A 55,065-nucleotide genomic window follows, 5' to 3' on the forward strand; every position below is an offset into this window, starting at 1 on the left:
CTCACTCGGTACCGACGACTCGCTCGGCGTGGGCGGTACAGGATCCGGTGATGCAGCGGGCTGATTCCCCCCAGTCTCCGCAATCCTAAAAGTCGCTTCACAGGCGGGGCACTTCGCCATGCGTCCGATCGCATCGGCAGGTAATTCGAGTTCTCGGCCACAGGAAGGGCAGGGCTGACGGTGAAGACTCATAAATTACTCGGCACAATCGGCGACAATGCAAGCAGAAACGACGCAAAGGAACGGGCTCATTACAAGGGCTAGCGTGTCGGGATGCAACCACGCGAGCACGATTTCCACAGTTTTGCAGGCATCAGAAGCGGTTGGCAATACGCTGCCTCGCGGCAAAGACGTAACGGTTTGGGTCGGGTAAACTGAACCGTTCACGCTCGCCCAAATTTCCCGCGACTGCTATTTTGGTGCGTCTTCCAAACAGTCCGTCCGGCGACAATCTCCTTTCCTTATTCCCTAGCGACCCTCCTCGTTGTCTGAGAATCTTCAATCCGAATCGATCCTGGGTGCGGACGGCAGCATCTCTCGTCGTCTGAACAACTTCACACCGCGGCCTGAGCAATTGGCGATGGCACGCGATGTGGAAAAAGCACTTCGCAATGAACAACATCTGATCGCCGAAGCGGGCACAGGCACCGGCAAAAGTTTTGCCTATCTCGTTCCCGCGATCCTGTTTGCGACCGAACAGCAAGGGCAACCCGAAAAACCGCTGCTCGATGTCGAAGACGAAAACGACCCCGGTCGTAAACGCCGGATTCTGATCTCGACGCATACGATCAGCCTGCAGGAACAGCTGATCAACAAAGACATCCCGCTGCTGAACAGCGTCATTCCTCGCGAATTTTCCTCGGTGCTGGTCAAAGGCCGCTCAAATTATTTGTCACTGCGGCGGATGAACCGCACGGTGTCGAAGATGACGTCATTGCTGGCCAACGAAATCCAGTACGAACAAGTTCGCGCGGTACTGAAATGGGCCGAAGTGACCAACGATGGCTCGCTGTCGACGATACCGAATCGTCCCGACTCGTCGGTCTGGGACGAAATGAAAAGCGATACCGGCAATTGCCTGGGCCGCAAATGCCCGCACTTCAAAGACTGCTTCTATTTCAAAGCACGTCGACGTGCCAATAATGCGGAATTGATGGTCGTCAATCACGCGATGTTCTTCAGCGATCTGGCCTTGCGACAACAAGGCGTTTCGATCCTGCCGGACTATGATGCCGTCATCCTGGACGAATGTCACACAATCGAAGCGGTCGCGGGCGACCATCTGGGGATCCGGCTGACCAGCGGCCAATTCGATTACCTGTTTGACAAACTGTACAACGACCGCACGCAAAAAGGGTTGCTGGTCGACAAACAGTTGCTAGGGCTTCAAAAGCAACTCGAACGATGCCGTTTTGCCGCCACCAACCTGTTTGCCGATATCCTCGATTGGTGGGAGAACTCGGGCACTCGCAATGGACGCGTGTTGCACCCCGGTGTGGTCGACAATCGCGTCAGCCAACCGATGGAAGCGCTCGCACGATCGCTGTTGGAGCAGGCCGAAGGCCAGAAGGATGAATCCGAGAAAAAGGATTTTGAATCGGCTCACGATCGCATGATGGCGCTCGCTGGCGGACTGCGGCAATGGATCAATCACGATCTGGACGGTGCGGTCTATTGGCTCGAACGCAGCGGTTCGCGTCGCGGACTGGACCGCGTTACTTTGGCGGCATCCCCGATCGATGTCGGCGCGACACTTCGCGAACATTTGTTCCAAAGCAAGATGATCCGCAGCGTCGTGATGACCAGCGCGACGTTGGCGACCGGCAACGATGACAAGTTCAACTTCTATCGATCGCGAGTTGGACTCACCGGTGGTTTATCGCTCCGAGTGGGCAGCCCGTTTGATTACAAAGAGCAAGCAAAATTGGTGGTCGTCCGCGGACTTCCGGATCCATCAAAAGAGCGTGCCGAGTTTGAAAAAGCATTGCCCGATCAGATCAAACGCTTTGTTCGTCACAGCGACGGACACGCGTTTGTGCTGTTCACCAGCTATGACTTACTGAAACGATGTGCCACGGCCTTGACGCCATGGTTAGCCGAGAACGAATTGCTGCTGTACAGCCAAGCAGGGACACAGAATCGCACGCAATTGCTGGACGCGTTTCGCCGCAATCCCAAAGGGGTGCTGTTTGGCACCGACAGTTTTTGGCAGGGCGTCGATGTTCCCGGCGAAGCGCTGACAAACGTCATCATCACCAAACTGCCGTTTTCCGTGCCCGATCATCCGCTGTTGGAAGCCAAATTGGAAGCGATTCGGGCCAGCGGACGCAATCCATTTAACGACTACCAATTACCCGAAGCAATCATCAAATTTCGACAGGGATTTGGACGTTTGATTCGCACTCAACAAGACAAGGGAATGGTCGTCGTGTTAGACCCCAGACTCGAGAGCAAGCCATACGGACGAGCGTTCCTGCAGGCGCTGCCGGAGATGCCGGTCAAGCTGACCTCGGCCAACGCCAAGCGATAGGGAATCGTACTTGATTGTACCTAACAGTGCGAATCTCAAGGCCGGAGGCAAACGTGACTCACCTCTCCCAAACGCAGTTTGGAAGAGGTCGAGCAGAGCCTTAAGCGATGCACGGGTGAGGGCAGACCGAGCAAGCCAGTGGCCTGCTGCAAGCTCAGTTGCGCGGTCGGCCCTCACCCGGAAGAGGCCTAAAGGGCCCGCCCGACCTCTCCCGAGCTGAAGCTCGAGAGAGGTGACTTGCCGTATGTCACCTCTCCCAAACGCTGTTTGGGAGAGGTGAGCAGAGCCTTAAGCGATGCTCGGGTGAGGGCAGACCGAGCAAGCCAGTGGCCTGCTACAAGCTCAGTTGCGCGGTCGGCCCTCACCCGGAAGAGGCCTAAAGGGCCCGCCCGACCTCTCCCGAGCTGAAGCTCGTGAGAGGTGACTTGCCGTATGCCACCTCTCCCAAACGCAGTTTGGAAGAGGTCGAGCAGAGGCTTAAGCGATGCTCGGGTGAGGGCAGACCGAGCAAGCCAGTGGCCTGCTGCAAGCTCAGTTGCGCGGTCGGCCCTCACCCGGACGAGGCCTAAAGGGCCCGCCCGACCTCTCCCGCGCTGAAGCTCGGGAGAGGTGACTTGCCGTATGTCACCTCTCCCAAACGCAGTTTGGGAGAGGTCGAGCAGAGCCTGCAGCGATGCTCGGGTGAGGGCAGACCGAGCAAGCCAGAGGCCTGCTGCAAGCTCAGTTGCGCGGTCGGCCCTCACCCGGACGAGGCCTAAAGGGCCCGCCCGACCTCTCCCGAGCTGAAGCTCGGGAGAGGTGACTTGCCGTATGTCACCTCTCCCAAACGCAGTTTGGGAGAGGTCGAGCAGAGCCTGCAGCGATGCTCGGGTGAGGGCAGACCGAGCAAGCCAGAGGCCTGCTGCAAGCTCAATTGCGCGGTCGGCCCTCACCCGGAAGAGGCCTAAAGGGCCCGCCCGACCTCTCCCGAGCTGAAGCTCGGGAGAGGTGACTTGCCGTATGCCACCTCTCCCAAACGCTGTTTGGGAGAGGTCGAGCAGAGCCTGCAGCGATACTCGGGTGAGGGCAGACCGAGCAAGCCAGTGGCCTGCTGCAAGCTCAGTTGCGCGGTCGGCCCTCAGCCGGACGAGGCCTAAAGGGCCCGTCCGACCTCTCCCGCGCTTAAGCTCGGGAGAGGTGACTTGCCGTATGCCACCTCTCCCAAACGCAGTTTGGGAGAGGTCGAGCAGAGCCTGCAGCGATGCTCGGATGAGGGCAGACCGAGCAAGCTAGAGGCCTGCTGCAAGCTCAGTTGCGCGGTTGGCCCTCACCCAGACGAGGCCTAAAGGGCCCGCCCGACCTCTCCCACGCTGAAGTTCAGGAGAGGTGACCCGCAGCAACTTCATCCCGGATCTCTCGCAGCAAGGCGAGATCGGTTGCGTTCCACTGCACTGTCCGTCGACCTTCGGACGGATCCCCCAGACCGCTCGAGCGGCTTGCGCCGACCTTGGACATCAGCAACTCGCGAATCTCGTTGGCGTTATCCAATCCGATCATGATGACGCGATTCCCCACGCTCAACGAGTTCGCATCCTCGGCTGCCGAGGCACCGGCGGTCTCGACCACCAGCGTTGCAATTCCCAAGATCTGCTCGAGCGGGTCGCGAGTGATCGAAACATTCTGAATATTCGCGATCGAAATCGTATGCTCAGTAATCACCCAAATCCCGCGGCGAAGATGAACGCCTCGCTCCGACACCGCATACCAAATCGTGTCATACATCAAATGCAGTGCGATGTAAGCGATGATGTCTGGCACGATTGCCAGCACGAGCGTGGGTAGCGCCAACGCCCAAGCCCAAAATGCAGATTGCCAATAGAGCACCATCCATCCGGCCAGGATCGCAGCGTCGACCAGTACCAGCGCCAACCAAAAAACGACCTTCAAGTACGTCAGAAAGCGACGCGATGGATGAAACACCCGCAGCTCGCCCTGCATTGCACTCGGTAGCATCGGGGGCTTGTCGGGGACACGAAACCACTCGACCAAGATTCGCCAAATACCACGATAAATCCACTCGGCCGACTTCTCGACGACATGACTCATTGATTCGCCTCACGCTGGCTGCGTTGCTTTCTCAACTCGTCACGAATTTCTCGCAGCAACTCGGTGCTCGAGCTGTCCGCACTAGCTTCCGAATCGATCTCGTCATTCACGTTCCGCATTTTCAGATACAGAAAATCTCGCAGCGGTTCAGGGTCCCGAATGCCTTCGATTTTCATCGTAGCCCCCGAGGCGCCCGATGCGGTTTGGATCGGCAACTTGGCCAACCCCATCCAACGTTCGATAATGTTGCGAGTGACGTGAATATCTTGCAGTCGAGCGTAGGTCAAATAGACCTCACGCCGAAAGAAGTACCCCCAGCACATCGAAACACCCTGCTCGTCAAAGCGATACTGCAGCGTTTTAAAGCGGATAAACAGCGGTATAAAAACAATTGGAAATCCGACGGTCGTCAGCACCGAAATGATGAAATAGTAAACCAACAACGAATCGTCAGGCCGCGTGATCGTGGTGGCGTCAAACCGAGGCGGTGGTGCGGTATCGCTAGAATCGAGATCACGATGCATGAACCAATACTCCGGTTTACGGTTTCGCAGGACGCTCGGCGAGATATTCTTGGACGGCGGCAGCAAGGTTTGCCCCGACCGCTCGGTAGCCCTCAGTCGTGCTGTTAGGAGAATTCCAAACCGTCTCTAAGCACAAACTAACCGTATGCGGATTTCCATTCATGCTAACCCAGTTGGAACTAATCTGTCGCCAGAGCGGATGATAGTTCGCCCCCGTCACTTTCGGTTTGTTGCTCATCGGAATCAACGGCTTCATCTTGCTGATCCTCGCGTAGGCCAAGTCGATAAAACGGTCACGCAAGCTAAGCATCGGCTCGGACAGCATGTCTCGCGGAAGCACATAAAAGAAACTCGCGTCGCCCGGACCAGGATTGTGGAGATCCAAAAAGACATCCATGCGACCTTCCCCGACGAGATCGCCGATCTTTCGCTGAGCCGCCATAATCTCGTTCCAATGAGGCTGCGGAGACCAGTCGCGATTGTGGTCATGGGGCACCGCGTTCTTGCCGCCATTGCCCGTTGCGGTGTTGTCCACATCCATGATTGGGATCAGAAAAATCTCAGCATGCTGCCGCAACCAAGTCGCATTTGCGTCGTCGCTGATCAACCATTCGCCAAAGCCCTGTGCCACCCAACTCGAACCACTTTCCCAAGCATGCTGGCGAGCCTGGACCCAAACCCCAAATCGCTTTTGCGTTTCGAGTTCTCCTTCTCGCACATACAACATTGGTACGCCGCGACCTTCTCGCGAACGACATAACTCGGCGGCTTCGGCATGCGGTGACTTTTCAGCGATCAAGCGTACGAATGCATTGGCCGTGATCGGAGTGTAGGGCGGCCCCCAAGCAACATAAACCGACGCGGCATCTGGCTTTAGCGTGTAAATCATCCGCTGGCCATCGCGTTGCCCCTTGTCTGTGTGCAGCCAAGTTTCGCCATCGATCGAGTGAGTCGCGCGAGCGGGCATCGCCCAAGAAGCCGACAACGGCTTCTGCTTCCCAACGGTTGCCGTTGATCCATGCAGCCGCAACGTGATCGTCTCGTCTGGTTGGATTCCATCGATGCGAAAGTACCACCAACAAGGCCACCCCCGCTCGGGATCGCCGCCGGGCATAAAATTGATGCTCCGTGCCGCTTGGTCGATCTCGATATCGCCAACCGACGCGCCTTCAAAATCGGAAACGACCGTCAATGGTTCTACAGCAATGCAATGGCTCGCTTGCATGGTCATCCCGATTATCACCAAGGCGGCGATGATCCATCGAGTCATCAACAAGCAGTTTGCCAATGACGCGTTTAGTAACGCCGGAACAATAACGGACGGATCGTCGCTAAGCGATCTGCGATCGGAACGCTGGATCAAGCAGCGATCCCCGACACGAATTGCGCCCACCTTCTTCGGAGCAGTAAGGATTCTCGTTTTCATATTGCAGGTTGGGGGTAAGCACCAGAAGCGAAGTGCGGTCACCAGTGGACGTGTGCCGGTCGCCACGCGGCGGTCTATAGAATACACGAACTTGCTTTCTCGCTTGCTCGGCAGGCAGAGACAGGTTCCACTATACCTTGCTATGACCATCGCAGTGGAGCCCCTTCCCCAACGGCGAGCCCATTCATGACAACCAATAAAATCATCGACGTTTTCCCGTACTTGCGAGTGCGAAACGCCAACGCAGCCATCGAATTCTACCAAAGTGTCTTTGGTGCAACCGAAGAATTTCGGCTCGCCGAGCCGAGCGGACGCATTGGCCATGCTCAACTCAAATTTGGTTCTTACACCGTGATGATATCGGACGAGTATCCTGAATACGGCATCCAAGGCCCCGAGGCGTTTGGCGGATCAGGGTCCTCGATCCATTTGCACGTCACGGATGTCGACGCGATGACTCAGCGTGCAGTCGATGCCGGCGCAAAACTTGTCATGGCACCGAAGGACCAGTCTTACGGCGAGCGAGCAGCCAAAGTACTCGACCCATTTGGTCATGAGTGGCTACTCGGGTCGGCGATCGAACAGGTTTCTAGCGAAGAGATGCAAAGACGATTTACTGCGATGTTTGAAACATCCGAAGAGGGAGATTCATGCTCCGGCTGACTCGTGCCCAACATCCATGGTCGAGATCGATTACGATGAGTCCCCACTGACACGGATGCTGCGAAAGTCCGGTGCAAATGACTTGTATTGAATGAGCTAGCGACCCATGAAACGAGTGAACTACTGCGTCGGCTGTGTACTGTTGATGCTTGCCAGTGTGGCGACCGCGGCTGACGATAACGGCATCCAAGTTGAGGCGGTCCGCCGATCGCTGCCACGCGATGTGCTGCTGCAGTACCACGATGACAACGGAACCGTTCGACCGGTCAAGTCGATCGACCAGTGGCAGCGGCGGCGAGACGAAATCATCGCGGCCATGCAAAGCGTGATGGGGACGCTGCCCGTCGAAGATGCACCACGCGAAGCTCCGTCATACCGGGTCATCGAGGAAGTCGATTGTGGGTTGTATCTGCGACGCCAAATCACTTACCAAAGCGAACCACACGGCGAGACGCCAGCTTATCTATGTATTCCCAAAACGTTGTTGCATGGCGACACTAAGGGACCGGCGGTGCTCTGTTTACACCCGACCGACGCCCAGATTGGCTACGGCGTCGTTGTGGGACTGGGCGGAAAAGCGAATCGTCAGTATGCGATGGAACTTGCCGAACGCGGCTTCGTCACGCTGTCGCCCAGCTATCCACTGTTAGCGAATTACCAGCCCGACTTGCAGGCTGGTGGTTGGAAAAGTGGGACGCTTAAGGCGGTCTGGGACAATCTTCGTGGGATCGACCTGCTGCAATCACTTCCCTTCGTCGATGATCAACCGGTCGGTGCGATCGGTCATTCGCTCGGCGGACACAATGCGGTCTATACGGCTCTGTTTGATCCACGGATCAAGGCAGTCGTTTCCAGCTGTGGACTTGATTCCTACGTGGATTATTTTGAGGGTGACCCGGCGAAATGGCTGCCAGAACAGGGATGGACCCAAACACGTTATATGCCACGATTACGAGACTACCGAGGACGGCTGGAAGAGATCCCGTTTGACTTCCATGAAATGATTGCCGCACTCGCCCCACGACCTGTGTTGATTGTTGCTCCTACCGACGACAGTAATTTCCGTGCCGACAGCGTCGATCGAATTGTCGCAGCAGCCCGTCCCGTTTATCAACTGTTTGAGAAAACCGATCGGCTGCAGGTGCGTCACCCTGATTGTGGTCACGACTTCCCCGACGAGATGCGGGAAGCTGCCTATCGGTTTTTGGAAACTGCTCTGAGCAACCACGAGTAAGAGGCGAGTTTCGATTAAACTTTTGCCTTGATTCTTCGGGGCCACGAACACTTAAATAGCCAGGCATGAATAATGGGGAGAAATCAGGCGTCTTAGAGAGCGTCCGGCTTAAAAAAACTAACCCGAAGCGTGAGTTTTGAAGTTGCGATTTTGTATTTAGGGGCAAAGCCCCGGACGTTTACCTAGCCCAGCCCAACGGGCTGGGACCAAGAAAACCTGGCCCGTTGGGCCAGGCTAGGCAAACTGCTGGGCCTTTGGCCCGAAGAACATATAAACTCGCAACTTCAAAACTTACGCGTCGGGTTAGGATGATGAAGCCTACGCGGGCGCCGTGAATAACAAAGTTTCCTGAGCCGGACACACTCTCACGCATCACGGGTCAGTTGCCGGAATACTCCTGGCTACCTGCTCTACGATCAAGAACCAACACCACTTTTGAAAGACAAGTAGAAACAACATGCGAATTCTCAGCAGTCTGATTGTCGCTCTCGCGATGAGCATCGTCTCTTTCGCCGCCGCACAAGATGCCAAACCCAATTACGACGAGTCAAAAATTCCGGCTTACACGTTGCCGAATCCACTGGCGGGAATTGAGTCGGCGGCGCAGTGGCCCGCTCGCCGCAAACAGATCCTTGAACAGTTCGCAACGGAGATGTTCGGCAAAGTCCCGACCGACAAATTTAATGCAATCTCAGTGAAGGATGCCGGTACGCGTAAACAAGTGCTCGGCGGCAAGGCGACGATGTGGCAACCGGTCATCACGCTTGCCGGTCGCGATCTGAACTTGCTGGTGCTGATGCCAGCCGACTCGCCGAATGCTCCTGCTTTCTTGGCCTATAACTTTCATGGCAATCACACCGTGCTGGATGATGCTGATATTCCGCTAACGAAAAATTGGGTTCGCAACAAACCGGATAACCGGGCTGTCGACGAAGATCGTGGCAGTGCCGCATCTCGTTGGGCGGTCGAAAAAATCATCGACAATGGATTTGCCCTGGTGACGCTTTATTACGGCGATGTCGATCCGGATGTGGACGATGGCTTTGAAAACGGCGTCCATGCCGCGTTCCCCGACAAACCGGCTGCGGACCAATGGGGATCGATCGCAACCTGGGCATGGGGGCTGAGCCGCGTGCTCGATTTCCTTGGCACGGCCCCCGAGATCGACGAGACCCGCGTGGCCGTGATGGGACACTCGCGATTGGGCAAGACGTCGCTGTGGGCCGGCGCGAATGATGAGCGTTTTGCGTTGGTGATCTCGAATAATTCGGGCTGCGGTGGCGCCGCGATCTCACGCCGCCGGATCGGCGAATCGCTGACACGTATCAATACCTCGTTCCCGCACTGGTTCTGCGACAATTTCCTCAAATACAACGACAACGAGTCGCAACTGCCCTTTGACCAACACATGCTGATCGCGCTGATGGCGCCGCGTCCGGTGTACGTTGCGAGTGCGGTGGAGGACACCTGGGCTGATCCGCGAGGCGAATTTCTTGCGGCGAAACACGCCACCCCGGTTTACGAACTCCTTGGCCGCGAAGGGCTGCCAGCCGATGAAATGCCAGCGGTGGATGAACCGAGCCAAGGCAGTATCGGTTACCACATCCGCTCGGGCGGACACTCGGTAACCGAGTTTGATTGGACTCAGTACATCAAGTTTGCCAAGCGGCACTTGATGAAGGGACAGTAGGCGGTGAGACGAGTGTAGTGGACAAGACTACGAGTCCATTATGGTCGTCATCTGGCGAGGGACTCGTTACCTCGACTGCTACGTTTAGCTGCGAGGGACTCGTTGCCTCGTCCACTACGGACAGCTGCGAGGGACTCGTTGCCTCGTCCACTACGATCGTGGACGAGGTATTAAGAAGCGGAGATGATGCGCTGCGTGCGCCGCATGGAGCGTTTCAAGTGCGTCGCGGTCCATGCGGCCAAACCCAGGATGGGCTGCGTAATTGCCTTGGTGAGACTTGAAGCGTTCCACGCTGCGAAGAAACAACAAAACCTCGTCGGCATCGTCAAGTTCCGCCGGCGGAACGAAGATAGGCGAAGTGGGAATTCCGGTCGGCGAATTGCCTTGCATCAATCGGGGCAATAGCGTGCGTCGCATCACCGGCCGCATGAATGCAAACAGTGACATCCATCGTGGATAGCCATCAATGCTGGGATCTTGAACCAACCGCAGATGGCGACAAATCTGGGCCAATGACCAATTGCCACAGCGATCGTATCCCGATTGCAACAGCGACTGCGTTTCTTCGCTTGCGGCATCGAGATTTGCAAACTGCAATACTCGCAGGTCGCTGGCGATTGCGTTCTTCCTCATCTTCCGTCTCCAACCCGGATGACCGTTTTTCCTTTTGCGTGCCCCGTTTCGACATAACGGATCGCATCCGCTGTCTCGGCAAGCGGGTAGGTTCGGCCGATGACCGGAGTGACCGCCGCCGACGTTAACATCTCCGCCAACACATTTAGATCTGCCGCGTTGGGTGTCGACAGATAACGGCACAACCGCTGACTCACCAACGGCGATATCAATAATGGTTTCAGCAGACGTGATAAAAAGGCGACCCCACTCGCCCCAGCGCCGCTGTTCAAAATTAACGTGCCGGTCGGCTTCAATGCACGCCGACAATCCGATAGCGAGCGATTCTCGACGTTGTCAAAAATCAAATCGTAACGCGGACCTCCATCAGCAAAATCTTCTCGGGTGTAATCGATGACATGATCAGCCCCGATCGAGTGGACTTGATCGACATTGGTGGTGCTGCAGACGCCCGTGACTTCGGCGCCAAACGATTTTGCGATCTGCACCGCAAACGTTCCGACACCTCCCGATGCTCCGATGATCAAGATCTTTTGCCCCGATTGAATCTTGGCTACATCACGAAGCGCATGCAGCGCGGCTAGGCCGGACGTGGGAACGGCCGCTGCTTGCTCAAACGTGATCTCCTTTGGCTTTAGCGCAAGCTTGTCTTCGCCGGTGCAAACAAACTCGGCACACGCACCGCTGCACGCGCCAAACACCTCGTCACCGATCCGGAAGCGTGTAACCCCCTCGCCAACCGCTTCGACGCGGCCCGCACAATCGTATCCCGGAACACCGTACTTTGGCTTCAGCCACCCGGTTTCCACCCGCATTAACAGCGGGGTGCCGCGGACCCCAAAACCGTCTCCGACGTGAATGGCAGCCGCGTGCACTCGCACCAACACTTCACCTTTTGCAGGTACCGGTGTAGCGATCTCTCGCAACTCGAGGTCGTCTGGGCTTCCGTAACGGTCTTGAATAATTGCTTTCATGGTCTTCTGCGGCAGGGACAGACGATGGGCGACGCCACCGCTTGCTGTGTTTTCACCGTTGTTTTTGTCAGCGGCGGTGGCCGCCAACTCAATCGGGGCTGCATTCATCTCATCTCCACGTCGAACAGAACCAAAGGGCCATGAACACTTACACTGTAAGTTTCGGCAATTCCATGTTATACTTACACCGTAAGCTGAGGCAACCGGCAACTTTTTTGAGAGGAGATAACGCTCGCGTTTGTCGCCCTTTCTGATCCAGTGCCTCGACGGAGGAGGCAAAAAGGCATTTATGGCAAAGAAATCCAAGGCGAATCGCGAAAAAGCGGGCAAGAAACGCAAGGTTTCGCTGAGCAAAGAGACCGTGCTGCAAACCGCGATTCAGTTTGCCAACCAGCATGGGATCGAGTCGCTTTCGATGCGAAAACTCGGGGAATTGCTCGGTGTCGAAGCGATGTCGCTGTACAACCACGTGTCTAGCAAGGATGCGATTCTCGACGGAATCGTCGACATCGTCGCTGGCGAAATCGAACTTCCGGTACTCGATGGCGACTGGAAAAGATCAATGCGGCGTCGTGCCGTCTCGGCCCACACCGTTCTAATGCGTCACCCTTGGGCGACGATGCTGATCGTGTCACGTCCGAATGTCGGTCCTGCGATGCTGCGTTACGTGGACGCCACGATCGGATGCCTTGTCGAGGCGGGTTTCTCTTACGCGATGGCCGACCATGCCTGGAACGCGATCGACAGTTACGTTTACGGATTCACACTGCAGAAGCTGAATTTTCCGTTCCAGCCCGACGAGTATGCCGAAGTAGCCAAAGCTTACCTTCCACAGATTCCTGTCGAAGAATACCCGTATCTGAACGGGATGTCGCAAGAAGTGATCTCGGGTCACCACGATGGTTTGCACGAATTGCAGTTCGGCCTGGACTTGATCCTCGATGGATTAGAGCGGTTGCAGCGCAGGCAATAACCGTCTGAAGCCGGCCGAATTGCATGTGCGCTAGACGCATCGGCTGTTAGAATGAGCCCAGTCACTCGGTTATTCCATGGAGACCATCGCTTGAGCACTGCACCACGCTACACGCTCGACGACTACAACCGCTGGGAAGGGGATTGGGAGCTGATTGACGGTGTCGCGGTTTCGACGAGCCCGTCACCGTTCGGACCACACGAGCGAGTGGTATCGCGATTGTCTTTCGAGATTCTTTCTCAGCTCAAACTTCGCCATTGTTCTTGCGAGGTTTACACCAACCTCGATTGGATTGTGGACAACCACACGGTGATCCGTCTCGATTTGATGGTGGTTTGCGGCGAGCAACCCGAGCGACATCTAGAGCGATCCCCCGTGGTGATGGTGGAAGTGCTGTCCGAGTCCACTCGCGAGCGAGACTTGACGGTCAAGCGAACGCTTTGCCTGGAGAACGACGTCCCGCATTACTTGATCCTCGACCCGAGTGATCGATCCATCCTGCACGTCACCGGAAATGACGAAGTGGCAGTCGACGCAGCGCAGCCGTTAACACTGCGTTTGGACGACCAATGCGAAATCGAATTGGATTGCCAAAAACTGTTCCAGTAGAGTTGGGTGATTCCCCGGTCGCGACCGATACCAAGACTTGCGACCGAGCAAGCCGAAGTTTTTTGGCAACGTGCACCTCCGCTGCAGCGCCCTCACCCAGATGAGGCCTAAAGGGCCCATCCGACCTCTCCCCAGCTGGCGATCGGGAGAGGTAACTTGTCAACTGCCACCTCTCCCAAACGCAGTTTGGGAGAGGTCGAGCAGAGCCTTCAGCGATGCTCGGGTGAGGGCCGACCGAGCAAGCCGAAGCTCTTGGCAACGTGCAACTCCGCTACAGTGCCCTCACCCGGATGAGGCCTAAAGGGCCCATCCGACCTCTCCCCAGCTGGCGCTCGGGAGAGGTAACTCGTCAACTGCCGCCTCTCCTAAGCTGACGATCGGGAGAGCGTAACACCGAACTCGACCGGCCGAAACGCTTGGCGTTTTCTCGCTACCAGAGGATTTGGTCGTAGGGTGCAAAGGCCGATTTGGCCAGCCACGATGCGTCGGTGCACACACGATTTGCGATGACTTCGGCGCGTTCTGCCTCGGTTAACCTGCTGACTTTTTTCTTCAGTTGATCGCGCACGCTATGAGTCAACCGTGGGACTCGGACAACATAACGGGCGTTCGTTTGTGCAACCAGAAACTGTGGCTTCACTGCGGCAATCAAGTGGGGATCCAAGCCGCCTGCGGTGTGAACCAAGATCACACAGCCAAACATTCGGCTTGCGTACTTTAGCATCGCGTAACTCGAAGAGGATCCGAAAATCAAGCACGTTTGATCCACCAGTGCATCTGAATGACGCGTGACAAAGATGCGGCCAAAGCTGCGCAATCCGTTGTCGTAAACGATATGTCGACCAAGGTCGTAGGAATCGAGTCGCTGGGTTAGCGATGTCCGCGGAGGATTCATTTTGCAGCCGAGATCCCCAACGATCGGCTCGCTGCGATAACGATCATCGATAAACAAATCGACAACGTCTTGCGAGTCCAGCCCCAATCGCTTCGCAAGCTCCACAGCGCCGACCTTCGCCCCTTGATCACTCCAGTGGGTGTCGGTGACTAGAAACGCATCGTCGCCGCATGCTTTCATGGCTGCAACCGGATGCACTAGCAACTGCCGGGGCAGGACATCAGCAACCTGCTGCACCGGATTTTGTTTACCAGCCGCCAGGGGATGGTATTGCCCCAGCACACTCTCTTTTGCTGGAGCAATCAACAGGGCGACGGGAGCTTGGATCGATTTGCCAAAACGCTGTAGTCCTCGTGCATACTTAATCCAAGATCGCAGTCCGCGACGGGTCAACTGCAGCGTCCCCCGGTGCTGATCCATGCTGTGGTTCGTGTCGTTGCCTAGAAACAACCATCCCGATTTTCCCTCCAGCACGCCGGACGACCGATTCGGTCCGCTGGCCGCGGCTTCAAAACGAACGTTGCCAAGCTTGACTTGCCGCGTCCCCAACCGCAGCGAGAGCGGAAAGGATGTCACATGATTTGCCACGACAAATTGAAATCCGTAGCACCGCTGCGAAGGATGCTCTGGATTTTGCTGCAACACATCGGCGATCACGTCGGATCGCGGGCCGTTCAGCGGATGCACTAATTCGGTATCAGGAGTCAGGGACGCGACCACTTGCGGAGCCACCGCCAAAGGCAGCCGCTCGGGATCCAATAACACCCATCCTCGTACCACCCTTCCATGCATGCACGGCTCGGCCGGGAATTCGCTCGCCTCGCGTGTCACGGAATTCGCTTCACGCTCGGCACCGGGTTCTGGAGGTGGCGTCTGCACGCCCCAATCAAGGACGATTCCCTTACCCCACAACAGACGGTGTCCCCATAAGCGGCATCGATAAAAACGACTCAGCAAGGCACTACTAGTCACGTTATCTGATTAGCCCTCGCGTGCTATAGTTCTAACCGGCCACCACCCGCAGGGCAAAAATTACCAAAATGGTTAGAGCCGCATAACCAGACTCTTTCAAGAGTCGCTCTTGGTGTATTGCTGAATGATTCATTGAAACGCCTGGATACTCGTCGATGACTGAACGGAATCCCCCAACCCCACGAGAACCTTTAGCGTTGGTCGGCGTTGGCTGCCGATTTCCGGGCGGGGTGCGAGACACCGACTCGCTTTGGCAATTATTGGTTGACGGACGCAGTGCGATCCGCGAGGTCCCGGACGACCGATGGCACGTGGACCGGTATCATCACCGCGATCCCGATGCGATTGGCCATATGGTCACGCGGCGAGGCGGCTTTGTCGACCAACTGAAGCAATTTGATCCGGCGTTTTGGGGGATTTCGCCACGCGAGGCGATACGGATGGACCCGCAACAACGTTGGCTACTCGAGACCGCTTGGGAAGCGTGCGAGGACGCGGGCATCGCGCCAAGCACATTGCGAGGCACATCCGTCGGTGTGTTTGTCGGGGCGGCGAGCCATGATTATGGCACGCTGCAACTGGATGACCTGGCGAACCTCGATGTGCATTCCAATACCGGTGGCACGCTTAGCATCGCCGCCAATCGCATCTCGTACATGTTCGACTTCAAAGGTCCAAGCCTTGCTGTCGATACCGCTTGTTCCTCCGCTTTGGTCGCCGTAGCGATTGCGTGTCGTGCGATATGGTCGGGCGAATGCGACGCCGCACTCGCGGGCGGCGTCAATGCATTGATTACCCCCAACACCAGTGTTGGGTTCAGCAAAGCTTCGATGCTGTCTCCGTCAGGCGAATGCTATGCCTTTGACGCACGCGCCAACGGTTATGTGCGAGGCGAAGGGGCAGGCTTGGTTCTGCTGAAACCATTGAGCAAGGCGATCCAGCAACGCGACCGAATTTACGCAGTCCTGCGATCCGCCGTCGTCAACCAGGATGGTCAGACCTCTTCGATGACCGTGCCCAGCGTTGCCGGTCAAAGCGAGATGCTAGCCGCGGCCTATCGCGAAGCCGGCGTGGCTCCCCAAGACGTCGCGTACATGGAAGCTCACGGCACCGGCACTCCGGTGGGCGACCCGATCGAAGCCGAAGCACTTGGACAAGTGTTGTCGCAGGGCCGCGATGATGGCAACGTTTGCTACATGGGCTCGATCAAGACCAACATCGGACACCTCGAATGCGCATCCGGCGTCGCGGGACTGGTCAAGGCGGCAATGGTCCTGGATCGCAAACAAATCCCAGCGAATCGCAATTACGAAACGCCCAACAAGTCCATTCCCCTGGACCGCTACCGATTGCAGGTTCCTACCGAATTGCGATCGCTGCGGTCACCCAACAACCAACCGCCGATCGCGGCGGTGAATTCGTTCGGTTTCGGAGGCACGAACGCTCACGTCGTGTTGCAGGCGGCCCCCGAACGCGTGCACTTGCACCGTGATCACGGCCGCGCAGAGCGGCCATTTGTGCTGCCAATCTCTGCACGCGATGAGGCTTCACTGCGAGCGTATGCCGAGCGTTATCGCCAACGGCTCGAGACGATCGACGGTGACTTGGCTGACTTTTGCTATTCGGCCGCGTCCCGCAAGGAGCAACATGATCATCGGCTCGCCGTGATCGGAGCGACGCCGAATCAGCTTCGGCAGCGTCTCGCTCAGTGGCTCGCCAACAGCGAAGCTGGCGAGGGCATAGTGGCAACTCACCCCGCGGCCAACTCCGCACCCCGTGCCGCTACCAACCACAACGCGAATGTTTTCGTCTTCACGGGCCAGGGATCTCAGTGGTGCGGGATGGGGCAAAGTTTGCTCAAGCGTGAACCGATTGTGCGCGAAACGATCCAAGAAATCGACGAACTCTTTCAATCACTCAGCGGTTGGTCCCTGCTGCGGGAGATCGAGCTTCCTGAGAACGAGTCGAACATCCAACAAACTCGAGTGGCACAGCCGGCAATCTTTGCGATCCAGGTTGCGTTGGTTCGGCTTTGGGCTTCGTGGGGCGTTCACCCATCTTCGGTGGTCGGGCACAGCGTCGGCGAAGTGGCGGCGGCTTGGTGCGCAGGCATCTATTCGCTGCACGATGCCGTTCGGCTGATCTATCACCGCAGCCGACTGCAAAACGAAACCGGCGGCGCGGGCGGCATGTTGGTTGCCGGAGTGTCTGTGAACGAGGCAAATGAATTCATCGGCGCGGATGCCGACCGTGTCCAAATCACCGCGGAAAACAGCCCGTCACTCGTAACGATCGGTGGCGATATCGAACCGCTCGAAGCGATTGGGGCAAGCTTAGAGAAGCGTGGCCATTTCGTCCGCTGGCTAGGACTGAATTACGCGTTCCATACGCACCAAATGGATCCAATCCGATCCGAATTGTTAGAAGCATTGGCGGACTTGGCCCCTCGCCCCGAAACGCTACCCTTCGTCTCGACCGTCACCGGCGGGCAATATCCTGGCACACAGATGGACGCCGGTTATTGGTGGCGCAACGTGCGTGAGCCGGTGCGATTTGAATCGGCAATTGCGACATTGGCGACCAACGAGGCAACCCGCTTCCTCGAAATCGGCCCGCATCCGTCGCTGCGTAGTTCCATCGATGCCTGCTTGGCGGATCAAAAGGTCCAAGCCACGATCGTTCACTCGCTGACTCGCAACACCGATGCAGCACTGGAATTGGCCACCAACCTAACCAAGCTGGCATTCGATGGAGTCGATGTGGATTGGTGCGAGGCGAACCAAAGTTCCGGCAAGTTCGTCCCTCAGCCCGCTTACCCTTGGAACTACCAAGAGTATTGGCTGGACCAGGGGGACACCGCCAACCGGATCGATCCGCCGCTGCATCCGTTTCTCGGTGAGCGACTGAACGTTGCCCAACCGACGTGGCAATTCCATCTTGATCCTCACTTGTTTCCCTATCTGACGGACCATCAAATCTGGAACGGCATTGTCTTTCCGGCGGCTGGGTTTGCTGAGATCGGCATGGCGATCGCCGCCGAATGGTTCCCCGACGATTCCTACGTGGTCGAAGACCTCGAGTGCATCAGTGCGTTGTTCGTATCCGACACCGCCATCCCCAAAATCCAGGTGGTGTTTGACGAAAAAACCAAATCATTCTGGATTCACAGTACAACGGGCACCGCAGCGTGGGAACTGCATGCGAGAGGCCGTTTGGTCGCGATGCCGCCGGCTAATGAATCACAAACGATTGATCTGCAGGAAATCTGCAAGCGTTTGCCAAGCAAAATCATGCACGATGACTTGTATCGCGACCTGCATGGTTTGGGCTATGGATTTGGAGCGAACTTTTCGCTGATCGCAGAAGCATGGAGCCATGCGGAGGTAACCGAACCTTGGCTCATCCACCAGGAATCTCTCGCACGGATTACCGTCACCGATCAAGTTGCCGATGGCGCGTCGAGGTACTGCATTCACCCCGCGGTGCTGGATGCCTGTTTCCAGGCAACACATGGGACGCGCTATGCAGAGGGGCAAAATGATCGTGGGCAGAACGAACATGACAATTGCATGTATCTGCCCGAGTCGATCGGGCGGGTTCAGCAATACACACAAGAAATCCCCACGGAGCTATGGGCCCATGCCATTCGCTCGCGTGTCGATGGAACGTCGGTCGAATACTCGATCCGTGTCGTCGATGATTGCGGGAAACCTGTCGCGTCGATCTCTCGATTTCGTGTCGCCCGGGTCGACTCGGTGCACAATGGCGTCCATTTCAAAGATCATCTTTACCAATTCGAATGGCAGCCCCAGGAACTTTCGCGAACTCTGGCTAGCGACGTAGCGGTGGATGACAGATCGTCACCGGCCCCTTCGATAGTTTTGGTGTTCGTCGACGAGAGTGGAATCGGTGAATCGGTTGCCGCCAAATTCAAGCAGCGAGGGGATCGTGTAATCTCGTTGCGGCGGGGGGCCGCTTTTGAGCGAACCAGCAAAAACGAGTTCAGCTTAACTGACGGAACCGCTAGCGAATTGAATCGCGTATTCGCAGAGACGGGACTCGGCGACTCCAAACGAACAAAGATCGTTCACTGCTGGACGCTCGATCACAACGCAAAACTTGTTCACAACGAGCAACTGCTTGCCGAACAGCAATCAGGGGTGTTCAGTGCACTGCAGCTTTCTCATGCACTGGACGGAACAGATCTTGCCACCGATCCTCGTGTTTATTTCGTCACCCGCTCGGCAACTAGCGTTCATGAAACCGACCCGCTGACGGGTCTGGCGGCGTCGCCCTTGACCGGATTTTGCCGCGTCGCGAATAACGAATCAAACCAATTTCAGTGGACTCTGGTTGATCTCGAATCAAAGCCAAGTGATTCCGAAATTGACGACTTGGTTGGCGAGATTACAAGCGACAACCGTGAATGCGAAATCGCGCTGCGTGACAACCAGCGGTTTGTCAACCGACTGCAGCGAGTGATGCTGGACCAATTTCCACAACGGCAAAGCAAAGCGGTGTTTGAAAACGGTGATACCGCTGCCTTCAAACTGCAAATGAGCAAGGCGGGTGTTTTAGAGCATTTGACGCTGAATGAAACCCACCGACGTCCGCCCGGTCCCGATGAGATCGAAGTTCGAGTGAGGGCCGGAGGCATCAATTTCCGAGACGTCATGAAGGCGCTTGGGATGTACCCCGGCACGACCGACGATTTGCTTTGGTTTGGTGACGATTTCTCAGGAATCGTCGTGGCGACCGGAGCGAATGTGAACGACATCCAGTGTGGCGACTGCGTTTCAGGCATCGCTCCGTATGCATTTCGCAGCCACATCACCGTCGATCACCGATTGGCGTTCAAGCACCCCACGCACCTGTCGTTTGAACAAGCCGCCACGCTGCCCACCGTGTTTATGACAACGCACTTTGCGATCAAGCACGTTGCTCGCATGCAGCAGTGTGAAAAGATTTTGATTCATGCAGCTGCAGGCGGGATTGGCCAAGCGGCGATTCAAGTGGCTCAGCACCTGGGACTCGAGATTTTTGCTACCGCAGGAAGCGATGAAAAACGAGACATGCTCGCCGCGATGGGAGTGCGTCATGTGATGAATTCGCGAACGGTCCAGTTTGCGGATCAAATCATGGATCTGACCGCAGGCGAGGGCGTCGATGCGGTCCTGAATTCACTGGCCGGGGAATTTGTTCCCAAAAGTCTATCGGTGCTGGCGCCATTCGGACGTTTCTTAGAGATCGGCAAGATCGACGTCTACGAGAATTCCAAAGTGGGCTTGGCTGCGTTCAAGAACAATATCTCGTATCACATGATCGACCTGGCTCAGATCATCGCCCAACGGCCAAGCCGTATTGCATCGATCGTTACAGAGTTATCGTCGCTGTTTGAATCGGGCGTCTACACCCCGCTTCCTCACAAAGTGTTCCCGATCGACGAAGCGGTCGACGCGTTTCGCTACATGGCTCAAGGACAACACATCGGCAAAAATGTGTTGTCGTTTCCCTCGAATCCAACAACGGCATCGGCTTTATCGATCGGGCCTTGTACCGAGGATGGGCACCTGCTTCGCTCGGATGCCAGCTACCTGATCACCGGTGGCGCGGGTGGATTCGGATGGGAGATTGCCAAATGGATGGTCCGCCAAGGCGCACGCCACTTGGTGTTGCTCAGCCGCAGTGGCCCCAAGGAAGATGTCGCAAGTGAAATTGAATCGTTGCGTGCCGAGGGAATCACGATCAACGATGCTCGTGGTGATGTGACCAAGGCAGAAGATGTCCAGCGTGTGATCGAGCAAATCCAAACGGATGCGCCGGTACTCAAAGGCGTGGTGCATGCAGCCATGGTGTTGGACGATGCCTTCATTGCCGATTTGGACGAAGCACGTTTTGCAAAAGTGCTGAACCCCAAAATGCTCGGGGCATGGAACCTGCATGTTGCCACACGTGATGTTCCGCTGGATCATTTCATCTGTTTCTCGTCGTTTTCAAACTTAGTAGGGGCAACCAAGCAGGCCAACTACAACGCGGGAAATAGCTTCCTTGACGCGATGGCCCACCATCGCCGAGCGAGCGGATTGCCGGCCTTGACGTTGAACTGGGGCGCCCTGCTTGATGCGGGATTCGTCGCCCGCAACCACAAGACCGCCGAGTATTTGGATGGCGTTGGGCTGAAAGCGTTTCGGATTAGTGAAGCCCTTGATGTGTTCGCTGAAATGATTCTTCGTGACACCGCCGTGGTCGGTGCCGGACGAGTCGACTGGAAACAATTTAGCAAGATAAGTGATGCCGTCGCAACGCTTCCGATGTATGAATGCGTCCGGCACGACGTGCGTTCGACTCCATCGAACTCAGGCCTGCAGTCGCAACTTCACAGCGTTTCGCCAAATGAGCGACTCGATATCCTAGGCGACTTTGTGGCAAGTCAAGTGGCCGGAGTCTTCGGTATCGAGCCCGCAAAGGTCGATCGCGATGCATCGCTGGCGCAAGTCGGAATCGATTCGCTGATGGCGGTTGAACTGATCAATCGCATCGAAACGGCGGTGGGAACACGAATCCCAATGAACCGCATTCTCAGCGGACCGAGCGTCCGAGAACTGAGTCACTCGATCCTAGCATTGATGTCGGACCTCGATGCGTCCGAAGCAAACACAACAATCGAAACCGCAAGTGAGCAAAGTGCGTCGACCGATGATCCGATCGACTTCGAACGTGAAGCCCAACTCGATCCTTCGATCGTTCCCTGCGGAACCGAGGTGAACGCAGAAACGCCGGGACGCGTGCTACTAACCGGAGCCACGGGATTCCTTGGGGCTCATCTGCTGTACGAATTATTAGAAACCACGTCGTCACAAGTGGTGTGCTTGGTCCGTGCTGAAAACGAAATCGCAGGGAAGCAGCGAATCGCTGAGAATCTTGCTAAATACCGCCTGCAGCACAGCGATCTCAAGAATCGGGTTCGAGTCCTGGTCGGCGACTTTTCTCAGCCGCAACTTGGTCTTTCCGCAGCGAATTTTGATGAACTGGCCGAATCCATCGATGTGATCTACCACAACGGCGCCAACGTGAATTTGCTTCTGCCTTACCCGTCGCTCAAATCGGACAACGTGGACGGTACGCGTGAATTATTGCGTCTGGCGTGCCATCGGCAGACGATACCGATGCACTACGTTTCGACGTTCACGGTGCATGCGACCGACGCTAACCGCGGCCGCGTGATCGCTGAATCCGACGCTTTGCCACCGTGCCAGGATGTGTTGTATGGGTATTCACAAACCAAATGGGTCGCCGAACAGATGATCGAAGAGGCGCGGCGACGTGGGTTTCCCGTAACGATCTATCGCCCGGGTCATGTGACGGGACACAGCGAAACCGGTATTGCCAACGTCGACGATCTGCTACATCAAATTGTCCAAACCTGTTTGTGGGTCGGCGCCGCTCCGTTTCGCGATTTCGAACTCGATGCGACACCGGTGGACTTTGTTTCCAAGGCGATGGTGTACCTGGCGCAGCAAAAACAAAATCAAGGCAAAACCTTTCATCTGACCAACCCGCATCCGATGACGGCGGACGCGTTGACGCAGTGGATGCTTGACGGCGGTGCCAACGTCGATTGGATCGACATCGAGACATGGCGACAGCGATTGGCTGACTTAGCCGAGCATGCCGATGCATCGGCCGAGGGTTTGAAAATACTCGCCGACATCATGATGCCACGCTTTGCCACGCCCGATGATCGCAGAATCCATGGTCGTTTTGACTGTCAACAGACTCTCGACGCCTTGCGAGAAAGCGGCATCCGATGTGCGCCGGCGGATGCCCGTTTGATCTCTCGATGCCATGATTACTTGCAAAAAATGGGTAATCCTCCACAGATCGACGCTCCGCGAATTGACAGCGGCTCGGATGCGAAATCACGCAACCCGCGATTGAATACTGTCATGCAAGCGGGCAACGAAAAGGTCCATTAGCTTTTCCGACTGCCGTGCGGTCACGAACTGAGCATCGTAGTGAAGGTTTAGTTTTAGCCGATGAGCATATTCCAGCGTCAGCATCGTCACGCAGTTATAGGGTCGTAGCGGCGCCAGGCCATCCATATCGTGAAGCACTAAATCCGCCACCTGCAAACATCCGTCGGTGCGGGGCAAGGGGCACCGCCGTGTCATTTTCCCCGTGTTGGAAAAGATCACCGACAATTGGCACGTGTCCTGCTGAACCGAGCGTTTTAATCCACCCGGAATCCAGTGCAGCAGTTTCAAGAACCACAGAAACGTGAACTCCAATTGAAACCGCTTGATGACTTGCATCTCATCATGAATGCCGTTTAGCAGTTGATCGCGATCCACACTGTCCTTGCCACGACGATCCAGGAAAACGGAACTGACACAATTCATCGCGGGCAGTGAACGATACGATGCGTCTCGCATGTTCATGGGGATCATCATCCGCACCCAATGTCGGTCGTGGTATTGATCAAGTTCTTTCTGCCAATCCCATAACGCCAAAAAGAAGTCACGAACTAACAACTCATGAAGCGTGACGTTTCGTTCGTTTGCCGTATTTCGCAAGGCCAGGGTTTGCGATTTTTCAAACCGAAAACTTGTCAGCGAAGGGAATGCCGCCGTCGATTCGGCTTGGCGATCACGGGCAGGATGATCAAGCAGCGGCTTGGGATGGCGTCCCAAAAATTGGGCCGCCCCTAACAGCCCCACCATTTGGCCGGGCAACAGTTTAAGCAGCTTGGCAAGTCGCAGTCCGTAGGTGCCGCGAGATGCAACCCGATCGGGATCCACGGTCGTCGCATCGCTGGCGATTTCACCATTGGTTCGAAGATGGGCATAGCGTACGAAAAGATCGTCAATAAATCGTTCCATCCCCGCTCCATCGCAGCAAGCGTGATGGAACTGGAACGTGACCTCGACGTTCACCGCCCCTTGGACGACATAGACTTTCAAACCACTCTCGCGCCCTAAGTCGATCGGTTTTGCCTGTGGCAGCGGACCTCCTGTTTCGCCTTCGCACCATAACAATTCAGGCTGAACACCGTCGGCAAAGGACCAGCGGTCACGCCATCCGGATGTCACGGTCGCCCGCAGAAGCGGATGCCCCGGCAATGTTTTTTTCAATGCCGCAGCAAAGGTCTCACGATCGAGCCGGCCTTGGAAATGCAGCCGAATGAAGCAGTGGCAGGGATAGGCCGCAGAATCCTGAAGCAACATACATCGTTCGAACGGCGTTAAAGGCAACGTCTTTGACATCGATGAAGGGTGACCTGCACGTCTACGAAAACCGGCAGTATACTCAGCAGCCACGTTACCGACGACGGTCCTCGATCTCGTTTTCTCGCCGCTTCCTCCTCGATAACCTAGTGTGCTTTTTCTGTGACGATTACGGAGGCCATCTGCTGGACCGTTGTTCTGATCGTGGCGATCCAGACTGGGTTTACGTTGGCGTTTGCCGCGATCATGCTCCGCAAACGGCCCCCGGCGAATCCTGCGTACACTCCCAAAGCCGCGATCCTGCTGTGTCTTCGCGGGGCCGATCCGTTTCTCGAGCAATGTATCGCCCGGCTTTTGGACCAAGATTATCCGGATTATGAATTGCACGTCGTCGTCGATAGTCTTGCCGATCCAGCGCAGACGATTTTGCAAGCGTTCGAGTCCAACTCGCGATTACATATCCATGTCTTGAACGATCCGGCCGAGAGTTGCAGTTTAAAGTGCAGCAGCATTGTCCAGGCGATACGAGAGCTTGATCCGTCGTTCGAGGTGATTGCGTTGTGCGATGCCGATTCCACCCCGCATCGCACTTGGTTAGCCGAACTTGTCGCTCCACTGGCGCGTGAGGATGTCGGGGCGACGACTGGCAATCGATGGTACGATCCACCGACCGCCACCGGCGGATCGATCGTCCGTTATCTGTGGAACGTGCCGACGGCGATCAACATGATTCTGCTGCGGATCGCTTGGGGAGGCAGTTTGGCGATCCGGCGTCGTGTGATTGACGAAACAGGACTGCTGGAAAAATGGTCCACGGCACTTTGCGAAGACACGATGCTCTTTAGCGTGCTGCGTCGGCACGGTTACCGGCAAGTGTTTGTGCCAAGCGTGATGATGGTCAACCGCGAATCATGCACGTTCGGCGATTTGATGCAGTGGATCCCGCGTCAATTGTTGACCGCCAAACTTTACCATCCTTCCTGGCCAGCGACGGTGGGCTACGGGATCATCTCGGTGATTGTCCCCTTTCTTGCTGTGGCATTGGCCGCGATCGGTATGGTCCAATCCGACGCGGGTGCCATCCGCACGGCGGTCATCGTCTTTGTTGGATTTGAACTCTCGAATCTACTGCTCGTTGGATTGTGCCAGTGGGCTGCAAGTCGCCAAATCGCGAGCGGCCGAGTGATGCCAGCATCGCTTGGGCTAACCTCGTGGATGATGCTGCCCGTTTGGATCGTGCTCGCTCAACTCATCTCGCCGCTAACCTTTATCAAGTGTTTCTTTACCAAAACGATCTCATGGCGAGGAATCGAGTATCGAATCCGAGGCCGTCAAATTCAGCGTGAAACCTACTCGCCATACCGCGAGTCCGCTACGGAAACCCAGTCGCTTTAAGCGAGATGTAAATGGCAGTGGTGAGCCGTGAGGAACCGGGGGATGCGTGGACCCGGCCGCTCACGCGTCACGGCTCACAGAATGAACGCCCTGCTTCGGCTCGTTAAAATTTTCCGATTAGGCGACTCGGTCCGGTGGCGACGATGATCGTGATATGTGGCCACTACCATTCCGATGAAAGTTAAAGCTTGACTACCACGCACGACCTTCTTTCCGTCCACTTCACCGCCGATGCATGCCCAGCCGCCGCCCCAATTGACTCGTTGCGCAGCGGCATTGACGCTGATCACGCTGGCGATCGCATGGGTATCGGGTTGTCGCTCGCCCCCGGTTCGTCCCTTCGCGAATGCTGAACTTGATAAAAAGGCTGTCGCCGACGCAGATTCGCCAACAAAAGCGGCAAGTGAATCGCTACTGCAAACGGTTTCGTTTGCAGAGTCAGTGCTGCCCTCTCAGGCTGATTTCTTCGCGGGATCGGTGGTCGAGCGAATCCCCCCGAGTGCGGATGAGTTTGACCAGTTGACGCCATGGCATCTGACGCTCGACGAAGCGGTGATGTTGGCACTGGACAACAGTCAGGTGATCCGGGATCGCGGCGGTCGCGTTTTGACGTTTCCTGATGCCGTACGGACTACGCTGGATCCGGCGGTCTTACGAAGCGATCCGAATCTCGGAATCGATGCAAGCTTGTCAGCATTCGACACTCAATTCGAGACCGGCTTGGTTTACAACGGCGGCGGCAGCTCGGTTAATTCCGCATTCTCGAGCGGCCAATTTGGTGTTTTTGCTCAGCCCGAAACGCTGGCGAAGATGGGAGTCGGACGCATCTTGCGGTCGGGAACGAAGGTGTCGGTGGGTGGCGTCGGCGGCTACGACGAAGATCTCGCCGGCGGCTTTTATGCTGCCTACGGTGCCGAAGCACGTCACCCCCTGATGCGCGGTGCGGGAACGCAATTCAACCAAATCGCGGGCCCGATGGCGAAGCCCGGCATGTACCGTGGGGTGCTGATCTCGAAGCTTGAACACAATCAAGCACGACTTGAAGTCGAACAATCGGTATCCGAATTGGTTCGCGATGTCGCGATCGTTTACTGGGAGTTGTTCTTTGCCTATCAAAACCTCGAGGCCAAACGAACGGCCTTGGACAACGCCCGACAAGCGTGGGAACGGGAACAGCAACGGGTCGCTCAAAACGTCAGCCCGGCGGACGTCGAGGCGCTCGCTCGCCAGCAGTACTATTCTGCCGAAGCCGGTGTCCGCAACGCAATCTGCGGCACTACTCCAGGCCAAACGGGCGTGTACAACGTCGAGCTAAAGTTGCGAACTCTGTTAGCACTTCCCACCACCGACGATCGCTTGATCCATCCCGTCGGTCCACCGCTGGAAGCGTCGCTTCGTTTCGATTGGCAAGAGAGTGACGCCCTCGCCCAAACCAACCGAATCGAACTTCGCAAGCAGCAGTCCGAGATCAATAAACGCGTCCTGGAACTGAAGGCCGCCCGGAATTTGCAACGTCCTCAGGTCGACTTGATCGGAAAGTATCGCCGCTTAGCTGACGATCCTTCCACCGACACCGCACTGTTCAGTGAAGCGTTGCAGGGATGGCAAGTGGGAATCGAATACAGTCGTCCAGTCTTGAACCGACGCGAGAATGCAGCAGTACACAGTGCACACCTGCAACTGTCTCGGGCTCGAGCGATTGCAGAGGAACAACGCCGGCATATCACATCGGAACTGCGTGCTGCCTTCATCGAGCTCGACCGGGCCTATGGTGCAATGAATTCGATGGCGCAAAGTCGCGATGCGTCACAGATTCGGTTGAATGCCCAATCAGAGCGTCATGCCGCAGGCGACGTGCATGTGGAAGAGGTGCTGGAAGCCCAAGTCCGTGCGACGCAAGCCGAAACGCAATTCCAACGCAGTTTGGTCGACTACAACTTGGCGTTTATTAAAGTCCACCACGCACGCGGCACGCTGCTGAGCGTAATGGGAGTTGGGTTCGGGGAACCGACCATCAACGAATGTCGGTTTGCGTTAAATTCACCCTCGGTGTTTGCCCGTCCCGAGGACTTCAAAAACGATAACTCCGAGCTACGAACCGCAACCACCCCTTTGCCAGAGTCATCGATCACGCCACGATAGGGCAATCGTCGGTGTCGCGGATCGCTCCGCGATCTTGGCGTGTGATCGCGGGGGACGTGCGATTCTTTTACCGAGGTAGCGGAACTCGTCAAGAGTTTCGACCATCCTGGAAAACGAAAGTCTTGACGACTTCCGCTACGACCAAACCCGTCATTTAATTGAATCGCACGTCCCGAGCGATCAACGACTTTGGTTATTTGGACTGTGCAAGGTGAAAATCGGCTTCTATTCGACGATGACGGGAATGCCGTGGGGCGGCAGCGAAGTGCTATGGTCCCGCGTGGCTCACCAACTGCTCGAAAATGACATCCAAGTCACGGTGAACTACCGCTGGTGGGAAGACACACCCCGCGAACTCGATCGTTTACGTTCCGCGGGGGCTACCGTTTGGCCGCGCCGAGACCCCACATGGCGATCATGGCCGTATCGGCTGAAGTCGCCGCTGAACCTTGAAAAAGAAACCGACCATCTACGACGTTGGCTCGCTCGCGAAAAGCCGGATTTTGTGCTGGTCATCCTCGGCTACCATCTCAACGCGGTCACTCCTGCGGCGGAATTAATCCGCCGCCAAATTCCCTACGCAATCAACGTACAAGCCGCCAGCACCGAGTCGTTGGACGACATCTATCTCAACGAATTCCAGACCGCGTATACAAATGCCGAAAAAGTGTTTTTCGTTTCGCAAGAAAACCTTGATCGTGCCGAAACGACTCTGGCCATCGAGCTGGATCATGCCGAAATCATCGACAATCCGTTCAATGTCGACTGGCATGCGAACCCAGCTTGGCCCGCTGCCGATGACAGCTTCCAACTCGCTTGTGTTGGCCGAATTCATTTCACATCGAAAGGCCAAGACTTGTTGATCGACGTGTTGAAACAAGACAAATGGCGTGACCGAAATCTATCGATTCGATTGTTCGGCGACTCGCAAGGCAATCGCACACAGATGGAACGGTTGATTGAGCGTTACGGTCTGCAAACTCAGATTCAATTGGCAGGTTACTCGGAAAACATCGAAGACGTTTGGGCGAATCATCATGGATTGATCCTTCCGTCGCGTTTCGAAGGGGCCGCATTGGCCGTCGTGGAAACGATGCTCTGTAATCGGATCTGCATTACCACCGATGTCGGACGCAATCGCGAGCTGATTGATGATGGCGAAACTGGTTTCATCGCAGCCGCAGCAACTGCCGATCTGCTCGACACCACACTGGAAACCGCATGGCAGAGACGCGGCGACTGGCAAGCGATGGGGGAACTCGCAGGCACACGGATTCGCGAGCGCTACAGCGAGGATCCAGTCGCCGATTTCTACGACAAGATTACCGATCTAGCCTCGATGCACAGGTGAATCTTTGTCCCATTCCGATTCCCCCGAGTCGTCGCGGCGTATCAAGATCAGCGTTGCGATTTGCACCTGGAACCGTTCGCGTTTGCTGCGTCGCACGCTTGAGCGGTTTTGCAATATCAACGTAGACGACCGCTTTGAATGGGAATTGATCCTCGTCGACAACAACTCGTCCGACGATACTCAGCAGGTCATCAACGCATTCACGGAAACGCTACCAATCGTGTCGCTCATCGAGACGGTCCAGGGGCACTCGGCAAGCCGAAATCGGGCGATCGAAGCTGCAAGCGGCGACTACATCGTCTGGACTGACAATGATGTGTTGGTCGATAGCGACTGGCTGACGTCGTATTGTGACGCGTTTATTGCCGAACCTGACGTGGCATTTTTTGGCGGTGCCATCGAACCCTGGTTCGAACCGCCTGGTTGCCCCGATTGGATCGAAGCGACTTGGGACAAATGCAAATCGGTCTATGCCGCACGCGATTTGGGCGAACAACCGATCGAGCTGAACGAAAACCGTCTGCCTTATGGTGCTAACTTTGCAATACGAGCCGACGTCCAGCGGCAATATCGCTTCGATCCCACACTTGGCCGCGTTCGCTCGGGAATGATCGGAGAAGACGAGACGCAGGTCTTGAAACGGATCACTCGCGGCGGAGGTAAAGGCCGCTGGGTTCCTGACGCCAAGGTCCAACATATCATTCCCGCCGACCGAGCCAGCGAGCGGTACGTGCAATCCTATTTTGTGGGGCAGGGGCAAGCCAATGCGATGTTTGGCAAACCAAGTCGGCAGCGGATGGCCGCGTTCGTTGACGCCGCCTTTCATTCGCTGCTGTATCGGTCAAAGCGACACAGGACGCAGCCCGATGAATGGGTGTCTCATTTGATTCGGTCAAGCATTTCGTGGGGCGAATTCAAGATGCATTCTTCGAAATTAACCGCAACGCTTCGCTCGCCTCGTCGTTAAACCAAGCGAGTTGCTCGGCGGTGAAATACTCTTGCCAAGTTCCAGCACGTCCGCGGCGATAAAAGTCGTTCGGCCGGTTGGTATCGGCCGAGCCAAATCCCGGTTCCGTCAATGCATTCAGCGGACTCGCCTTTGCCGCAGACAGACCGAGAAACTGGTAAATCTCGTTTCGATATTTCAGCGTATCCGTCTGCAGATCCTCATAGCGAATCCAGTAATACGGCAGATCGATCTCTGCTCGATCTGCCGACTGCATCATTTGGAAATCGTCGACGATCGCTGCATTCCACTGCGACGCGAACTCACGCACGACGGTCTCGCACGCCAACAACTCTTGTTTGTGCTGCTCAAAATAGTTTGGATCGGCCTTGAATCGTTGCAAGTTTTCCTGCATTCGCGGCCCTGCGTTGAAGTTGTAGTTCAGCGTATGGTATGCCCAACTGACCACGGCATCGCGACCGTCCCGGGTGATGTAAAGTTGCCGGACACCTGGGACAAACGTCGAGCGTAGCGAACATGGTGTCCGGTCGCCGCACCATCGCTTGTTGCCACAAACATCGCGGATCAACTGCTTTACCATTTGGTAGAAAGCATCTTCGAGGAATGCAGATTGCTTCTCGCGGCTCAGAATTCCCCAGGGAGCAGACTGAATGGCACGCACACTTTCGAACAGAGGACGCAAGTGAAATTCACCCGTGCATGCGATCTGGGGATGCAGATTCATCAGATTGCATAGCCAATTGGTCCCCGATTTGGCGTAGCCCCGAATAAAGAAAACATCCGATTGCCGCGAGCGAAAAAGTTTTCTCATAGAATGTGATTCACCTACCGTCGATCGCCACCGATCGATACCTTGACCGATGCGTAAGCAGGTAGACAAGGATCATTGATCAAACGCATTGATTGTTGGGGCCGACTCTGTGAAGCATTTCGTAACGGAACTCGTCAAGAGTTTCGGCGGGGGGCACACGCCATGGAACGAAAGTCTTGACGACTACCGCTACGTTGAAGATGCACCTACCCTTTGACGCGATTGTCCCGGTTGACCGTGGGAACCGTGGCTAGCGTCAAAACGGCTAACCTATCGAAAGACTCTAACCTACCTGCGTAGCAGCGTATCGTCTTCCATTTTTCACAGCAACCATGCGGCCCTGATGCGACGGCCCGTTGGCGTCGCTGGTCTCGGGCAATCCCCTTTATTCTCGGATGAAAACAATCCTCTTTGTTACCGACCAACCGTTTTGGCGGCGCGAGAACGGGGCGCATCAGCGAAGCTGGTCGCTGGTGCAATGTCTGCGGCGAAACGGCTTCCAATTGACGGTTTTCTATTTGGTCGAAATGACTCATTCCGACGAAGCGATCTGCCGCCAATTTGAGCTGCCAATCGTAAAATTTAATCCCCAGGGAACACGCCTTCGAGATCGATTCTCACGATCGCTGCGGCGTGCCTTTGCAACGTTTTCCAATCCAGATCCGTCGGTCGAGAACCAGGATCCAGCGGCACGAAACCTTGCAACGCTGGAAACCTATCGTTGGCCAATGGCCCCCACCCAATTCAAGTCGCTGGTGAAATCGTTGCGGCCCGATTTTGTCTTGTGCAACTATGTGATCTGGGCCAATCTGCTCGATGACTTTCCCGTCGGACGACGACGTTTTCAAGCCCTGGTCGATACACATGACCTGCTTCATGTTCGCCAACAACAATTTGCCACTTACGACGAGGCCCACTGGATCACGATCTCGAAGGAAGAGGAATCGGCAGCGATGGCCAAGTTTGACTTGATCATCGCAGCTCAAACCAAGGAAGCCGAAACCATTCGCGCGATGGCCCCCCACAGCGACGTCGTTATCGTGGGACATCAAACCGAGCTATCCGCCAACGCACCGCAGATCGACTCGCACCAACAAGTCGAATCCATGCTCCCTCGAATTGGGTTCATCGGATCCGACAACGCTGCCAACGTGGACGGAATCGCTTGGTTCTTGCAACATTGTTGGCCCGAGATCCACCACCGTACCGGCGCCGAATTGGTGATCGCAGGATCGGTGCACCAAGGTCTGCGTCGCCAACGGTTTGCCGATCACCCCGGGGTACGGCTTCGTGGTTTTCTACCCAATCTTGAAGATTTCTATGCCCAGATTGATTTTGCGATCAATCCGGTTCGCTTTGGCAGCGGGATCAAAATCAAGTCGATCGAATCGCTTAGTTTTGGTAAACCGCTGGTGACCCATTCGCACAACACGCACGGTTTGTCCGCTGCCACCATCAATAGCATGATCGTCGCGGACGATGCGAACGGCTTTACCGAGGCGGTGCTTCGCTTGATCCACGGCCACGATTTACGAGGCGAGATGACGGAGCGAGTTCGCCAAGTCCGCGAGAGCGAACTCAGCGAGGATTCGGTCTATGCGGACCTGCTGGCCTGGCTGCGGCGATGATCGAGTCATGCGCGTCCTACTTGATCGGTTTTGCTTGATAGGCGATAGTTGCAGGATCAAAACGACTTGATTGGCAGTGAATCTCGATCAAGACGCGACGCTATACCTCACGGACGGGCCCTGCGGTGGCAACGGGAACAATCTTTTATGTGGGAACCGAATCGGAAGTAGCGCATCACGCGCGGCCGCTGCAGCAACGAATGCCGATTCGCATCGCACCGCCTGATGTGGTGACCCAAGAGGCCCGTCCCGGTGACTTGGCCATTTTCTTTTCGGAACACTTTGACCGATTCCGCAGTGCCATCCATGATCTGAAACGCCGAAACGTGGCCACGTTGTATGCGATCGACGGCATCTTGGAGTGGCGAAACGCCTGGCAGAACCGCGAAACCGAACCGGCTTGCCCATGGACAATGCGGCCCGTTCTGTGTCACAAAGTGGCTTGTATCGGAGCCTCGCAAGCGCGAACGCTGTCCGCATGGGGCAATGCCGACAAAGTGGAAGTCGTCGGCATTCCGCGGCTGGATTACCTTCGCCTCAACGCGTCGCCAACGGATACGGCCCCGCGGGAATTGCGATCGGACCAACCGCTGCGGCTGTTGGTCATGACGGCCAAATGGCCAGGATTCACCGAATCGCAACGCCACCAGATCGCTCAATCACTAATCGATGTCAAAGCTTGGGCCGACACCACAGCTGCGGTGGGTAACCGGCCCATCGAATTGATTTGGCGATTGACCGGAGGAATGGACCGCATCGTAGGGGTCGAGAACGAGCTTCGGGATACCACGGGCGAAGATCTGATCACCGAGCTACGACGTTGCGATGCGGTGATCACCACGCCGTCGACCGCTCAGCTTGAATCGATGCTGGTAGGCAAACCCACCGCGATCTTGGATTACACCAACAGTCCGCTCTATGTCGACGCGGCATGGCGAATCACGTGCAAGGGGCAACTCGACCTCACGATCACGCAATTGTTCGATCCGCCCGCCGAGCGAATGCATTATCAGCACTCGGTGCTGGCCGACTCGCTGCAACACGACACCGATGCCACCGACCGCATGATGATGTTAATCGAAAAAATGAGCGAACACGCAAACGCCATGGCAACGCAACCGCAACCGCTGCAGTTCCCGTCGGCGTTGTTGCCACCGTTGGCCAACCCAATGCCGCTGCTATGTGCCGAATCGATATTCCCCGACCGTGCCGCTGCTACGCTGAACGAAGCCGGCATGTTGCCGGTCGAATTGGCGGATGCACAACGCGAAATCAAATTGCTCCGTGGGACCCTCCAACAACTTCAATCGGAACTCAGGGAAGCTCACGAAATCTTTGACACCATTCGCAACCATCCGATTGCGGGGCCAGTGGTTCGCACTCGAGAAAAAATCCTGCAATGGGTTTCCAAATCAAAAGCCAGTGGCACGGATGCAACTTAGCGAACGATGAAACAGTCCTCTGGATCGCTTACCGAAGATCGATTGCCCGAATCACCAAAGGTGAAACGGATTGATGTGGTATGCGCGGCGGACGATGCCTACGTGATGCCGCTGGCGGTAACCTTAAAAAGTGCCTGTCGTCATCTCGCCGCTGGAGTCCAAATCCGTTTATGCTTGCTGACCGGCGAAATCGCTGCGGAAAACTGGTCGCTGCTTGAGCAAACGCTTGATGGCGAACCGATCGAAATTCATCCTATCAAGCCCGACCTCGATACCGTTTCCGATCTTTCGATTTCGCATCACATTTCGCACACCGCCTACTATCGGTTACTCACTGCGGAATTGGTGCCAAGCGACGTCACCAAAGCGATCTATTTGGATTGTGATCTATTCATCAAAGAGGACATTACGAGTCTTTGGGATCTGCCGATCGAGCAGCACTATTGCCTTGCCACGGCCGATGCCGCGTGTCCCTTTATCGATGCAAAGAAAGGCTGTGCAAATTACCGACTTGCCAATCCCTACATGGCGACGCGGCGGCCGATTCCAAATTATCGCCAATTGGGTTTGGATGGTGCAGCGGAGTATTTCAACAGTGGCGTGATGGTATTGAACGTCGAACGTTGGCGAGACGAGAATGTGGCCGAGCGGTTACTAAAAATCCTGCGTGACAATCGCAGTTACGTGTGGTGCTGGGACCAATATGCACTGAACGTGCTGTGTCACGGCCAGTGGGGACGTTTTGAACCTCGCTGGAATCAAGGCGCCCATGTGTTCGAATACCCGTCGCCGGACCATGCCCCGATCGATCGCCAACAGTGGATCGAAATGAAAACCAACCCCGCGATTGTACACTTCACGACCGAGTTCAAACCTTGGCAAGCGGGATCGAATCATCCTCGCAGTGAAGTGTTTTTCGAAGGACTCGCCGATACCGCATGGCAGGATTGGCGTCCTCCTAAACCCCATCCAAGTTTTCAACATTGGTTCAATCGGCGAATGGTCAACATGATCAAACGAACCACCATCACGTCTCGAAAAATTACATCGGTGTGGGCTTAAATGATCAATCCATTGCTTGCCGAACCGCGAACAAACAAGACCACCGTCGCTGCGCCGCTGCTGACGTTGTTCACGGTTCTGAAACCGTTCGAAGGTGAAGCGGACACGCATCAACGCAACGCGATCGCCAGCTGGCAAGCGTTGCAACCGCAGGTTGAGATTATTCTGTTTTCGGATTCGGACATTCCAGCCGATATTCATGTGAAATTTCAATGTCATCACACCAGCAAAACGAACGAGCATGGCACTCCGCTGCTGGATGATATTTTCCGCATTGCCGCGTCCGAGGGGCGAGGGGCCGCCCGAGCGTTCGTCAACGCCGACATCATTCTGGACCATCGATTTGTTCAAGCCACCGAGCGGTTGATCCAATCCGAGTGGAAGTCCTGGCTTGCGATCGGGCAGCGAACTGAGTTGGAAATGCCCGCCGACGTCGATCACGCCAACGACGATTGGATCGCCGAGTGTTTCAAAAAAATTGAGTCCGATGGGACCAGCGCTTCGATCGTCTGCAAAGACTATTTCGTGTTCCCCGCCGATCTGTACCAAAACATTCCCGAATTTGCGATCGGCCGAGGCAATTGGGACAATTGGATGGTCTGGCACAGCAAAACGTCGCAAATTCCCGTGGTGGATATCAGCAAAGCCGCACCAGTGATCCACCAAAAACATGGCTACTCGCACGTCACCGGCGGCCGCATGTCGGTCTATGTCAGCGGCCCCGAAGCTCGCGAAAACCAACGACTCGCAGGTGGCCGAAACCTGATCGCCGGCAGCACGCCCGATTGGCGAATGGATGAAGCGGCAGTCCACAAGATCCGGTTTGGGGCGTTGCAGTTTGGTAAGGACTTATTCCGTTTCGCGCGGCTGCTGGGCAACATGGCCGGTCGAATTTGAACGTCTTACTCGCTGCAACCGGACGGCTTGCGCCGTGCTGCTACCCAGCCGATGACATTGAACAAACTCCGTTGACCATTCTTTTAAACGCATGATCTCCTTTACCCAATTCGCGATACTGCTCGGATCGACGCTTGTCGTCTGGTCGCTGGTGCACTTTGCCGTGGCTTGGTTCTTTGACGCCCAAATCGTTCGCAAACGGTTGGCGACATCCGATGACGCATCGAATTGCAGCTTCGCCCCCAAAGCTTCGGTGCTGATGTCGCTGCGTGGATGTGACCCACGGTTAATGTTGAATCTGCGAGGTTTGCTCGGCCAAGCCTACGATGACTTTGAGATCATCGTGGTGATCGACAGCCGCCAAGATCCAGCTTGGCAAGTGGCGATGGAGGTCAAATCGACTGACGACACTGCCGACCGCTTAAAAATCTTTGAGTTGCAGGAGCCCTCGTCGACTTGCAGTCTTAAATGCAGTTCCTTGGTTCAGGCGGTACAGCAAATTCGCAGTGATGGTGAAGTGGTGGTGCTGGTCGACGCCGACGTCGTTCCCCACCCGAATTGGCTGCGTGATGCAGTGCGACCACTCGTGAATCCCCAAATCGGCGTCGTGACAGGAAACCAGTGGTACGCTCCTGAAAGCACGGATGCGGGGGGCATCGACACCGGTTCGCTGCTACGCAGCATCTGGAATTCGGGTGCGATTGCAGCGACGGCAATCAATGCCAATCCATGGGCGGGTACGTGTGCGATGCGGCTTTCGGACTTGAAACGATCAGGGCTGATCGAAAAATGGACGACCTCGGTTGTCGATGATGGACCGATCAAACCGGCACTGGATCGACTCGGACTACAAGTCTACTTCGACCCCCGATTGATCATGGTGAACCGAGACCAATGCACAACGGCCTTCGCCGGTCGGTATGTGACACGGATGTTAACGTGGTCTCGGATCTATGAGAAAACGTTCATCAATACGGTGATTCACGCGGTGGCGATGGTGACGTTATTGGCAAGTTCGATGACCGTCTTCGTAATCGCCTTGATGACCGGAAACGCCATTGCAGCATCGTCGATGGGATTGTCGATGCTGCTTTCGAATTTTGTCATGTTCGCCGGTTTCCGATCCACCGAGCGTGCTGTCAGTCATGCGATTCGCTGCCGTAGCGGTGAGAATCAAATCGCACCGATGGGATTGGCAACGTCGTTGCGTGTCTTTTGGTTGATTCCGATCTGCCAAGTGGCTCACGTCTACTGGACGATCAAAGCGATCTTCGCACGCCAAGCACAGTGGCGAAATATCACCTACCGATTGCATCCACATCAGCGAGTCGAAATGGTGGCCTACCAACCCTATGTCGCCGACGCGACCCTCTGCATGGCAACCCAGCGGTCGATTTAAATTGATGCACCACCCCATCCTCATTTGTGGTTGTCCTGGATCGGGCACCAGTCTATTGGCCAAGATGCTCCGACACTGCGGTGTATTTCTAGGGGCGGATGCGGGTCCGATAAATGATCGCAAGTTTCACGAATCGGCAAGTTTCAGAGACGCGAACAATCGAATCTTGTCCTCGACGATTGACTTTCCCCATTCGCCAAAGGGATTCGTACAATTTCGCAAACACAACGATCGAATGTCCGCCAATCTCGACACGATCCTGCGATCGATGGATGTCGAAGCGATCCAGCAGCAGTTCTGGGGAGCCGAAAATCGCAACCAGCCTTGGGGATGGAAGGACCCTCGTAATTCGGCAACCGCTTTGGTTTGGAAATCGCTTTTCCCGGATTTACGTATCCTGATGCTCGAGCGCAAATGGCGTAAGAGTGTCGCGGCCGAGCGAGCGAATAGTCCTGCCGGCGAGTGGTTCCGTAAACAATCGTCTGCCGACATCCGCCACCTCTACCAAAACCCGGTTGGCACTGATCGAGCCGACATCATCCGCGTCGACTTTGATCGTTTAATCGCAAGCGGTGACGAGTTGAATGCAACGCTTAAGGCCCTCGGCTTGGATCATCACCGCGTCGAGAATTTCCAGGGTTTCTCAGCCAAGGTCGGTCTGGAATTCTCGTCGCAGTGGGTCAGAGCGAATCGAGTTTAGATCCACAGGCCTGGGATGCTGATGCAAATAACAGGTGTAGTGGATCTTGCTAAAGATCCTCATGCCGCAGGATCTTTAGCAAGATCCACTACTTGGAAATCCGTTATTTTGTTTTTGGTCCGGGCAAAGACGCGTAGATTGGCGACTGAATCAGCCGTTGGATGAAAGTCTCGGTGGACCACAAATGTTCTTTGCGTCGCTGCAGGTACGCGGCGGTTTCTCGGATCAGTTCATTGTTTCGCAACTTGTCGGCAGCTTCCCGCAAATCATCGAAGTAAAAGGGGTAGTCGTCCCCAAGGTATTCTCGCACCGCGGGCAGCGGATTCGTCAGCACCGGGGTACCACGGGCAATGCATTCGACAATCGAATTGTTCGCATTGGCCTGCCATAAACCGACCAGCATGATGTTTTTGCAAAGCAGTTCGTCGAACGCTTCGTTGGATAATCGCGGAGGACACTTCACACGCACTAGCCGCCGTTTTCGCATGCCTTCACAACCGACCGCACGTTGATGATCAAAGTTACCACCGGTTAGCCAGAGACGGCGAAAACCTCGAACGGGCAACTCATAGATTGGATAGAACCGTCTCAGCCAACATCCCAACTGGACGACCGTTTTTCGCCGGTTGGCTTCGTACGCCTGAAATGAAAACTGCGGCACCGCCAACTCCGTCGGCAATCGAAGCACTTCGATGGGGACGGTCAAGCGATCGCGAAGTTGCGTGGCCACGTGTTCGGAAAGCGTAAAAATCCCTCGGCAATACGGCAGACTCAAACTCAAATTGGGATGGTAATTCAACAGGAACTCAAGGTCCGAGCGTCCGCCGTGCACCGCAGCCATGTGCGGTGGCGCTTCGAACGTTTGGTGAGCCACTCCGATCCATGGTTTGCGAAATGGACCGATTTGAAACAACGCATCTTCGAGTTCGCCAAGAAAGAGACATTCACCCTCGGGATGAAGCAGTTGCTCGGCCACCGCGGACTGAACGTGGCCCCATCCACTGCGGTGATGAGCCCACCGCACCGTGATGGGCGAAGTCAAACGTCGATCGGCGACACTCGCGGGTGGTGCTTGCGACGTGTTGCTATCGCTGCGGGGTTGTGTCATGGAAACCGATGAAGCGTTTGGAGGGCAGCGTGGTTCGCCGGGGACAGCACCGATTCGTTGCGTCGCGATTGATTCGTCACGACCTATTCGTAACGAAGTGCGTCGATCGGATCGAGCATCGAAGCTTTGCGAGCGGGATAATAACCGAACACAATTCCCACGCTGGCAGCGACTCCCACGGCGACGATCGGGGCCCAAAACGACATCTCATTCGGCCACTCCATCATCCAACCAATGATCGTGGAACTGGCGTGACCAAGCGCGATCCCAAACAGCCCGCCGATTAAACACAACACCGTCGCTTCGATCAAGAATTGTCTCAAAATCGCATTGCGATTGGCTCCGACCGCCATACGCAGACCAATCTCTCGCGTTCGTTCGGTGACCGAGACCAGCATAATGTTCATGATGCCGACACCTCCGACCAGCAGCGAAACACCTGCGATGATCAATCCAAGTGCCGACAATCCCGAGACGACTTGCTTGGTCACCCTCGAGACCTCAGTGATGTCTTGGATCTGAAAGACGTCGGGATCGACGTCATGTCGGCGAGAGAGGACTTGGCGGATCTGCTGGCGTGCCTCCGGAACATGCTCGGGCGTCAAGGCCTGAACATAGATTTGGCTTAAATGCTCGTTGCGAGTCGAGCGTTTGACGGATGCAAATTGCATCTTCGGCATTTGATCTTCAAACGTGGCAACGCGGCTGATGGAATTGGACCGGCTGTTGATGCGGTATTTGAATGTGGTCCAGGGCGCCAGCATGATGTCGTCTTGATCATTGCCGATCACATCGCCTCCTTTGGCTTGCAGCACGCCAACCACCCGCAGCGAAACGCCGTTCGCGCGAATCTCTTTACCGATCGGATACTCATCGTCAAACAGATCGCTCGCGACCGTTTGACCGATCACACACACTTTTTCGGCGTCGAAGACCGCGTCGTCGCTAAACAGTTGCCCCATATCCATCTCGGACCAATTCCGGCCGCGAAGATAATCAGGCGAACTGCCCAGTACAAACGTGGGCCGGCAACGACGGTTGCCGTACACCAATTGAGCTTGTCCATGAACGATCGGCGCCGTCAACCGAACGGCGGGACATTGTTCTTGCAACAGCGCGACATCGTCGGGGGTCAGCGGCACATAACGTCGCCGTCGGCCCGAACTAGGGGTGTAAGTGGAGGACACATTCAGCATGTTCGCCCCCATGCTGGCCACCGTGTCTTTGATCGCTCGCGACGAACCGCTGCTCAGTTCCATCACATTGACAACCGACGCGACTCCGATGATCACGCCCAACATCGTCAGCACGGTACGCAGCGCATTGGTACGCAGCGAAGAGAGCGATACTAAGATCGCATTGACGATGGACGCAAGCATCTGACCGCTGGCATGCGTGTCGAGTGAAACGGAATTCGTTGCCAGTGTTTTTTTATCGACGATGGGATGCGAAGTCCGGTTGGCTTGATCGCTGGCAATGATGCCGTCCTTCATGTGGACCACACGATCGGCACTTTTCGCCACCTCGGCATCATGAGTGACGACCACCAACGTGATCCGGTGCTCGAGATTCAGCTTGCGAAACAGCTCGAGGATCTCTTGCTCGGTTTTCGAATCCAGATTGCCAGTCGGTTCATCCGCCAGCAACAGTTGAGGACGATTGATCAATGCTCGAGCAATAGCCACGCGTTGCCGTTCCCCTCCCGATAATTGGTTGGGCGCATGGTCCATCCGTCCGGCCAAACCAACGATACTGAGCAATTTCTTGGCGTATTCGACTCGTTCGGCCTGAGAGCGATCATCGGTTGCGTACAGCGTCGGAAGCAGGACATTGTCCAGCGCCGAGGTGCGTGGCAATAGGTTGAAGTTTTGAAAGACGAAGCCGACGTGACGGTTGCGAAAGACCGCCAACTCGCTACCGGACAGACTGGATACATCGAGATCGGCGAACTTGTAGATGCCCGCCGTGGTGCGATCCAAGCTGCCGAGCAGATTCATCAGCGTGGTCTTGCCCGACCCTGACGTGCCCATTAGCGCAACGTACTCACCCGCTTCGATATCAAGCGTGATGCCTTTGAGCACCGGCAACGGAACGTCACCGACTTGGTACGTCTTGCAAATATCGCCTAGCTCGATCAAGCGTGCGGCTCCGGGTAGGGTTGTTACGAGTCGTGGATCTTGCCAAAGATCCTTCGAGAGGAATTGAGGAATGAGGAGTCTTTGCCACGGGATATCTAAAGAGATCCACGACGAGGAACGTTAACGCAGTGTTTTTGCGGTTGGAATGATTCGGGCTAGCGTGGTGCGTTTCACTTCACCGACCACGACCGGCAACGCTTCTTCGAATCCTTCGCCGACGACCTCGGTTTGCACTCCGTCATCGATACCAACTCGAACGGGCAAAGGACGCACTTTTCCGTTTTCGCTTGGCACCCACACATAGGCAGACTCGCCCTCGGTTGGACCATTTGGATCCTCGCTCGACACGATTGAGTCTGTGGCGACGGCTTGTTCCATTTGTTCCGCACCGGGCCACCACTGCAGTGCCCCGGTGGGTACCAACCAGGCTTGATTTCGCCGGATGATTTCAAATTCAACATCCGCGGTCATGTGCGGCATCAGTTCGACATCGGGAGGATCAATCGCGACAATCACGTCGTAGGTGACAAAGTTGCCATGCATGCGAGCGTTGAGCAGAATCTCTTCGACACGTCCGGTCATCTCGTGATCGCGATAGGCGTCGACGGAAAAGGTCGCAGGTTGTCCCAACCGAACTTTGCCGATGTCACTTTCACTGACCGATGCACGGATCCTCATTTGGTCGAGGTCTTTGGCCAGTAGAAACAGACCGGGATGACCAATATTGACGTACTGGCCAAGATTGGCGCGTCGATCGATCACCACGCCGTCAATCGGCGAGCGCACGGTCGTTTTCGACAAGCTGATTTGGGCATGGTTCACTTCGGCGGCGACTTGATCAAGCTTGGCTTGCCCCACCGCCAACTGCGCCGCTGCCATTTCATTGGCCGTCACGATCTCGTCATAGTCGCTTTGTGCATTCGTGTCTCGAAGTCGATCCGCGCGTTCGAGCGTTCGGCGAGCCTGCTCGAGTTGAGCCTGCAAGCGAGCGATGTCCGCTTGGGCGAGACGATAGGCCGCTTTGGCTTTCTGTAATGCGATTTCGTATTGTTGTGGATCGAGTTCAAACAGCACGGTGCCTTTTTTGACCCGTGATCCCACTCCGATCGATTTCTCGGGGTTGCCGGCGTCGGTTCCGAATTGCACGATTTTCCCGGCGACATCGGGTCCCACTTGCACCACTTCTTCCGGTTCGATCGTCCCCGTCGTGCCCACCGTAATTACGAGGTCGCGTCGCTGGACATTCACCGTTCGCAATTCAGGCAGCTGGTCGCTTACACTTATCCACCGCCAAGCGACCAACCCAACCAGCACACATCCGGTCACCAAGAATCCGACGACGAGGCGAAGTAAGAACGATTTTTTTCTTGCGGGTTGACTCACGCTGCGATCCTTTGGGTTCGTTCTCGGTCGACTTGTCCATCGACCAGCTTCACGACGCGATCGGCCGCAAAGAAGTAGCGATCATCGTGGGTAATCGCCACCACAGCGCGGCCATTTCGGGTCAATTCAGGAACAATCTCGCGGTAAAAGATCTCTTTAAACGTGGGATCCTGTTCGGCCGCCCACTCGTCAAACACGAACACGGGTCGCTGATCCAAACATGCGACTAACATCGCCAGCCGTTTATGTTGGCCACGAGAAAGCTTGTTCGTTTGCAACATGCCGGTTTCAAAATCCACCTTGTCTTCGATCCCCAACAGCCGCGTCCAATGTCGCAGCAGCATTGGATTCGGATCGATCCCCATCAATCGATCAAACAAGTGGCCTTCGACAAAGACAGAGGAAAAGAGTTGGCGGTAGTCGCCCATTGCGGATTCATCAATGACTTGATTGTCCACCAGGATATCGCCGGAATGGGGTGGATACAGTCCGGTCAAAATTTTGGCGAGCGTCGTTTTACCACTGCCGTTGCCACCGACAATGAACAGGACTTCCCCAGGCAAAACCTGCAGGTCGATCGGCCCTAAATGAAACCCTTCTTCATCATCGTTGGGTGAATGATAGGTATAGGAAACCGACTTCAGCGAGATCGATCGAAACCCCGTCTCGGTCGATGCAACCGGGGGCGCAAGTGCGGGGTCAATCATCAACCCCAGCGCGTTGATCTTCTGTAATGAAATCGCTGCACGGTTCAGCGCCGGTAACCAACCGAGAATGCTGTCCAACGGGCTGGTCAAATATAAAATCGTCAGCGTATAGCCCATCAGCGTTTCAGGCGTCACGGTCCACAGACGAGGCCACACGAAAAGTAGCAAACCGATCCCAATGAACAGCGAAAGCCGGCCCCAAGTGTGTGCTCCGCCAAGGATGTCAGTCCCCTTGATCAACCGTTCTCGCATCGATGTGTCTGCTGGCAACAACACGTCGTAGATAAATTCGACACAGCGGCGGTTGTTGGCTTTTAATTCTTTGATGCCAAAGACCATCGCTTGCAGTTGCTTGCTGACTTCGTCGCGATCTTCGCGGGCTTGCCGCAGATGATAATTCGCCCAGTGCAGTCCTGTTAGATAGCTTGCAATCGCCAGCGATCCCATCAGCACGGTGCAGATAGCAAGCGGAAACGAAAGACTCGCCAAATAGCCGATTCCGCTGATCAGCACCATCGCACTAGCACAAACCGAGGGAAAGTTTGAGAGCGCCCCGGTGATCGCTCCCACATCGCCTTGCAACATGCCGAGCAAACGATGAGGCCCCACTTGTTCCAGATCAGGCAAGGGTGCCGCCATGATCCGGTTGCACAATTCGAACTGCAATCGCGCGGCGGTGGACTGAGACAATCGCGTCAGTATGCACTTCGAGAGGACTTGCAGCACCAAGACCGAAACACAAGCGGCAATGAACAGCGTGGGCAGAACCGCGGACGGAGTGTTTTGAGTACTAAACGACCGATGAATCAGCGTGATCAGCCCCAACGTGGCCAATCCGCTAGCGCCCCCCAGGACGATCGACGCCAAACTCGCTTTCCACGAAGATCGCAACATCAGGAAAAAGAGATTCATGGCGACTGATCCCTCGTGCGAGCAATGACGTTCATAAGTCTCGATGAAAGGGTTCGGTTTTATGGGGCAGTAACGAAAACAGCGACGACAATCCGAAGGGGTGATGTAGCAAAGCCAACCGCAAATCCCAATAGCAATTGGCAAATGTGAGGCTAGGGGACATGGGAGGGCATGCAAAACCTTGTAAACTTGCAAAGCTCTAGGAATCAGCGTCCGCCAATCCGTTCAGCCCGGCCAGGAATCTTGCTGGCATCTGCTTTCGATTGGCCGCAAAACAAACACGATAGAATCGCCGAGTCGACTACAAGTAACACAGGACCAGAAAACCTCATGATGATGCATCGAAACACCCACTCGCTAACTCGCTGGATTGCTATGCTCGCCTTGCTGGCCAGCGTTGCCCATTTGCCGTCCACCGCGACGGCGTCGGATGCGTTTACGATTTTCATGATCGGCGACTCGACGATGGCCGACAAACCGCTGATCCCCGAAAATCCCGAGCGAGGCTGGGGACAATTGCTGACGCTCTATTTCAATCCCAATGTCACGATCGATAACCACGCCACGAATGGACGCAGTTCAAAGAGTTTTCGTAGCGAAGGACGCTGGGATGGGGTGCTGCAGCGGATTCAGCCAGGCGACTATGTGATCATTCAGTTCGGACACAACGACGAAAAATCCGACCAAGCTCGCCACACCGATCCGTTCGGCAGCTACACCGCAAATCTACGGCGTTATGCGAAAGAAGCGAGTGAACTCGGTGCGATTCCCATTCTGGCGACGCCCGTCGTGCGACGAGTTTTCGACGACAAAGGGGTACTGCAACCTACCCACGGCGAGTATCCCGAAGCGGTTCGCAAGCTCGCCAGCGAGATCGACGTGCCGCTGTTGGACATGACGCTTCGATCGCGTGAACTACTCGAGCGACTTGGCAAAACGCGTTCGGAGCAACTGTTCATTTGGACGATTCCAGGAGAATACGATCGCTTTCCCGAGGGCAACTCGGACAACACTCATTTCAATGCACTCGGAGCAACCCGAATGTGCGACTTGGCCGTCGCCGAAATCCAAGCCAAGGTCCCCGAGCTCGCGGCACATTTGAAGAGCAGCCGCTAACAGCATTTTTGCTTCCCTGTAGTGGACGAGGCAACGAATCCCGTCGTGGTTTGAGTCGCGGGGACTCGTGGCCTCGTCCAGTACGATGATCCGGGACTCGTTGCCTCGTCCACTACGGTGATGCGGGACTCGTGGCCTCGTCCACTACGGTGATGGCAATTGTTTTGCGGTGAGCTCGGCGAAGTGGAGGGCGAGACGCAGATTGGCTTGACTCCACAGCAGCGGCGTTGAGTCGTTTGCTACCCAGACGCCCTTGTCCATGTCCTCGATGTAGTACGCTTCGGGACATTTGTACGCGCCGAAGGGACTATCGAGCGAAGTCAGCTGCTGTAGCGAGCGATTCAGATGACGCAGTTGCAGCGCTAATTCCTCTGGATCGCCGGACGCTTGGAATCGCTGGGCGTAAATGCATGAAAGGATCGGATCGAAGATGCACCACTGTGCTTCGGTTCCACGCCGCACCTGTAGATGGCTGCGTTTATCATCGGCGGACACGGCATCGGTGCGATCTTTTTCATCGAACTGTTGCTTGTATCCCGGCGACCAAAAACTGTCGTGCTTGTAGCGAGCGATGCCAATCGCTCCTTGCAACTGCGAGGTCACCCGCGACAGGATCTGATCGGCCATGTCGCCCTCGACGATCTCCAGCGGATAGATCAGAAACAGCAGTGCCGAGTCCACATCTCGCTGTTTTCCATTACCTTGAATGCACTCGTTGGGCAGGATTTCGTGAAGCGCTGCGGTGCCTGGTCGAATAAGTTTCTCCAAGAAGCGGTGATCGATGCCATGGTTGTGCAGCGTTTCTTGCACCCCAGGAATCTCAAAGATCTCCTGGACTGCTTGTAACGCAGCGACCACCACCCCGATGCTGGACGCCTCGATCTTGGGCCATTCTTCCCAGTGCCCGCTGTCTTCGTCTTGCCAGTACTGGATCCGCGAGAAAAAGTGGATCAGCAGGGCGAGTATCTGCAGTTGCTCCGAAGTCGGACGCAGCTTTTCGCGGGCGATAAGCTTGGCGAACAACCACACGTAGTACCCGAGGGCATCGTTCTGCTTGTGGTTCCAGCCTGCCCCCGATGGGGTGTCCGAATCGAGTTCCGAGAGGGTTGTCCCGTCAAAGCGAACATGCGGACGGTTGATTTCATGTTGGTTGTCAGACGAGGGCTGCAAGCGATGGCGGTACTTTGCAAAGAAGCGGCATAACGCCTCGACTGTTTTAACGGCGGCTGCGTCGTTGCCAATCACCAACATTTGATTCGCGATGTGAATATTGTCACGCACCCACACCAGCTGGTAGTTGGTGTATTCACGCTCGCTGCCCGCGACGTTTGCTGCCGGGTAGAGTCCGGTCTCCAAGACAGGCATCTGGAACGTGCCATATTGGTCAAGCCGCTGCCGGATCACTTGCAGCTGACTGGCCATATTCGTAGCGTCCACCGATGGAATCGGATCTTGACGATTGCCGGACATCATGTCGTTGCCTTTGTTGCGTTGCTCGAGTTCTTCAAAGCCTCCGAGGCTGAGATTCACCGAGACGATGACAATGAGATCAGGTTTTAGCGGACGGCGATCCATGTTGCCATCGGCATCAAACCACTAATTGGCAAAGGGATTGGCTTGGATACCGGTTGATACGGGGTCGGAAGATTTTGGAGGCGTGGGACGTCGACTCGAACAACCGCTTCTACATTGTTTCGAAGCAGGTTGTGGGTAGGGGCTCGATTTTTTGTCGGTGAAAAATTGGTCGAACAAACCGTGTGACGAATCGCTCGCGGGCACAACACTTGGTAACTGTTGCGGCGGGTTCAATCCCATGTCGTCATCGCCCCCACTGGATTCATAGCCGTAGCCGATCCCCTGGCCACTGACTTGCTGGACCTCGAAACCATCCCAGTCGCCATCGATTCCGCTGGAGTCTTCTGAAAAGGCCTCCCCAGCGACATCGGATCGCGAGTTCGCATATTCGTTTTTGAATTGTGCGAAATCGATATCACCGAAGTCACTTGTTGAACGGATGATCGTCACCCCCAGCAACAGAATCATGATCAATGCGATCATACCAATCCCACTGAAAATCCCATTGAGAAAATAGGCTGCGATTCCTCGCCCAATACTGCAATGCGTGATCGCAGAGATGACCAGCACGTAGGTGCCAATCGATGCGACGCCAGCGATCAATCCGGCGACGGGCTCGCCTGGCATCGCGAACATGATTGCAGCCGAGACAAACGAACCGGCCAGCGTCGCGGCGATCACGACCCCGATGGACTTCCAGAAACCAACGCTGCCTGCGCCCGAGACCGAGAGGGCAAACTTCATCGAATAGCCCACCACCAGAAACAGCCCCACCACCATCACAATCACGAGTAGTGAGATGGGAAGCATCGCCGAAGCAAACGCTTCCTGAGCCGATTGTAGATTGGAGTCGTTCATGGTGGGTTTTATTTTCGAATGCAGAAAAATCGTTATGGCGTTTCCGTGGTCGCGTACGGGTAGCCGTGGGGTTGCCAGACACTTCCCCGTTGAAACATAGGTCATGATCGACGTGGTGTCCGAAAAAACGATCCTGGGAAGATCCCAGAGCGATCGATTTGTGCATGCCCATGCGTCCGGATGACAATCTGCGCACAACCGAATTTTTCCTGGAAAAAACCGACAAATTGTGCCGAAAACCGGTATAAAACATGGAAAGCCTTACCGTAGAAGCAAAGGCCGCGAGTGGCCCACAGCGCATCATTGACGCTTGCTTCGACAACGATTGCCATTTCGTGAACGTTGCGATGATCGCGGTGCAGGTTAAAATACAAATCGCTGCATGACGCGGCGGTCGCCCCCCCATTTCCCTCCAACGACCACCTTCCCGCTTCCGGAATAGCCGATCTCGATTTTCTCTATCTGCATCTTCGCTGCTTCTTTGCATTGCCAATCTGTCTTGTCGCAGGCTGCATCGATTTGCGAAGCAACGTTGGGACGGATTTCACGATCCTCGATTGACGCCCCCCGGAAAACCATCGTTCCTTTATCACGTGGAAAGATCCATCATGCTCAGCCGTCGAAAAATGCTCCAAGGATTGGCCGCCAGCACGGGGGCCGCATTTGGCGTCTCACTTACGCCGGAACGTCTTTTGGCATCGTCCACCACAACCACGACGCCGAAACGCATCGTCTTCTTTATGCAGAACCAGGGGTTCGATCCGAAGACCTGTATTCCCGCTGGGATGAAACACAGCGGCTCGCTGGCGAACGCCAAGCTTCCCGAGCCCATCAGCGCACTGGAACCCTACAAAGAACGGCTGCACATCATCAACGGTCTGCACGGTCTGCACACCAGTCCCTCGCATAGTGCTTTCTTTGGCGCGCTCGGCGGCTATCGTGGCAGCGACGGGGTACCGCCAAGTGCGTCGACGATCGATTACGAATTGAGCAAGGCGTTGCCACAAACGCTTCTGCCTCACTTGTGTATCGGCATGGACTCGATCGAGAACATGAAATCCAAGCCGACGATTGCAACGCTGTCGGCCAGCGGTGCGGGTTCGCCGATCTTTATGCATTCCAATCCAAATCATCTTTATCAGATGCTCTATGGCGGCATCTCCTCGGGCGACATCCGGCTGCAACACGAAGCTCGGTCCAGTGTGCTGAGCCAAGTCGAAATGCTGGCTACCGCCAAGGGACAATCGCTCCCTGCGGAGGACGGCCGACGTTACGGCCAATACGTCCAGGGATTCAGGGATGTCAACGGATTGCGAGATCGCTTGGACACGGTTGCGGACCACTTGCGAAAATTTGCTCCGAAGGTTGACGAGCGATATGCGGCGCCGGAGTTCGAAACCGATTGGCACGACCGCTTGCTGGACCTGGGCATCTCGGCGCTGACCTCGGGCATCACCAATACGCTGACGATCGGTTCGGGTCGCGGCGAGATCTTTGGTGCATGGAAGGGATTGGGCATCGATCAACAGGGACACAACCTGGGTCACATGGAACAGCCCGACAATCCAATTTGGATCAAGATTCGCCAGTACAACAGCCGCATGCTGGTACGGATCATGGAGAAATTAGAAAGCGTGCCCGAAGGCAGCGGTACGATGATGGACAACACGCTGATTGTTTACACCAGCAACAATGCGGACAAACAGCACACCAACGGTGCCAATTGGCCTGTCATGCTGTTGGGTAACCTGGACGGCGCGTTCAAATCGGGTTGCTTTACACAGCTGGATGGCAAACGTCCAATCAACGCACTCTATACGTCGCTGCTGCGAGCCGCGGGTCAGAACGTCGATCGCTTTAACATGGACGACAAGATGGCCAAGAAGTTTGACGACAGCAACGGTCCGCTGAAGGAAGTGCTGGCATGATGATGCTTCGATTTTCGATTTGCCAAAAATGTGGGATAGGCTTCCAGCCTGTCATGGCAGAAAGGACAAACGGGAAGTCGATCCGACTTTATCTCACCTTGATCCTATTGCTGTTCAGCCTGGCCCCCGCAGTCCAAGCGGAAACCTACACGCCTGGCCAGCCGATCAACCAAGACTTTGACAGCTTTGCCAAGTCGTTTCTCGTCAATCACTGCGTCGACTGTCACGGCGAATTCGATCCCGAAGGCGGGTTGTCGCTCGAGGATTTGGGCGAGGTTGATGAGATCAACGCCAGCACATGGACGAGCGTTTGGGCCCAGGTCGCCTTGAACGAGATGCCGCCGCCGGACATGACGCAGCCCGAGGTGATCGAGCGACTGCAGTTCTCGGACTGGGTCGTCAACGAACTCTCGCGGGTTTTGCGAGACAAGGGTGGTTTTCATGCTCACCGCGATCCCAACAAAGGCAACTTCGTCGATCACGAACTGCTATTCGGTCCGCTGCCCGATGGAATCAAGCTGCAACCGACATCGTCGCCTGCCCGTATCTGGCGAGTGACCCCCGAGGAACACATCACTCGGCTGAATGAACTGATCAATACCGAGCCCGAATTCGATCCCAAAAAACCGGGTCTGCGGACTCGTGGCGATGCCGTTCCGACCAACCACGGCGGCGAACTGAAGCTGTACTTTGGGACCGATCGCATCATTTATTGGCAGGGTGGAACGGTCGCCTACGCCACCTCGGTCAAGAGCGTCCCCGCCGTGCTATCGTCGGCGCGCGACCATGGGCTGGAAAACTACCCCGACTTCTACACCGTCAACAGCGCCGAAGCGACACAGATCATGGGGATGGCAGGCGACATCATCCGCTACATGATGGACGGCCCGCTAAGCATTGCACATCCTTACCAGATCACCGACGACCCTAAATCGATCGCCGACAAAATGAAGGGCGATCTGCGTGGTTTGCCAACAAGCCTTGTCTACAGCACCAAGGTCGTCCGTCCGCTGACGCCGGTCTATGACCTGATGAACAAAGAGGGCGTGACGGACGAGCGAGTGCGTGCGGCGGTCGACTTCCTATTCGAAGCGTTGACGTTCCGCCCGCCGAGCGAAACCGAGTCCGACGCTTACGTGGAAATCGTCAATCAATCGATCGATAAGCTTGGCAAGAAAGACGGCGCCGTACTGGGGCTGTCGTCCATCTTCCTCGATCGGGATGCGCTATTCCGGCCCGAGTTGGCTGCGTATGGGAAACCGGACGCGCATGGCCGCGTCATGCTACAAGACTGGGAATTGGGATTGGCCGTTAATCACGCGCTGCGCTACATCCAACCCGATGAAGCACTGCGTGACGCGATTGTCGGTGGTCGCATGCGTAGCCGAGCCGACGTCGAACGTGAAGTGCGGCGGATGCTGGCAGACGACAGCATCCGTAAACCAAGGATCCTGCAATTCTTTCGCGACTACTTTGATTACGACCAAGGTGGGTATATTTGTAAAGATACAAAAGCGCTTGCCGATACCGGCGCGGACAGCCGAGGTGTGAATCATTACCGCGCCATGTTTGACGCAACGGCCAGCACCGATCGTTTGATCGAGATGATTTTGCAGGAAGACAAAGATGTGTTGAAGCAATTGCTGACCACCGACAAGGTCGTCGCCGCCGAACGCGACAACATCTACTTTGGCCGACAACGCAGCAAGGAAGAGCGAACCGAGTCGATTGCCGCGGAGCGGAAAGCTGCGGCCGAGGCAGCAAAACAAGCAGCGGCGGAACTCGAAGCCTGGAAGCAAGCCAACCCCGGCAAGAAACCACCGGCAAAGAAACCGACCCGACGAACGTACGTCCATCACGGCGTCGAGCAAGCTGACCTTTCGGGGCCAACGATCTACGCTCGCGTCGGCCGACGTAGTTTTGGCAGAGGATCAATGGAACCGGAACGCACGCTGGCCACCGCCCCCGAAGGCCAACGGCTAGGCATCCTGACGCATCCTGCTTGGCTTGTTTCGCACTCCGACGCAATGGACAATCACGCCATCCGCCGCGGCCGCTGGATCCAAGAGCGACTGCTTGGCGGCGGCATTCCCGATGTCCCAATCACGGTGGACGCGATGCTGCCGGATGAGCCCAAGAGCACGCTTCGCGAGCGGATGCGGGTCACCCGCGAAGACTACTGTTGGACATGTCACAAAAAGATGGATCCGTTGGGGTTGCCGTTTGAGATGTACAATCACGCTGGGCTGTATCGCGAGCTGGAACTCGAGAAACCAGTGGATACGACAGGCGAGATCATCGATTCTGGCGATCCGAGTTTGGATGGCGAAGTTGGCAATGCGATCGAGTTGATCGAGCGAATTGCTGAGAGCGAACGCGCCGAGCAGGTCTTCGTCCGCCACGCCTTCCGCTTCTGGATGGGCCGCAACGAAACGCTCAATGACGCTCCCGTTCTGCAAGCGGCGCACCGCGCGTACAAGCAGAGCGGAGGCAGCATGAACGAACTGCTTGTTTCACTGCTCACCTCCGACGCATTCCTCTACCGCACCCGCAGCGATGCAGCGCTAGCCGATACGCACTAGCCGTTGCGATTATCGTTCGCAAACATCGCATCCACGACGGTCCCCCTTCTCCGTAGTGGACGTGGCTACACGTCCTTTCACCTCACTCGTAGTGGACGTGGCTACACGTCCCCGAAGCGAAAACACCAATAAAATCCCCAACCGCAGCCCATCAGAATCGGCTCCCACCAGCCGCGATGACCAGACCATCGGTCCAGTTGGTTTCAGATGAAATGCGACCGGTGGATATCCGGTTCCGCCAGCCTTGTTTGGCGGCGGCCGGTAAGAACCGGCCCTACTACACTACGCATATTTCCGGCTAAATCGATTATGAAGAAACACGAATGGCGTGAGACCACCGACGAGGGCGAGACTCGCATGGTCACCGCAACGCAACACGGGGGGCAATGGAAGCTTCGGTCCCGTCTAAAATCGGAAACGGAGTGGACCTTACATCCGGTCATTTCGCTCGAGGATCTCGAAACACTCTACGAAATTGTTTCGAATAAATATCGCCGTAAACGTGCACCGTACAACCACGTCTTAGAACTCGAGAAGCTGATCGCAAAAGCGAAACTCGGGAAGTAGCTTCAAATGTCGTTCGCGACGGCCGGGTTGGCGAGGAACTATTCGGACGACACGTCTTGTCTTTCTAGGCAGGTTGATCACAACTTCAATGCGTATCGTGACTCTGGTTCGATCTCGAACTCATCTGGCCAATTGGAAGGCTTGTATTGCAAGAGCGTGTCATCTTATCGCCGCACTGCTGCCTGATGGATCCGACACGTCCCTGAATCGGATTCTCTGGCCGATCGGCTTGTAGGTTTCCTTCGCCGAAACAGGTGAGGAAGCGGAACAGGCGACGGGTAGGTCTGCTTCGGAAAGAATTCTGCCCACCACCATTTCCAAGTTAGCGAACGATGAATCGGTCCTGCGTGATCAGGGCTACTGCCTTCGGCGAGCACACGTTCCACCCGTGAATCGTCGAGCAGGACGCCGCCGACATCACGTGCTTGAACCAGCATCCATTCTAAGGCTGTCTTCGCCAAACCACTTTCATCTTTGGGGTACCCGCCACCGACATCGCTATGCACCCCCGCAAACCAAACTTCTTTAAAGTCTTGATGCTCCCGACGTTTGAATAGGTTTTGCGCAAAGAATGCTCGATGCTCGTCGATTGAAACCGCGTGTCTGATGACATCGACGCTCGGATTGCTGGCGGTAAATGCATACGACAAATAGTCGTATGCCCACGACACGGAAGACACCGTGTCCCAGAGTCCTAAGAATAGGAACGGTTTTTCCTCGAATCGCTGTGAAAATTGTTTTCGGAAGCGGCCAAGATGGGCAAAGTCCAAACGGCGTCCTTTCCGCAACTCGATCTCTGCCATCGCGTATTGAACAAGTTGCCGGTTACCCGGTTGCAGGCTCCCCACGCTGTGCAACAGTGCGGCCACGACACGAGCTGCGTAGGCGCCGCGACTAAATCCAAACAAACAGATTCGGTCCCCCGGCTGATAGTGCTGTGCAATATACCAGTAAGCGTCTTCGATCGTCTTACGATAGCCGGCTCCGAACGCGAGTCCCATCACTTTGCTGAACGCTCGGCCGGGACGGGTCAAAGCCATGCTTGGACTGAAAGTACCAACCCCAGGCTGATAGAAGGCGACTTGCCGCTGCGCATCAATGACAAGCGAGTAGTGCAGCCGGAGCACATTGGTTTGATCGCTGTCAAATTGGTTCCCCGTCCCGTCGCAGCATACCACGATATTTTTTGCCAACGCTCGATCTCCATCATCAATCGCACTCGAATTCATGTGGCTGAATTTTACTCGATGTGCATCGAGCTAGGGTCAAGCAACTGCATCCGGTAGCCGCCGATGCAGCGATTTTCATACATACGATCGACCGACGCCCCCAGCGATTCAGCGCTGGCCGATGCAAATTGACCTTTGCGATTGTTGTTTGCAAACATCGCAAGCACGTCGAATCCCCTTCCCCGTCGTGGACGTGGCTACACGTCCTTTTGCCTCGCCCGTCGTTAACGTGGCTACACGTCCCCGAAGCGGGATGAACAACAAAATCCCCCAGCACCGCCAACTAGCCCCAGCCTACTTCACTCCTGTTCAAATTCCCGCTCGGTCTTCTAGACGAGGGGTCCTGTGCGGGGTGTTCGAGATTGCGCGGTCGATTGAACAGGAGATAACAGAGGTAACCGAGTTTCGATTCCTGCTTTGTTATTGAAGTTTGGATCCCACTAAGCCGGAGCTTTGCATCCATCAAGCCGTGCATGGGTTCTCCGTTTCCTCCCTTTCCTCCTGTTCAAATTCCCCTGGTCTTTGTCGGGACGGGTTCCTGTACGGGGTGCTTGAGATTGCGCGGTCGTTTGAACAGGAGATAACAGAGGTAACAGAGTTTTGATTCCTGCTTTGTTATTGAAGTTTGGATCCCACTAAGCCGGAGCTTTGAATCCATCAGACCGTGCATGGCGTCTCCGTTTCCGTCTGTTCAAATTCCTCTCTGGGTTTATGCAAAGGCCTCTCAGGTTCAGAA

General features: G+C 55.7%; 38 protein-coding genes (1 of these 38 running past the window's edge). 21 read left to right on the forward strand and 17 right to left on the reverse strand.

Going from position 1 to position 55,065, the window contains the following annotated elements; translation table 11 throughout:
* Positions 1–192, reverse strand: the beginning of a protein-coding gene (locus ABD971_RS23780) for a hypothetical protein (protein ID WP_345326175.1). 1,014 nt of this gene lie to the left of the window's left edge; 192 of the gene's 1,206 nt are visible here — the first part of the coding sequence; the start codon lies at positions 190–192; its stop codon lies beyond the left edge, outside the window.
* Between the two features lie 292 nt (positions 193–484).
* Here ABD971_RS23780 and ABD971_RS23785 point away from each other — a divergent pair, with 292 nt between their 5' ends.
* The gene (locus tag ABD971_RS23785) at positions 485–2,530 is read left to right on the forward strand and encodes an ATP-dependent DNA helicase (protein ID WP_345326177.1); all 2,046 of its coding nucleotides are present in this window, start codon (positions 485–487) and stop codon (positions 2,528–2,530) included.
* A gap of 1,356 nt (positions 2,531–3,886) precedes the next feature.
* Here ABD971_RS23785 and ABD971_RS23790 read toward each other — a convergent pair.
* From ABD971_RS23790 to ABD971_RS23800, 3 genes are read right to left on the reverse strand one after another with little or no spacing between them, the layout of a single operon-like run.
* Positions 3,887–4,615, reverse strand: coding sequence for a PH domain-containing protein (locus ABD971_RS23790; RefSeq protein ID WP_345326179.1), 729 nt, complete (start codon positions 4,613–4,615; stop codon positions 3,887–3,889).
* On the reverse strand, positions 4,612–5,139 hold the full coding sequence (locus ABD971_RS23795) for a PH domain-containing protein (protein ID WP_345326181.1): 528 nt from the start codon (positions 5,137–5,139) through the stop codon (positions 4,612–4,614). Before ABD971_RS23795 ends, ABD971_RS23790 begins: the two co-directional genes overlap by 4 nt.
* 16 nt (positions 5,140–5,155) lie before the next feature.
* Entirely contained in the window at positions 5,156–6,565 is a 1,410-nt protein-coding gene (locus ABD971_RS23800; protein WP_345326183.1) for a M14-type cytosolic carboxypeptidase, read from the reverse strand.
* Positions 6,566–6,751: 186 nt separating this feature from the next.
* Here ABD971_RS23800 and ABD971_RS23805 point away from each other — a divergent pair, with 186 nt between their 5' ends.
* The 3 genes from ABD971_RS23805 to ABD971_RS23815 all read left to right on the forward strand — a co-directional run bounded on the left by ABD971_RS23805 (position 6,752) and on the right by ABD971_RS23815 (position 10,152).
* The gene (locus ABD971_RS23805; protein ID WP_345326185.1) at positions 6,752–7,228 is read left to right on the forward strand and encodes a VOC family protein; all 477 of its coding nucleotides are present in this window, start codon (positions 6,752–6,754) and stop codon (positions 7,226–7,228) included.
* A 106-nt stretch (positions 7,229–7,334) separates the two neighbouring features.
* Positions 7,335–8,462: an alpha/beta hydrolase family protein gene (locus tag ABD971_RS23810; RefSeq protein ID WP_345326187.1), complete on the forward strand. Its 1,128-nt coding sequence runs from the start codon at positions 7,335–7,337 to the stop codon at positions 8,460–8,462.
* A gap of 457 nt (positions 8,463–8,919) precedes the next feature.
* Positions 8,920–10,152 carry a glucuronyl esterase domain-containing protein gene (locus tag ABD971_RS23815; RefSeq protein WP_345326189.1) on the forward strand — a complete coding sequence of 411 codons (1,233 nt, stop codon included), beginning with the start codon at positions 8,920–8,922 and terminating at the stop codon, positions 10,150–10,152.
* 150 nt (positions 10,153–10,302) lie between these two features.
* Here ABD971_RS23815 and ABD971_RS23820 read toward each other — a convergent pair whose 3' ends face one another.
* A complete protein-coding gene (locus tag ABD971_RS23820) occupies positions 10,303–10,785 on the reverse strand; it encodes a DUF1569 domain-containing protein (RefSeq protein WP_345326191.1) in 483 nt (160 codons plus the stop codon).
* Entirely contained in the window at positions 10,782–11,867 is a 1,086-nt protein-coding gene (locus ABD971_RS23825; RefSeq protein WP_345326193.1) for an NAD(P)-dependent alcohol dehydrogenase, read from the reverse strand. Before ABD971_RS23825 ends, ABD971_RS23820 begins: the two co-directional genes overlap by 4 nt.
* Before the next feature lie 181 nt (positions 11,868–12,048).
* Here ABD971_RS23825 and ABD971_RS23830 point away from each other — a divergent pair, with 181 nt between their 5' ends.
* Together ABD971_RS23830 and ABD971_RS23835 are read left to right on the forward strand one after the other, a co-directional pair.
* Positions 12,049–12,732: a TetR/AcrR family transcriptional regulator gene (locus tag ABD971_RS23830; RefSeq protein ID WP_345326195.1), complete on the forward strand. Its 684-nt coding sequence runs from the start codon at positions 12,049–12,051 to the stop codon at positions 12,730–12,732.
* Positions 12,733–12,822: 90 nt separating this feature from the next.
* Positions 12,823–13,341 carry a Uma2 family endonuclease gene (locus tag ABD971_RS23835; RefSeq protein ID WP_345326197.1) on the forward strand — a complete coding sequence of 173 codons (519 nt, stop codon included), beginning with the start codon at positions 12,823–12,825 and terminating at the stop codon, positions 13,339–13,341.
* 430 nt (positions 13,342–13,771) lie between these two features.
* On the opposite strand, the gene ABD971_RS23840 is transcribed toward ABD971_RS23835, so the two are convergent.
* Positions 13,772–15,208 carry an alginate O-acetyltransferase AlgX-related protein gene (locus tag ABD971_RS23840; protein ID WP_345326199.1) on the reverse strand — a complete coding sequence of 479 codons (1,437 nt, stop codon included), beginning with the start codon at positions 15,206–15,208 and terminating at the stop codon, positions 13,772–13,774.
* Positions 15,209–15,363: 155 nt separating this feature from the next.
* On the opposite strand from ABD971_RS23840, the gene ABD971_RS23845 reads away from it, so the two are divergent.
* Positions 15,364–23,184, forward strand: coding sequence for a thioester reductase domain-containing protein (locus ABD971_RS23845; RefSeq protein ID WP_345326201.1), 7,821 nt, complete (start codon positions 15,364–15,366; stop codon positions 23,182–23,184).
* Here ABD971_RS23845 and ABD971_RS23850 read toward each other — a convergent pair.
* Positions 23,128–24,432: a hypothetical protein gene (locus tag ABD971_RS23850; protein WP_345326203.1), complete on the reverse strand. Its 1,305-nt coding sequence runs from the start codon at positions 24,430–24,432 to the stop codon at positions 23,128–23,130. The two genes, ABD971_RS23845 and ABD971_RS23850, sit on opposite strands and share 57 nt — an antisense overlap.
* Positions 24,433–24,594: 162 nt before the next feature.
* On the opposite strand from ABD971_RS23850, the gene ABD971_RS23855 reads away from it, so the two are divergent.
* The 4 genes from ABD971_RS23855 to ABD971_RS23870 all read left to right on the forward strand — a co-directional run bounded on the left by ABD971_RS23855 (position 24,595) and on the right by ABD971_RS23870 (position 30,287).
* Positions 24,595–25,827 (forward strand): glycosyltransferase family 2 protein, encoded by a 1,233-nt coding sequence (locus ABD971_RS23855; protein ID WP_345326205.1) that lies wholly within the window; start codon positions 24,595–24,597, stop codon positions 25,825–25,827.
* A 255-nt stretch (positions 25,828–26,082) separates the two neighbouring features.
* Positions 26,083–27,969 carry a TolC family protein gene (locus ABD971_RS23860; protein WP_345326207.1) on the forward strand — a complete coding sequence of 629 codons (1,887 nt, stop codon included), beginning with the start codon at positions 26,083–26,085 and terminating at the stop codon, positions 27,967–27,969.
* 211 nt (positions 27,970–28,180) lie between these two features.
* On the forward strand, positions 28,181–29,320 hold the full coding sequence (locus ABD971_RS23865; RefSeq protein ID WP_345326209.1) for a glycosyltransferase: 1,140 nt from the start codon (positions 28,181–28,183) through the stop codon (positions 29,318–29,320).
* A gap of 4 nt (positions 29,321–29,324) precedes the next feature.
* Complete coding sequence (locus ABD971_RS23870) at positions 29,325–30,287, forward strand: glycosyltransferase (protein WP_345326211.1); 963 nt, start codon at positions 29,325–29,327, stop codon at positions 30,285–30,287.
* Here ABD971_RS23870 and ABD971_RS23875 read toward each other — a convergent pair.
* Positions 30,235–31,098 (reverse strand): sulfotransferase domain-containing protein, encoded by an 864-nt coding sequence (locus ABD971_RS23875; protein WP_345326213.1) that lies wholly within the window; start codon positions 31,096–31,098, stop codon positions 30,235–30,237. The two genes, ABD971_RS23870 and ABD971_RS23875, sit on opposite strands and share 53 nt — an antisense overlap.
* Before the next feature lie 395 nt (positions 31,099–31,493).
* Here ABD971_RS23875 and ABD971_RS23880 point away from each other — a divergent pair, with 395 nt between their 5' ends.
* The 6 genes from ABD971_RS23880 to ABD971_RS23905 all read left to right on the forward strand — a co-directional run bounded on the left by ABD971_RS23880 (position 31,494) and on the right by ABD971_RS23905 (position 38,226).
* Complete coding sequence (locus ABD971_RS23880) at positions 31,494–32,726, forward strand: glycosyltransferase (RefSeq protein WP_345326215.1); 1,233 nt, start codon at positions 31,494–31,496, stop codon at positions 32,724–32,726.
* Between the two features lie 125 nt (positions 32,727–32,851).
* The gene (locus ABD971_RS23885; protein ID WP_345326217.1) at positions 32,852–34,168 is read left to right on the forward strand and encodes a hypothetical protein; all 1,317 of its coding nucleotides are present in this window, start codon (positions 32,852–32,854) and stop codon (positions 34,166–34,168) included.
* Between the two features lie 6 nt (positions 34,169–34,174).
* On the forward strand, positions 34,175–35,230 hold the full coding sequence (locus ABD971_RS23890; RefSeq protein WP_345326219.1) for a glycosyltransferase family 8 protein: 1,056 nt from the start codon (positions 34,175–34,177) through the stop codon (positions 35,228–35,230).
* Complete coding sequence (locus tag ABD971_RS23895; protein ID WP_345326221.1) at positions 35,231–36,127, forward strand: hypothetical protein; 897 nt, start codon at positions 35,231–35,233, stop codon at positions 36,125–36,127.
* Positions 36,128–36,218: 91 nt separating this feature from the next.
* Positions 36,219–37,526 (forward strand): glycosyltransferase, encoded by a 1,308-nt coding sequence (locus ABD971_RS23900; protein WP_345326223.1) that lies wholly within the window; start codon positions 36,219–36,221, stop codon positions 37,524–37,526.
* Between the two features lie 4 nt (positions 37,527–37,530).
* Complete coding sequence (locus ABD971_RS23905) at positions 37,531–38,226, forward strand: sulfotransferase (protein WP_345326225.1); 696 nt, start codon at positions 37,531–37,533, stop codon at positions 38,224–38,226.
* A 103-nt stretch (positions 38,227–38,329) separates the two neighbouring features.
* On the opposite strand, the gene ABD971_RS23910 is transcribed toward ABD971_RS23905, so the two are convergent.
* From ABD971_RS23910 to ABD971_RS23925, 4 genes are all read right to left on the reverse strand, one after another.
* Positions 38,330–39,334 carry a glycosyltransferase gene (locus tag ABD971_RS23910; RefSeq protein ID WP_345326227.1) on the reverse strand — a complete coding sequence of 335 codons (1,005 nt, stop codon included), beginning with the start codon at positions 39,332–39,334 and terminating at the stop codon, positions 38,330–38,332.
* A gap of 83 nt (positions 39,335–39,417) precedes the next feature.
* Positions 39,418–41,472, reverse strand: a complete 2,055-nt coding sequence (locus ABD971_RS23915) for an ABC transporter permease (protein WP_345326229.1) — start codon at positions 41,470–41,472, stop codon at positions 39,418–39,420.
* Positions 41,473–41,592: 120 nt separating this feature from the next.
* The gene (locus tag ABD971_RS23920; RefSeq protein WP_372721906.1) at positions 41,593–42,801 is read right to left on the reverse strand and encodes an efflux RND transporter periplasmic adaptor subunit; all 1,209 of its coding nucleotides are present in this window, start codon (positions 42,799–42,801) and stop codon (positions 41,593–41,595) included.
* A 50-nt stretch (positions 42,802–42,851) separates the two neighbouring features.
* Positions 42,852–44,474 carry a cyclic peptide export ABC transporter gene (locus tag ABD971_RS23925; RefSeq protein ID WP_345326233.1) on the reverse strand — a complete coding sequence of 541 codons (1,623 nt, stop codon included), beginning with the start codon at positions 44,472–44,474 and terminating at the stop codon, positions 42,852–42,854.
* Between the two features lie 336 nt (positions 44,475–44,810).
* Between ABD971_RS23925 and ABD971_RS23930 the strand changes: the two genes are divergently transcribed.
* Positions 44,811–45,590 carry a rhamnogalacturonan acetylesterase gene (locus ABD971_RS23930; RefSeq protein WP_345326235.1) on the forward strand — a complete coding sequence of 260 codons (780 nt, stop codon included), beginning with the start codon at positions 44,811–44,813 and terminating at the stop codon, positions 45,588–45,590.
* 144 nt (positions 45,591–45,734) lie between these two features.
* On the opposite strand, the gene ABD971_RS23935 is transcribed toward ABD971_RS23930, so the two are convergent.
* A complete protein-coding gene (locus ABD971_RS23935; protein WP_345326237.1) occupies positions 45,735–47,165 on the reverse strand; it encodes a glycoside hydrolase family 15 protein in 1,431 nt (476 codons plus the stop codon).
* 21 nt (positions 47,166–47,186) lie between these two features.
* Complete coding sequence (locus ABD971_RS23940; RefSeq protein ID WP_345326239.1) at positions 47,187–48,023, reverse strand: hypothetical protein; 837 nt, start codon at positions 48,021–48,023, stop codon at positions 47,187–47,189.
* Between the two features lie 608 nt (positions 48,024–48,631).
* Between ABD971_RS23940 and ABD971_RS23945 the strand changes: the two genes are divergently transcribed.
* The 3 genes from ABD971_RS23945 (at position 48,632) to ABD971_RS23955 (ending at position 53,100) form a co-directional block, all read left to right on the forward strand.
* Positions 48,632–49,951: a DUF1552 domain-containing protein gene (locus ABD971_RS23945; RefSeq protein WP_345326241.1), complete on the forward strand. Its 1,320-nt coding sequence runs from the start codon at positions 48,632–48,634 to the stop codon at positions 49,949–49,951.
* Between the two features lie 53 nt (positions 49,952–50,004).
* Positions 50,005–52,533 carry a DUF1588 domain-containing protein gene (locus ABD971_RS23950; protein WP_345326243.1) on the forward strand — a complete coding sequence of 843 codons (2,529 nt, stop codon included), beginning with the start codon at positions 50,005–50,007 and terminating at the stop codon, positions 52,531–52,533.
* 309 nt (positions 52,534–52,842) lie between these two features.
* On the forward strand, positions 52,843–53,100 hold the full coding sequence (locus ABD971_RS23955) for a hypothetical protein (protein ID WP_339945532.1): 258 nt from the start codon (positions 52,843–52,845) through the stop codon (positions 53,098–53,100).
* Positions 53,101–53,264: 164 nt separating this feature from the next.
* Here ABD971_RS23955 and ABD971_RS23960 read toward each other — a convergent pair whose 3' ends face one another.
* Together ABD971_RS23960 and ABD971_RS23965 are read right to left on the reverse strand one after the other, a co-directional pair.
* Complete coding sequence (locus tag ABD971_RS23960; RefSeq protein ID WP_345326246.1) at positions 53,265–54,329, reverse strand: DUF2235 domain-containing protein; 1,065 nt, start codon at positions 54,327–54,329, stop codon at positions 53,265–53,267.
* A gap of 11 nt (positions 54,330–54,340) precedes the next feature.
* Complete coding sequence (locus tag ABD971_RS23965; RefSeq protein WP_345326248.1) at positions 54,341–54,496, reverse strand: hypothetical protein; 156 nt, start codon at positions 54,494–54,496, stop codon at positions 54,341–54,343.
* Positions 54,497–55,065 lie beyond the last annotated feature (569 nt).

This window comes from Novipirellula rosea, from assembly GCF_039541335.1.
Lineage (GTDB): Bacteria > Planctomycetota > Planctomycetia > Pirellulales > Pirellulaceae > Novipirellula > Novipirellula rosea.

Coding starts and splice junctions, on each gene's coding strand:
- ABD971_RS23790 (WP_345326179.1), bottom strand. CDS start 4,615: ATGAGTCATGTCGTCGAGAAGTCGGCCGAGTGGATTTATCGTGGTATT.
- ABD971_RS23795 (WP_345326181.1), bottom strand. CDS start 5,139: ATGCATCGTGATCTCGATTCTAGCGATACCGCACCACCGCCTCGGTTT.
- ABD971_RS23800 (WP_345326183.1), bottom strand. CDS start 6,565: ATGAAAACGAGAATCCTTACTGCTCCGAAGAAGGTGGGCGCAATTCGT.
- ABD971_RS23805 (WP_345326185.1), top strand. CDS start 6,752: ATGACAACCAATAAAATCATCGACGTTTTCCCGTACTTGCGAGTGCGA.
- ABD971_RS23810 (WP_345326187.1), top strand. CDS start 7,335: ATGAAACGAGTGAACTACTGCGTCGGCTGTGTACTGTTGATGCTTGCC.
- ABD971_RS23815 (WP_345326189.1), top strand. CDS start 8,920: ATGCGAATTCTCAGCAGTCTGATTGTCGCTCTCGCGATGAGCATCGTC.
- ABD971_RS23820 (WP_345326191.1), bottom strand. CDS start 10,785: ATGAGGAAGAACGCAATCGCCAGCGACCTGCGAGTATTGCAGTTTGCA.
- ABD971_RS23825 (WP_345326193.1), bottom strand. CDS start 11,867: ATGAATGCAGCCCCGATTGAGTTGGCGGCCACCGCCGCTGACAAAAAC.
- ABD971_RS23830 (WP_345326195.1), top strand. CDS start 12,049: ATGGCAAAGAAATCCAAGGCGAATCGCGAAAAAGCGGGCAAGAAACGC.
- ABD971_RS23845 (WP_345326201.1), top strand. CDS start 15,364: ATGACTGAACGGAATCCCCCAACCCCACGAGAACCTTTAGCGTTGGTC.
- ABD971_RS23850 (WP_345326203.1), bottom strand. CDS start 24,432: ATGTTGCTTCAGGATTCTGCGGCCTATCCCTGCCACTGCTTCATTCGG.
- ABD971_RS23875 (WP_345326213.1), bottom strand. CDS start 31,098: ATGAGAAAACTTTTTCGCTCGCGGCAATCGGATGTTTTCTTTATTCGG.
- ABD971_RS23880 (WP_345326215.1), top strand. CDS start 31,494: ATGAAAACAATCCTCTTTGTTACCGACCAACCGTTTTGGCGGCGCGAG.
- ABD971_RS23890 (WP_345326219.1), top strand. CDS start 34,175: ATGAAACAGTCCTCTGGATCGCTTACCGAAGATCGATTGCCCGAATCA.
- ABD971_RS23895 (WP_345326221.1), top strand. CDS start 35,231: ATGATCAATCCATTGCTTGCCGAACCGCGAACAAACAAGACCACCGTC.
- ABD971_RS23900 (WP_345326223.1), top strand. CDS start 36,219: ATGATCTCCTTTACCCAATTCGCGATACTGCTCGGATCGACGCTTGTC.
- ABD971_RS23905 (WP_345326225.1), top strand. CDS start 37,531: ATGCACCACCCCATCCTCATTTGTGGTTGTCCTGGATCGGGCACCAGT.
- ABD971_RS23910 (WP_345326227.1), bottom strand. CDS start 39,334: ATGACACAACCCCGCAGCGATAGCAACACGTCGCAAGCACCACCCGCG.
- ABD971_RS23925 (WP_345326233.1), bottom strand. CDS start 44,474: ATGAATCTCTTTTTCCTGATGTTGCGATCTTCGTGGAAAGCGAGTTTG.
- ABD971_RS23930 (WP_345326235.1), top strand. CDS start 44,811: ATGCATCGAAACACCCACTCGCTAACTCGCTGGATTGCTATGCTCGCC.
- ABD971_RS23935 (WP_345326237.1), bottom strand. CDS start 47,165: ATGGATCGCCGTCCGCTAAAACCTGATCTCATTGTCATCGTCTCGGTG.
- ABD971_RS23940 (WP_345326239.1), bottom strand. CDS start 48,023: ATGAACGACTCCAATCTACAATCGGCTCAGGAAGCGTTTGCTTCGGCG.
- ABD971_RS23945 (WP_345326241.1), top strand. CDS start 48,632: ATGCTCAGCCGTCGAAAAATGCTCCAAGGATTGGCCGCCAGCACGGGG.
- ABD971_RS23950 (WP_345326243.1), top strand. CDS start 50,005: ATGGCAGAAAGGACAAACGGGAAGTCGATCCGACTTTATCTCACCTTG.
- ABD971_RS23955 (WP_339945532.1), top strand. CDS start 52,843: ATGAAGAAACACGAATGGCGTGAGACCACCGACGAGGGCGAGACTCGC.
- ABD971_RS23960 (WP_345326246.1), bottom strand. CDS start 54,329: ATGAATTCGAGTGCGATTGATGATGGAGATCGAGCGTTGGCAAAAAAT.